The organism is Staphylococcus argensis, from assembly GCF_002902305.1.
Taxonomy (GTDB): Bacteria; Bacillota; Bacilli; order Staphylococcales; family Staphylococcaceae; genus Staphylococcus; species Staphylococcus argensis.
Window position 1 is genome coordinate 323,232 of the sequence record NZ_PPPX01000011.1, and the last position, 54,734, is coordinate 377,965.

The 54,734-nt window shown below is 38.7% G+C and carries 49 protein-coding genes and 4 pseudogenes; 12 read left to right on the plus strand and 41 right to left on the minus strand.

The features are described 5' to 3' along the window. The first annotated feature begins 115 nt into the window (after positions 1–115). Both CD039_RS08455 and CD039_RS08460 read left to right on the plus strand, forming a co-directional pair. A pseudogene (locus tag CD039_RS08455) lies at positions 116–1,452 on the plus strand (aspartate aminotransferase family protein). 32 nt (positions 1,453–1,484) lie between these two features. Further along, complete coding sequence (locus tag CD039_RS08460) at positions 1,485–2,582, plus strand: YkvI family membrane protein (protein ID WP_103371951.1); 1,098 nt, start codon at positions 1,485–1,487, stop codon at positions 2,580–2,582. Positions 2,583–2,910: 328 nt separating this feature from the next. On the opposite strand, the gene CD039_RS08465 is transcribed toward CD039_RS08460, so the two are convergent. The 5 genes from CD039_RS08465 to pgsB are packed head-to-tail and all read right to left on the minus strand — an operon-like array spanning position 2,911 to position 7,360. Further along, positions 2,911–4,512: a gamma-glutamyltransferase gene (locus CD039_RS08465; RefSeq protein WP_103371952.1), complete on the minus strand. Its 1,602-nt coding sequence runs from the start codon at positions 4,510–4,512 to the stop codon at positions 2,911–2,913. A 2-nt stretch (positions 4,513–4,514) separates the two neighbouring features. Beyond that, entirely contained in the window at positions 4,515–4,676 is a 162-nt protein-coding gene (locus CD039_RS11875) for a hypothetical protein (protein ID WP_002473102.1), read from the minus strand. Then, positions 4,666–5,733 (minus strand): CapA family protein, encoded by a 1,068-nt coding sequence (locus tag CD039_RS08470; RefSeq protein WP_103371953.1) that lies wholly within the window; start codon positions 5,731–5,733, stop codon positions 4,666–4,668. The genes CD039_RS11875 and CD039_RS08470 overlap by 11 nt, the downstream gene beginning before the upstream one ends. 12 nt (positions 5,734–5,745) lie before the next feature. Then, positions 5,746–6,198, minus strand: coding sequence for a poly-gamma-glutamate biosynthesis protein PgsC (gene pgsC / locus CD039_RS08475; RefSeq protein ID WP_002473083.1), 453 nt, complete (start codon positions 6,196–6,198; stop codon positions 5,746–5,748). A 1-nt stretch (position 6,199) separates the two neighbouring features. Then, on the minus strand, positions 6,200–7,360 hold the full coding sequence (gene pgsB / locus CD039_RS08480; RefSeq protein ID WP_103371954.1) for a poly-gamma-glutamate synthase PgsB: 1,161 nt from the start codon (positions 7,358–7,360) through the stop codon (positions 6,200–6,202). A 525-nt stretch (positions 7,361–7,885) separates the two neighbouring features. On the opposite strand from pgsB, the gene CD039_RS08485 reads away from it, so the two are divergent. Together CD039_RS08485 and CD039_RS08490 are read left to right on the plus strand one after the other, a co-directional pair. Continuing rightward, positions 7,886–8,104 (plus strand): hypothetical protein, encoded by a 219-nt coding sequence (locus CD039_RS08485; protein WP_049410103.1) that lies wholly within the window; start codon positions 7,886–7,888, stop codon positions 8,102–8,104. Between the two features lie 1,221 nt (positions 8,105–9,325). Further along, positions 9,326–10,483, plus strand: coding sequence for an ArgE/DapE family deacylase (locus tag CD039_RS08490; RefSeq protein WP_103371956.1), 1,158 nt, complete (start codon positions 9,326–9,328; stop codon positions 10,481–10,483). A gap of 103 nt (positions 10,484–10,586) precedes the next feature. On the opposite strand, the gene CD039_RS08495 is transcribed toward CD039_RS08490, so the two are convergent. From CD039_RS08495 to cidR, 11 genes and pseudogenes are all read right to left on the minus strand, one after another. Beyond that, entirely contained in the window at positions 10,587–11,570 is a 984-nt protein-coding gene (locus CD039_RS08495; RefSeq protein WP_002471576.1) for an alpha/beta hydrolase fold domain-containing protein, read from the minus strand. A gap of 604 nt (positions 11,571–12,174) precedes the next feature. Further along, on the minus strand, positions 12,175–12,687 hold the full coding sequence (locus tag CD039_RS08500) for a GNAT family N-acetyltransferase (RefSeq protein ID WP_103371957.1): 513 nt from the start codon (positions 12,685–12,687) through the stop codon (positions 12,175–12,177). Between the two features lie 141 nt (positions 12,688–12,828). Beyond that, positions 12,829–13,161 (minus strand): thioredoxin family protein, encoded by a 333-nt coding sequence (locus CD039_RS08505; RefSeq protein ID WP_103371958.1) that lies wholly within the window; start codon positions 13,159–13,161, stop codon positions 12,829–12,831. Between the two features lie 169 nt (positions 13,162–13,330). Beyond that, positions 13,331–14,299 (minus strand): annotated as a pseudogene (locus CD039_RS08510) (D-cysteine desulfhydrase family protein). A 21-nt stretch (positions 14,300–14,320) separates the two neighbouring features. Continuing rightward, positions 14,321–14,857 (minus strand): VOC family protein, encoded by a 537-nt coding sequence (locus CD039_RS08515; protein WP_103371959.1) that lies wholly within the window; start codon positions 14,855–14,857, stop codon positions 14,321–14,323. Positions 14,858–14,880: 23 nt separating this feature from the next. Then, complete coding sequence (locus tag CD039_RS08520; RefSeq protein WP_103371960.1) at positions 14,881–15,444, minus strand: GNAT family N-acetyltransferase; 564 nt, start codon at positions 15,442–15,444, stop codon at positions 14,881–14,883. 109 nt (positions 15,445–15,553) lie between these two features. Then, positions 15,554–16,942 carry a YfcC family protein gene (locus CD039_RS08525; protein WP_103371961.1) on the minus strand — a complete coding sequence of 463 codons (1,389 nt, stop codon included), beginning with the start codon at positions 16,940–16,942 and terminating at the stop codon, positions 15,554–15,556. Positions 16,943–17,073: 131 nt separating this feature from the next. Then, a complete protein-coding gene (locus CD039_RS08530) occupies positions 17,074–18,816 on the minus strand; it encodes a pyruvate oxidase (protein WP_103371962.1) in 1,743 nt (580 codons plus the stop codon). Positions 18,817–18,897: 81 nt separating this feature from the next. Next, a complete protein-coding gene (locus CD039_RS08535; RefSeq protein WP_002470900.1) occupies positions 18,898–19,584 on the minus strand; it encodes an LrgB family protein in 687 nt (228 codons plus the stop codon). Next, complete coding sequence (locus CD039_RS08540) at positions 19,581–19,970, minus strand: CidA/LrgA family protein (protein WP_002470898.1); 390 nt, start codon at positions 19,968–19,970, stop codon at positions 19,581–19,583. The genes CD039_RS08535 and CD039_RS08540 overlap by 4 nt, the downstream gene beginning before the upstream one ends. A 160-nt stretch (positions 19,971–20,130) precedes the next feature. Further along, on the minus strand, positions 20,131–21,006 hold the full coding sequence (gene cidR, locus CD039_RS08545; RefSeq protein ID WP_103371963.1) for a cidABC operon transcriptional activator CidR: 876 nt from the start codon (positions 21,004–21,006) through the stop codon (positions 20,131–20,133). Between the two features lie 239 nt (positions 21,007–21,245). Between cidR and CD039_RS08550 the strand changes: the two genes are divergently transcribed. Continuing rightward, complete coding sequence (locus tag CD039_RS08550; RefSeq protein ID WP_002470888.1) at positions 21,246–21,461, plus strand: sterile alpha motif-like domain-containing protein; 216 nt, start codon at positions 21,246–21,248, stop codon at positions 21,459–21,461. 217 nt (positions 21,462–21,678) lie between these two features. On the opposite strand, the pseudogene nhaC reads toward CD039_RS08550, so the two are convergent. The 3 genes and pseudogenes from nhaC to CD039_RS08565 form a co-directional block, all read right to left on the minus strand. Then, positions 21,679–23,133, minus strand: a pseudogene (gene nhaC / locus CD039_RS08555) (Na+/H+ antiporter NhaC). Positions 23,134–23,426: 293 nt separating this feature from the next. Further along, positions 23,427–24,707: a hydroxymethylglutaryl-CoA reductase, degradative gene (locus tag CD039_RS08560; RefSeq protein ID WP_103371964.1), complete on the minus strand. Its 1,281-nt coding sequence runs from the start codon at positions 24,705–24,707 to the stop codon at positions 23,427–23,429. Between the two features lie 3 nt (positions 24,708–24,710). After that, a complete protein-coding gene (locus CD039_RS08565) occupies positions 24,711–25,862 on the minus strand; it encodes a thiolase family protein (RefSeq protein WP_103371965.1) in 1,152 nt (383 codons plus the stop codon). A 100-nt stretch (positions 25,863–25,962) separates the two neighbouring features. On the opposite strand from CD039_RS08565, the gene CD039_RS08570 reads away from it, so the two are divergent. After that, a complete protein-coding gene (locus tag CD039_RS08570) occupies positions 25,963–27,132 on the plus strand; it encodes a hydroxymethylglutaryl-CoA synthase (RefSeq protein ID WP_103371966.1) in 1,170 nt (389 codons plus the stop codon). Between the two features lie 176 nt (positions 27,133–27,308). Here the strand turns inward: CD039_RS08570 and CD039_RS08575 are convergent, their stop codons facing one another. From CD039_RS08575 to CD039_RS08590, 5 genes are all read right to left on the minus strand, one after another. Beyond that, positions 27,309–27,830: a methylated-DNA--[protein]-cysteine S-methyltransferase gene (locus tag CD039_RS08575; RefSeq protein ID WP_103371967.1), complete on the minus strand. Its 522-nt coding sequence runs from the start codon at positions 27,828–27,830 to the stop codon at positions 27,309–27,311. Positions 27,831–27,986: 156 nt separating this feature from the next. Then, positions 27,987–29,366, minus strand: coding sequence for an MFS transporter (locus CD039_RS08580; protein WP_103371992.1), 1,380 nt, complete (start codon positions 29,364–29,366; stop codon positions 27,987–27,989). A gap of 144 nt (positions 29,367–29,510) precedes the next feature. After that, on the minus strand, positions 29,511–29,684 hold the full coding sequence (locus tag CD039_RS11880; protein WP_167386244.1) for a hypothetical protein: 174 nt from the start codon (positions 29,682–29,684) through the stop codon (positions 29,511–29,513). A gap of 131 nt (positions 29,685–29,815) precedes the next feature. Further along, positions 29,816–31,360: an L-glutamate gamma-semialdehyde dehydrogenase gene (pruA, locus tag CD039_RS08585; RefSeq protein WP_040805936.1), complete on the minus strand. Its 1,545-nt coding sequence runs from the start codon at positions 31,358–31,360 to the stop codon at positions 29,816–29,818. 385 nt (positions 31,361–31,745) lie between these two features. Then, complete coding sequence (locus CD039_RS08590; protein ID WP_070502779.1) at positions 31,746–32,171, minus strand: DUF4064 domain-containing protein; 426 nt, start codon at positions 32,169–32,171, stop codon at positions 31,746–31,748. Between the two features lie 715 nt (positions 32,172–32,886). Between CD039_RS08590 and CD039_RS08595 the strand changes: the two genes are divergently transcribed. Both CD039_RS08595 and CD039_RS08600 read left to right on the plus strand, forming a co-directional pair. After that, positions 32,887–34,563 carry a BCCT family transporter gene (locus CD039_RS08595; RefSeq protein ID WP_103371968.1) on the plus strand — a complete coding sequence of 559 codons (1,677 nt, stop codon included), beginning with the start codon at positions 32,887–32,889 and terminating at the stop codon, positions 34,561–34,563. Positions 34,564–34,737: 174 nt separating this feature from the next. Then, positions 34,738–35,523, plus strand: coding sequence for a putative hydro-lyase (locus tag CD039_RS08600; protein ID WP_103371969.1), 786 nt, complete (start codon positions 34,738–34,740; stop codon positions 35,521–35,523). 109 nt (positions 35,524–35,632) lie between these two features. Here CD039_RS08600 and CD039_RS08605 read toward each other — a convergent pair whose 3' ends face one another. The 12 genes and pseudogenes from CD039_RS08605 to CD039_RS08660 all read right to left on the minus strand — a co-directional run bounded on the left by CD039_RS08605 (position 35,633) and on the right by CD039_RS08660 (position 43,484). Beyond that, positions 35,633–35,947, minus strand: coding sequence for a DUF4176 domain-containing protein (locus CD039_RS08605; RefSeq protein ID WP_049407920.1), 315 nt, complete (start codon positions 35,945–35,947; stop codon positions 35,633–35,635). Then, positions 35,935–36,591, minus strand: a complete 657-nt coding sequence (locus CD039_RS08610) for a DUF443 family protein (RefSeq protein WP_103371970.1) — start codon at positions 36,589–36,591, stop codon at positions 35,935–35,937. The genes CD039_RS08605 and CD039_RS08610 overlap by 13 nt, the downstream gene beginning before the upstream one ends. Positions 36,592–36,987: 396 nt before the next feature. Beyond that, complete coding sequence (locus CD039_RS12255) at positions 36,988–37,323, minus strand: DUF443 family protein (RefSeq protein ID WP_103371971.1); 336 nt, start codon at positions 37,321–37,323, stop codon at positions 36,988–36,990. 70 nt (positions 37,324–37,393) lie between these two features. Further along, positions 37,394–38,047, minus strand: coding sequence for a DUF443 family protein (locus CD039_RS08620; RefSeq protein WP_103371972.1), 654 nt, complete (start codon positions 38,045–38,047; stop codon positions 37,394–37,396). Positions 38,048–38,141: 94 nt separating this feature from the next. Beyond that, on the minus strand, positions 38,142–38,846 hold the full coding sequence (locus CD039_RS08625; RefSeq protein WP_103371973.1) for a DUF443 family protein: 705 nt from the start codon (positions 38,844–38,846) through the stop codon (positions 38,142–38,144). Positions 38,847–38,855: 9 nt separating this feature from the next. Continuing rightward, on the minus strand, positions 38,856–39,515 hold the full coding sequence (locus tag CD039_RS08630; RefSeq protein WP_103371974.1) for a DUF443 family protein: 660 nt from the start codon (positions 39,513–39,515) through the stop codon (positions 38,856–38,858). 36 nt (positions 39,516–39,551) lie between these two features. Continuing rightward, positions 39,552–41,078 carry an LXG domain-containing protein gene (locus tag CD039_RS08635; protein ID WP_103371975.1) on the minus strand — a complete coding sequence of 509 codons (1,527 nt, stop codon included), beginning with the start codon at positions 41,076–41,078 and terminating at the stop codon, positions 39,552–39,554. 4 nt (positions 41,079–41,082) lie between these two features. Continuing rightward, on the minus strand, positions 41,083–41,436 hold the full coding sequence (locus CD039_RS08640) for a hypothetical protein (RefSeq protein ID WP_103371976.1): 354 nt from the start codon (positions 41,434–41,436) through the stop codon (positions 41,083–41,085). Between the two features lie 12 nt (positions 41,437–41,448). Next, the gene (locus CD039_RS08645) at positions 41,449–41,736 is read right to left on the minus strand and encodes a TIGR04197 family type VII secretion effector (protein ID WP_390612090.1); all 288 of its coding nucleotides are present in this window, start codon (positions 41,734–41,736) and stop codon (positions 41,449–41,451) included. A 195-nt stretch (positions 41,737–41,931) separates the two neighbouring features. Continuing rightward, positions 41,932–42,159 (minus strand): annotated as a pseudogene (locus CD039_RS12260) (DUF443 family protein); the annotation flags it as partial. Positions 42,160–42,303: 144 nt separating this feature from the next. Continuing rightward, positions 42,304–42,558, minus strand: coding sequence for a DUF443 family protein (locus tag CD039_RS12265; RefSeq protein ID WP_103371979.1), 255 nt, complete (start codon positions 42,556–42,558; stop codon positions 42,304–42,306). A 347-nt stretch (positions 42,559–42,905) separates the two neighbouring features. Beyond that, positions 42,906–43,484: a sugar O-acetyltransferase gene (locus tag CD039_RS08660; protein WP_070502771.1), complete on the minus strand. Its 579-nt coding sequence runs from the start codon at positions 43,482–43,484 to the stop codon at positions 42,906–42,908. A gap of 231 nt (positions 43,485–43,715) precedes the next feature. On the opposite strand from CD039_RS08660, the gene CD039_RS08665 reads away from it, so the two are divergent. Further along, complete coding sequence (locus CD039_RS08665; protein WP_002471414.1) at positions 43,716–43,922, plus strand: hypothetical protein; 207 nt, start codon at positions 43,716–43,718, stop codon at positions 43,920–43,922. A 156-nt stretch (positions 43,923–44,078) separates the two neighbouring features. On the opposite strand, the gene CD039_RS08670 is transcribed toward CD039_RS08665, so the two are convergent. Next, on the minus strand, positions 44,079–44,948 hold the full coding sequence (locus tag CD039_RS08670) for an SDR family oxidoreductase (RefSeq protein WP_103371980.1): 870 nt from the start codon (positions 44,946–44,948) through the stop codon (positions 44,079–44,081). Between the two features lie 275 nt (positions 44,949–45,223). Here CD039_RS08670 and CD039_RS08675 point away from each other — a divergent pair, with 275 nt between their 5' ends. Beyond that, a complete protein-coding gene (locus tag CD039_RS08675; RefSeq protein ID WP_103371981.1) occupies positions 45,224–47,617 on the plus strand; it encodes a heavy metal translocating P-type ATPase in 2,394 nt (797 codons plus the stop codon). A 34-nt stretch (positions 47,618–47,651) separates the two neighbouring features. Next, positions 47,652–47,861 carry a copper chaperone CopZ gene (gene copZ / locus CD039_RS08680; protein WP_103371982.1) on the plus strand — a complete coding sequence of 70 codons (210 nt, stop codon included), beginning with the start codon at positions 47,652–47,654 and terminating at the stop codon, positions 47,859–47,861. Between the two features lie 54 nt (positions 47,862–47,915). On the opposite strand, the gene CD039_RS08685 is transcribed toward copZ, so the two are convergent. The 4 genes from CD039_RS08685 to CD039_RS08700 form a co-directional block, all read right to left on the minus strand. Further along, entirely contained in the window at positions 47,916–48,914 is a 999-nt protein-coding gene (locus CD039_RS08685) for a D-lactate dehydrogenase (protein ID WP_103371983.1), read from the minus strand. A 21-nt stretch (positions 48,915–48,935) separates the two neighbouring features. Then, complete coding sequence (locus CD039_RS08690) at positions 48,936–50,096, minus strand: aminotransferase class I/II-fold pyridoxal phosphate-dependent enzyme (RefSeq protein WP_103371984.1); 1,161 nt, start codon at positions 50,094–50,096, stop codon at positions 48,936–48,938. A 298-nt stretch (positions 50,097–50,394) separates the two neighbouring features. Beyond that, positions 50,395–51,147, minus strand: a complete 753-nt coding sequence (locus CD039_RS08695; RefSeq protein WP_103371985.1) for an aggregation-promoting factor C-terminal-like domain-containing protein — start codon at positions 51,145–51,147, stop codon at positions 50,395–50,397. Positions 51,148–51,615: 468 nt separating this feature from the next. After that, the gene (locus CD039_RS08700; RefSeq protein ID WP_103371986.1) at positions 51,616–52,659 is read right to left on the minus strand and encodes a PTS sugar transporter subunit IIC; all 1,044 of its coding nucleotides are present in this window, start codon (positions 52,657–52,659) and stop codon (positions 51,616–51,618) included. 357 nt (positions 52,660–53,016) lie between these two features. On the opposite strand from CD039_RS08700, the gene CD039_RS08705 reads away from it, so the two are divergent. Then, positions 53,017–54,609, plus strand: coding sequence for a solute:sodium symporter family transporter (locus CD039_RS08705; RefSeq protein ID WP_103371987.1), 1,593 nt, complete (start codon positions 53,017–53,019; stop codon positions 54,607–54,609). Positions 54,610–54,734: the final 125 nt, after the last annotated feature.

Consider the following 54,734-nt stretch of genomic DNA (forward strand, 5'->3'; position numbering starts at 1 on the left):
TTTCAGACAAAGGAGATAGAAATTGAGAATAACTTAAGGGACTTAAGTCAGTTATCTTATGAAGTCACCTCTTTTAACTACTAGATGAACTTCATATTACGGGGAGGAATTAATTATGAGCAAAGCACAATCATTAATATCGGAAGACAGCAAGTATTTTGCGAAACCAGGACGGATCAAATATTATCCTTTAGCTATCGAATCAGGAAAGGGCGCGATCCTTACAGACGTTGATGGGAAATCTTACATTGATTTACTCGCTAGCGCAAGTTCACAGAACGTGGGACACGCACCTGAACAAGTGACGGAAGCAATCAAAGCACAAGTGGACCGTTTCATCCATTACACACCGGCTTACATGTATCACGAACCGTTAGTGAAACTGAGCAAGAAGTTATGCGAAATCTCACCAGGCAACTTCGAGAAACGTGTCTTATTTGGACTCTCAGGCTCGGATGCCAATGACGGTATCATCAAGTTGGCACGTGGATCACTGGTAGACCTTACATCATTAGTTTCACGAATGCCTATCATGGCTCAACTTACGGAGCATTATCTATGTCAGCGATTAGTTTAAATATGCGTAAAAAATATGCGCCACTCGTACCTGGCTTTTACCATATACCGTTTCCTGATAAGTATCGTGGCATGTTTGAACATTCAGAACCAGGTACTGTAGAGGAATACTTAGCACCACTCAAAGAGATGTTCAATAAATATGTACCAGCTGATGAAGTCGCATGTATCATGATTGAAACGATTCAAGGCGACGGTGGTCTCATTGAACCTGTAGACGGCTATTTCGAAGCACTTCAAGCGTTATGTCGCGAGAACGGTATATTACTCGCAGTAGATGATATACAACAAGGGCTCGGACGTACAGGCACTTGGAGTTCTGTAGAACATTACAACATCGAACCGGATTTAATCTCTTACGGTAAATCTCTCGCAGGTGGCTTACCTATGTCAGCCGTCGTGGGTAGAGAAGAAATCATGAACACGCTCGATGCACCTGCTCACCTCTTTACGACAGGTGCCAATCCAGTGAGTTGTGAAGCAGCCTTAGCTACTTTACAAATGATTGAAGACGATGACTTGTTGACTGCCAGCACTGAGAAAGGTGCTTACGTACGTCAACGTATGGCAAATTGGGAAGCACAATACGACTTTATCGGTGACATCAGAGGTAGAGGCTTATCTATTGGTATCGATATCGTGTCAGACCGACAAGCTAAGACGCGAGATAATGACGCAGCTTTAAAGATTTGTAACTACGCGTTCGAGCATGGCGTTATCATTATCGCTGTCGCAGGAAATGTACTCCGCTTCCAACCACCATTAGTCATCACTTACGAGCAACTCGATACAGCACTTGATGTCTTAGAGGAAGCATTTGAGAAGCTCACTAACGGCGAACTCGATAATTACGAAATTTCTGGACAAGGATGGTAAGACAATTTAAATCAAACATTGGGGGGTATTAGATGCAGAAAGTAAGTGTAAGTAACGTATTTAAATTGAGCGGCGCTTACATTGCATACTTAATCGGCTCGGGATTTGCAACAGGACAAGAAGTGATGCAATTCTTCGCTTCATTTGGAATTTATGGTATATTCGCAGCGATTGTGAGTGCACTCTTATTCTGTTTCTTAGGATCGACGTTAATGATGAAAGGTCATGATTTGCAACTTGAACAACCAGGTCATATCTTTAAATATTATTGCGGCAATATACTCGGAACGATTATCGAATACTTTACAATACTCTTCTTATTTAGCATCGTAGTCATCACTATCGCAGGAACAGGCGCAGTAGTCGCACAACAATTCCATTTGCCTAATCTCGTCGGTATTCTCGGAATGGGCTTCATCGCGATGATTACGGTAATCCTAGGTCTACGTAAGCTCGTTGATATCATAGGCACAGTCGGCCCTGTAATCGTAGTACTAACAATTGGTATTTGTCTTGTCGTTTTTCTACAAAATATTGGCAAGATTCCGTCATTGAATAATATGCCGCACTTAGCAGAACAAGTACGTCCGACACACTCTTGGTGGCAGTCTGGAGCGTTGTTCTTCTGTTACAACATCTTAGCTGGTACGATTTTCTTCACTCAGCTTGGTCGCCAATCTACGAGCAAGAGAGAAGCCGGTCTTACAGCATTTGTTGGCGCGAGTGGCTTGATGTTGACTGTCGTATTTATGATTCTAGCGATGTTAGCACACGCACATCACGTCTTTCACCTACAAGTCCCTGTACTTTATCTAGGTAAGACGATATCACCAATTGTAGCTGTCATCTTCTCAGTATGTATTCTACTCGGTATATATTCTACGACAGCTCCGATGTTCTGGTTAGTTAAAAATGAATTCTTGAAATTCATTCCGAAATCATTTAACTACACGCTCACTGTAGCACTCGGCATTATATTTATTCTTTGCGGAATGTTACCTTTCGACAAACTTGTGTCCACTGTTTATCCATTTACGGGTTATGTCGGTGCGTTGGTAGTCATCGCTATCTTCCTCCGTACTTTATGGAATTCAGTCGTTCCTAGTCGCAGTAGTAGTGAAAATGGATAGACATATATTTAAAGAGACTGAGACAAAATTAAAACTTATTAATTTTCAAAGTTATAACTCTCGCTTGCTTATGGGACCACACTCAACTAATTCTTTTCGCTCAAAGAGCTCGAAGAATGGATTTTCGTTGTGGTCTAGATCCATCAAGCGTCTCGAGTACACATTGAAAATTTGCTCAAGAATTTATTTTAAGCTTGCTTTTTATTTATCTTAGAAGTCAATTCACATTTATGTCCCAAGCTCTTTGTATTAATGTGATAGATACGTTTCAATAGTTAACCCCGCCATAATCAAATGGCGGGGGATTTGTAATGCATTTATTTTATTCCTACCTATTACCTACATCGTGACCAATTTCTACACGTTTATCTTTCTTATTGAATGATGCGGCTTGTATACTACCAAAGTTAGGATCGTTACGTTTCTCTTCTGTTTGATAGCCCATACGTTCGAATGTTTCAATGTCGCTTTTCTTCATCGCATTTTCATAATAAACCGTATCACCGTCGTTGTAGAAACGGGGTTTATCGATAGATTGTTGTAACGTGCCTTGACCACGTAAGTAATCGATAAGGACTTCGTTCTCTGTCGTAGGAATCTTGTTACCACCTGGTGTACCAATACCGAGATAGAAATCAGGACCTACCACAATAGATGGTGCAGTAAAGGATCTCGGCTGTTTATGTGGTTCTCCATGGTTTGGACTCGCTTCGGATTGAGAGAAGTTGGACAGTGAGTCATTCATGTAGAAGCCTTCTTTCATAAACTTACCAGAGCCAAAGAAACTAGATAACGTATTCGTTGTACTTGCCATCTTACCTTGCTTGTCGATAACGACAAAGTGTGTAGTAGACATCGTTTCAATATCATTTGAGAAGCTATTGTCAAAGCCGTTACCTGCTTTAATCTTCTGAAGTTCTCCAGAAATGTAATCTTGAGATAAATATTGGCTATAGTCTGCATCGTTACCGTTAACGATATCGCGGTTACGATACATCAAGTCACGCGCGTCAATGATGTTTTGAATAAAGTCATCACGGTCGTTTAATGTCGGCGAATCATTGACACTTTCATCAATCTTCAATCCTTGTAACATTAATGTACCACCGAGTGGGTTAGATGCTGAATAGACTTTATTGTTGAGATACGTCGTGCTGACAGGGTCTTTTTGTTCTGGCTTGTAGTCTTTAAAGTCTTTCTCTGTCAATTTATCATCGAGCTGTTTTGAAATACTTTTACCTACCTTATCGTAAAAGTAATCTGGACCATGATCTCTGATACCTTCTAACGTCTTCGCTAGCTCAGGCTGTTTAACAACGTCACCTTGACGCTTCGTCTTCTCATCGTTAAAGAATGGTGTATCGCGGTCAATCTTATCACCGAAAAGTTTCAAGCTACGTTCAAGCTCTGAATCGATTTCAAAACCATCTTTCGCTAATGGGATGACACGGTTCAAGATGTCTTTCTCATCCATCTTACCTTCTTTCTCATGAACGTCGTGCATCCCTTTCACAAAGCCTGGCGTACCAATTTGGTCCCCTTGCTTATAATCATAAGAGGAGATGTCTTTATATTGATATTGGTTCGGCTCGTCGTTCTCTTTACCATCATAAGTCAACATGGCACCACCGCCGCCAATACCGGAAGAGTGAGGTTCTGTAACTGCTAATGCGTAAGAGACACCAATCGCAGCATCTACCGCGTTCCCCCCATCGCTGATAATCTTCTCTCCAACACGTTGCGCAATAGGGTTATTCGTTGCCACGCCGTATTTCTTATTAGAATAGTTCTGATTATGGTCTGCAATCTTATTCTCGTAAAGGTCGTCTTTGTTGTAGCTGTCCGGTTTAGTTACAAAGTAGAAGATGAAGGAGACGACAATAACAAGCGCTAAGACTACAATGAGGAATTTCTTGTTATACATTGACATACTTAGCTGGCTCCTTTAGATAGATATTGTTGTCGCTCGATTTGGATATCTTGTTTCTCGTAATGATCGAGTCCTTCATTCGCTTTCGCAAAAGTAACCATGAGAAAGATCACGACAATGATAGCAATGATTGCGATATAGACCCATCTCTCTTTAGTTCTCATAGACGTAACCTCCGTTCTCTTTCTTCAACTTCACATCTTTCGTTTGAATATTATTCAATAGTTTACGTTCTTCAACTTTGTTTGGATTCGCTTCTGACACAACGCCGCCTTTGGTCTTAATAGGCGTTAATTTGAATTTAGAATGCTTGCCATTCCAATTCTGTTGCACGGCCAATCCTTGTTTCGTCTTAGACAAGAAACCTTCCGCTGTGACATTACCTAAACTATAGAAGACATCCGTACCTTTATATTGTTCTATTTCTTGAACGACACTATTGTGACCTACGATGACATCTGCGCCTGAATCCGCCATCGCATGCGCAAATTCACGCTGTCTTGTCGTAACTTGTTTCTCGTTAGGAATTCCCCAATCTGCGTTGACGACCACGTAATCATTCTGCTCTTTCAACTTCTTGATGAGTGGGATGAATATACGAGGTTCCATGCTGATAGAAGTAGTATTTTTTAACGAATCTGTATAGTCTGATCTCGTATCTGTGAGTGAAATAGTAGCCACTTTCTTACCTTTAATATCTTGTTGCACTGCTTTACTGTTGATGAGGTTAGAGCCGTTACCAGTTAAAAAGTTATAATCTGTCTGGGCTTCTATCCTTTTATTTAACTCTTGAATTTGCTTATTATCTAACTTGTCATTCACGAGATTGAGCGTCTTCAAATTAAGCTTCTTCAAGGACATAATGTTCTCGATATTCTTCTTGATGTTCTCGTTCTGATTGCCAGCAAGCTTACTTGTTTCGAGGCTTGCTGTGGAATAGTCACTCTGTTTGAGCATATCTTGAAGTGCTCCGAAAGTATGATCTAAATCTTGCATCCGCATATGTTTATCCAAGTTCACGTTCCCTAAATAGGTCATTTGTATGTCATCATTCTTCTTAGCCATACCTTTCACAGGCTCAATGGTTTGTCGTGTCATCGCAAAGATGAGCAGTAACACGGCAATAATTGTGATGGTAATCATGATAATGAAATTATATTTCTTCGTCTTCTTTGTCCACTTTAAGACGCGTTCAGAAATTGTAAATTGTTTATCCTTCATAACTAACCCTCACTAACTAATAAAGCTGTAGAAGAAGAGAATGACATACGTGATACAAGTGAGTAACATACATGTGGATAATGTGATGACTGCACCTTGTTTCTGAATCGTATTAGCAATGATACCAGGGATGACTACCCCGATACCTGACATTTCGACCATCTCAAAGGGTGTGAGCGGATAGATTAAATCAAAGATAAACTTCATGACCATACCTGTTAAGATCATCGCTGCGAACTTACGACGTCCATACAGGATGACGACACGGCTGATACCATGATTGACGATAAAGTATGTAATGCAACTGATGACGAGTACTGAAAGTAACATTATGGGCTGATCAAAGATGAGTGCTAAATAACCTGGAACTACGAGCCCAGCTGGACTAATACCAAATTTTTCGGCAAAGATTAAACTGAGTACGATGCCGACGAATAATGAGAAATATAATTCTGAACCTATCATGTTATTTTCCTATCCTTTCTATATATTGGGCAATTTGTTTACCATGTCCATGAATATTACCAACACAGAAGATCAGTGCGTTCTGTGCTTCATGTAACACTGCTTCTTCGACATCATGGATATCATGACCTTCGAAGTTTAAATATTTCTTATCGGGTTGTGAACGCATGATTTCAGTTACGAGCTGCGTACTTTTACCCGTACAGATTAACGTGTCGTAATCGACTTCAGCGATAAAGTTCTCCGCAAACATACGCGTGCGATCCACTCTATCACCACGACAGTTTAAGATGACCACTTTCTTGGTGTAAGGATAGTTGTAAGACTCCACTTTGTTGAGAATCGCTTTCGTAGACTGAGGCTCGTTGGCAGCGAAAGCGTTGACGTAGACATTCGTCGTATTATTCGCAGTGAAGTACTCGATGTTGACCGCGCCTGAGTCCGGTGGCGCATTCAGCATGCCTCGCTCAGCCGTTTCTTGGTCAATACCTAACGCCTCTGCCACTCCGATAGCTATCGCGACGTTGTCTGGGAAGACCAGATAGTCAAAGCGGCGCAGAAAATCTTCTGAGATTGTATTCTTGTCTACCACGATAGGTGTGGTGTGCCGTTTCTTAGCCTCTTTGATGAAAAAGTCAGTATAGTCATCTTTCATAATCACGAGATGACCGTTATAAGGAATCGTCGCTGTAAAGGCTTGAGCGACCTCATCTAACGTTGGACCAAGCACATCCATATGGTCCTCCATTACATTGACGATGACGCCAATATTCGCTTTAACTAAATCCTTCTGGAAAGTAATTTGGTAGTCTGGATTCACAGCCATACATTCATTAACGAGTGCGTTGGCTTTCTGTTTGACTACCTTGCGAATAATATCGCGCTGTTCCCCTATGTTAGCGCCTTGTGGTTTACGATAGACAGGATATTCCCGTGGCGTAAACCAGTACATCATACGTGCATCCGTACCCGTCGTCTTACCAATCACACGGTACTCATCTTCACGTAACATACCGTAAATCAAGCGAGTGATCGTGGACTTGCCTCGAATACCGTTGATGTTAATTCGAACCAGAATCTTCTCTAGTCGTCTCGCATGTTTGCGTTTGTCGATGATGCCGAGCCAGAGAATTAATCCTACGCAAATTATGATTAATACCAAGTTACGTCCCTCTCTTCATTAAGTTGTATTGACACTAAGGTCGATTTCAGGTGCGTTAAAGATATAAAAAAATCTAGTGTCAGTCTTTCATAAAATTTCTTTGGTTACATTTTTTACAATTTCACCAAAACGGAGATACTCAGCCAAACAATCTAATCGGTTGAAAAGATTGCTGATTATCTATACTTCATATCCCTATTGAAGACCACACTAGCATATCGCTATTAATTCAATTTTAATTATTTATACTCTATGTAAATTTAGCTTAAATTTTGTTTCATAATCGAAAACGCTTCCCCAAAAACTTATACAATTAGTTTAAGTTATTTTTGTGCTATTTACAATATAGCAATGAATATATTTTGAAGAAAAAGCCATAAACTTTAAATTCCGAAGATAAATATAATTTTAACTATTAATTTACAATAGATTAATATCACGATGGTAAGTTAAAAGTGAGCAAAGGTTATTGCTCATACTTACATCCATAATCCAAGGTATCTTACGTAAGGGGGACAAATCTTCGTGCGCAAACCCGTAAAAATGGCAATCGGCATCTATCTCACTGTTATGTTGTTAGGTTGCAGTACGTATCTTATCCTCATACTCATCGGCAGCTTACAAGGCAACGACATGCGAGGTGCAGTGCAAGATGCTAACAGTTACAAGAAAGTGAAACATGTGAGTCAAATCCCTTCATCCTCTAAGAGTGATCTTTATTTATACAACACACTATGTATGTAAGCCCAACTCCACCTTATTCTGAACAATTTCATTACACCTCACCCTAATACGCAATTGAAGGACGACGACAACAAACCATTGAGTTTGTTGTCGTTTTAATTTATGATGTTTCGTTACTATGACTCTCGTTGAGAGCAGAACGGAAATTCCTTTAGATTCGTCGTTTTCAATGTTTTGACTTTCGCTTACTTAGGGGGCTGCATTCAACTAATTTCTTTCGCTTTATAGCTCGAGAAATGGATTTTCATTGCAGCCTTGTTCCCTCAAGTGTCTCAAGTCGACATTGAAAACTTGTCTAACCATATTGTTTAATGATAAATTAAGTTATTCTTTCTTTTTGTATTAAAGGTGGATTTCCGTTCTGCTACTCCTTCAAAATTGTTTTCTTACTAAGTTAGCATCTTTATTATTAATTTCTAATTTCATCCTCAAAAAAATCTATAGTTTGGTTATTTGAGTATAGAGGTGACTAATATTTGAATAATAATGTCATTCTTCATTCATACATCATTCTCTCTTTCATTGCCTACTTCTTTACGTATAATTAAATTTCTCTTGATAATAATCTTCCAAGGAAATACTATAATAACTCGTCACACAATTAACCTAAATATTTGAGTGAATCAGTATAACTTTTATTCTAAACAAGAGACTTACCAACCTTTCGCCTGAAGGATTAGTTGTAAATAATACTTTTAAGACGACGCTCTTTATTATTCTCTACACCACCTACCTATGTCTTTGAGAAAATCAGTATATTTAAATTCCAATTAAGAGACTTACCAATCTGACGCTTGAAGGAAATAGTCGTCAACGAAATCTTATAAGTGAGAGCTCTCTATTCTCACCACACAACCAACCTATGGCTTTGAGTATAGTTTATTCTACATAAGAGCCTATTAAGGCTGATGCCTGAAGAAAATAGTTGTCAACAATACTTTTAAGAGGATGCTCTTTATTTCTCCCCATACAACCAACCTATGTCTTTGAGAAAATCAGTATATTTAAATTTCAATTAAGAGACTTACCAATCTGACGCTTGAAGGAAATAGTCGTCAACGAAAATCCATTATTGCTGCCAAAGGTAGCAATAATTAGTTGAGTGACGACCCTTAAGCAAGCAGATTGAAGTAAGTCTCGATATTGCATATTTTTAATTATACAAATATCTGAATATTCGATATACTTATATTATAAACTTATCTCAAAGGGGTCATAAATATGAGTCAATTTACCGAAAAAGACAAACTCAACCTACTCAAAGATTTAGTCAAAATAGAATCAGTGAATGATAACGAACTCGAAGTCTGCCAATATCTCCACGACCTTTTACAACAGCACGACATCAAATCCGAAATTATCCAACTCAACGAGACACGCGCAAATCTCGTGGCAGAAATTGGTACAGACGGACCTGTGCTAGGTATTTCTGGTCACATGGATGTCGTAGCACCCGGTAATAAAGATAACTGGACGCACGATCCTTTTACCCTTACAGAAGAGGACGGCAAGCTCTATGGTAGAGGGGCTGCGGACATGAAATCGGGTCTCGCTGCATTCGTGATCAGTATGATTGATATCAATGCTTCTCAAAGTCTGAAACATGGTAGAATTCGACTGCTCGCTACGGCTGGGGAAGAAATTGCGGGAGAAGGTGCGAAAGCGTTCCACGACAAAGGCTACATGGACGATGTGGATGCGCTCGTGATTGCTGAACCGTCTGAGGACCGTATCATTTACGCCCACAAAGGTTCCATGGATATCCGCGTGAGCTCAACTGGTAAGGCTGCGCATAGTTCAATGCCTGACTTAGGCTTTAATGCGATTTCACCACTTGTGAAGTTTATTTATAAAATTGATGAAGGTTTCCACAAATTTGATCAAACGAACGATACGTTAGGTTCTCCAGTACTAAATGCGACGTTGTTTAACGGCGGTACGCAAGTGAACTCTATTCCGGAATATGCTGAATCAGAATTTAACATTCGTACCATTCCAGAACATGACAATGATCAATTTGTTTCATACTTCAAAGAGGTGCTTAAAGAAGTAGAAACGGATAAGACAGATATCGAAGTCGATACGTACATGTCTCGTCCACCTGTGTTAACTACGGGTACTAATGGCTTGGTGAAATTGGCACAGAATATGGGGCATCAATACTTAAATGCAGATCTAGAAGCCCTTCCATCACCAGGTGTGACTGATGCTTCCGATTTATTACAAGACAAAGATGAGGACTTCCCGTTCATCATGTTCGGTCCAGGTCATATTAGTCAGGCACATCAAGTAGATGAATATGTAACGAAATCTACTTATTTAACGTTTATTGATCTCTTTACTGAGATGTTGCCGTCTTATCTGGAAAATCTAAAATAATGTGTGATATTTAACGCTATAGTTAATATATAAAATAGGCGACGCGACGTAATTTCTAGTTTACATCGCATCGCCTATTTTTCTGTGTATTTCATGCATTTTACTAATGTTTATTCACAATTTGCTTTAACTGTCTGAGGAACGTTTGTCGTTCTGGTAACGGGAAGATTGGATAAATGTGATAAAGGTTATAACCCGGAACGAAATCATGCGCGATACCTAACTCTTGCAGTTTGTAAGAAAGTTTCAATGCTTCAGGGTATAACGTTTCTTTCGTACCGATGTTAATCGTTATGTGTCCTAAATCTGTGAGATCCCCGTTAATTGGTGAAATTTGCCAGTCTGATAAATCTTTATCTCCAGCCCATAACTCTAGGAAGAATTTGCTTCCTTCAATGCCAATCATCGGATCGAATTGTTCATATACTTTCGCTTCAGGATCGCTAAATGTCGCATCGAGTACTGGAGAATTGAGTATGATGTTGCTAGGTTGTGGTAAATGAAGTTGCTTTAATTGTTGTGCAAACGCTAAAGCAATCTGTCCACCTGCTGAATCCCCACTCAAGATGAGTTGATGATTGTGCTCTACGCTTTTTAATAATTGTTTATAAAGCGTCTCTAATAAATCAAATGTCGCTCTATAGTCTGCATGAGGAACTTTAGGATAAACTGGCATAACCACTTTTGCATTGAGCGTCTCAGCTAGCTCGTCAATGTACTCGAAGTGTGGTTTAATCGGATCTTGGAACCAAGCGCCACCATGAATGTACAGCACAACCGGTTGTTGACGATTCTCTAGATTATTAACGACATACACGGTTGAGCCCTTTACTTCTAACTTATCCGCTTTATGTTTAAAGTTGTAGTCAATACCTTGGAATAGACCTTTCGTATGCGGACTTACCTTATCCAAAGCAACTTGCGCGTCTGAGATATTTGTAAACGGCTTCTTCATACCAGAAGCGCGAAGTTTAAGCTCGAGTAGGAAGCTACGATAACTTCTTCTTTCTTTAATTCGCGCATAACAGTAAGATGCCAACGCAAGGCCACCCACGCCTGCTACTGCAGTTAATACTTTCTTCAACAATTCTATTTACCTCCTAGTTCGCTCTCTTATCTTTAGTGTATCTTATTTATACCCAGAATTTTAGTGAAACACTCTACAGGCACCGATATTATTTTTCATGCTTGACCGCTTCATATCGAGATGGGAGAAACTTTCTATCTTTGTACAATAAATCTGTGGTGGCCTTATTTAATGAAATTTAATGCTACGTAGACACACCGTTTAAGGATAGTAAAAAACACTCTATCTTATATGTAAGCAGAGTGTATGGTTAAAAGTTGCCTATCGTTAAATAGATTATAAGAGTTAAACTTTAAATAATGTAATTTTTATGCGAAGCAGCGAGCAATGCACTTTCTACTGTTAAATCCATTTAAAATAAATGGCGCTCTTGGATCGCGCATTGCTGATATCATCAGCAGCTCGATGTTACTACCGTTCAATTAAACAAAGAAATAATGTCAGCGCCAAAGTAAAAAACAGCGGGAGCAACCGCCAATCTCTTATAGAGTGGCTGGCATTCTTTTTTACTCGGAGCTGAAGAACGCGAAGCAGCGATTTTACTACCACGTAAATGAGCAATGAGTGTTCTTTAGCGACACAGTAAAAAACAATGAAAGGCTCTCTAGAAAGCTAAAGTTGTTTCAGGAGATTCGTCTAATAACATCGCCATGTACAACTCGTCATGATAAAGACCATCCATATAAATAGATTGGCGTTTAATACCTTCGATCTTGAAGCCCATCTTTTCATATAATTTGATAGCTGGATTATTATGCGTGAGAACAGTGAGTTCAAGACGACGTAGTCCTTTATTTTTCGCCCATTTAATGATTTCTTCGAACATTTGCGTCGCATAACCTTGATGGTGGTAATTATTTTCAATACCCGTAATGATATAGCCGATATGTTTAATTTTTGCCACTGAACTGATATGGACAAACGAATAGCCCTTAATATCGCCCTCATCTGTCTTCAGACCAATATAGAAGTTATGCTTAATATTATCTTTTAACGTCTCTTCGTTATAACTCCGTTCATCTGGCGCGTATAGCATAAACTGGCTTTCGCTATCGATTTGCTTCATGCAGTTGTATAAATTCTTGGTTTCATCTGGACATATTCTTTCGATTTTCATTTTAAAAGCCCCCCACTTATAAAAATAATTATATCTATCATACATCATATTTCGTCGCGCGTCACATATGCATGGTTATTAGAATTAATATGATAATTACTTTATAGGGTCGTCAAATGTCATTACTGAAATCGTGTTATTTCACTCGTCTTTAAAAACATAATCAGCCATTTGATTCAACTGATGTTCAAAGGCTTGCATATCGATGAAACGGCCTTGGCGATGCATTTCTTTACCTTCGAGATAAATAAGGTCTACAGGGACAGTGAAGATAGAGAGCTCGCCTGCTATTTCTTCAAGGTGAGTCTGGTTAATCACGCCGAGTGGCACATCAGGATAATCCTTCAGCATCATTTCTATCTGAGGCAAGACAGCATGACACACGCTACAGTTCTCGCGCATCACGTGTACGATAACCAAAGGATGTGACGTGATAAATTGGTGGAATTCTTCGATACTGTTAATTTGTTGCATCTGTGCTCACCTCAATTTTGTATATTAACTCATATGAAATATTTCTGTATCATTGACGTCGTATATTCTTAACTAGGATGACCTTAGTCGTTGTCATACCCCAGCAACGGCCACTCAACCGTTATACAAGGCCAAGAACTAAAGCGCCCGATCTTTCATTCGGTTTCCTCTAATCGTCGAGTAGCTTTAACATCCGTTCTCTCACTTCTTGCGTGTACCCTTGTAAGCCTCCTGTATGAATAAATAGTATATTCTCGGCATCATCAAATGTGCCGTTTTCAAGTTCTGTTATCATTCCTCTGAAGGATTTTTCAGTATAAGTAGGATCGAGCACAAGCCCTTCTTTCTGAGCGACCTCGATGTAAAACCGTAGCTCTTCATCCGTCGCTTGTCCATAACCTTGTCCTACATAGTGATCGTTAATATCGATGGTCTCAAAGTCTGTCACACTTTTATCTAAATCTTTCACTAAATGCTTCACTTTTTCAGTAAAAGTCTCACGATCTGCATCTACATCATAGCCGACAATCTGTTTATTGCTTTGATAATGGTGATTGCCGTACCACAAACCTGCATAGGTACCACCTGAACCCACAGCAACGTTAATCACGTCGAATTTGATACCGAGTTGATGTTCCTGCTTCAGAATCTCTTTGTAGGCGTTGACGTAGCCATGTGTCCCAATCCAGTCTGAAGCACCTACAGGAACGATGAGCGGTCGTTTCCCCTCTTCCTGAAGCTCAGAAGCGATTGTCTCCATTGTAACATCTCGCTCATCACTTGATTCAATTGAATGAATTTGAGCGCCCATCAGTTGATCTAAGAACAGATTCCCTTCCACAAGTTGTTAGGAACCTGAAAGCACAAGATGACACTCAAGATTCTGCTTAGCACATAACGCTGTCGTAGCTCGCGCATGATTCGATGTGACCGCACCTGTTGTGATAATCGTATCGTAGTCATGGTCGAGCGCATATTGGATCGTATACTCTAACTTGCGTATCTTATTCCCTGATAGCTCTGTACCAGTGAAATCATCTCGTTTGATATAAATATTTTTACCATAGACCTGGCTTAAATTCTCTAACTTCTGAATTGGCGTATCTAACTGTGCAACATCCAATTTATTCTCTAACATGTGCTCACACTCCCTATCGGTTTAGTCTTTCGTCGGTTGAGGTGTAAATAATGTAGCTTCACTATCTTCTGGGTAGTAAAAGCCGTTCGGAACCGTTTGGAGTTCAATCAAGCTGCCCCACGGTGCCTTAACGTAAACAGTTTGGTTCCCTTCAGTATCCTCATAACGTGTATTGCTATGGGGGTCAGACAAAGGCGTGCCTCCAGCCTCTTGAATACGCTTGAATGCATCGTCAAAGTCCTCTGCTTCTACATAGAATGAGATATGCGTAAACCCAACGTCTTGCAGGGATTCTGCTCCGCGTTGACGTGCGTCTTCGAACTCAAACATTTCGATATTCGGACCATTGCCAAAGACCATCATACGTTTATGGATAATTTGGGCTCCACGTTCAAGTCCGAGGATATGTTCTACGTGACGGCCACCCCGTGGTTCTTCCGTCTTCGTTTGGCTATCATAAGCAATCTTACCGTCCAATCCCTCTTTAAAGAATCGTGTCGCTTCTTCCATATCTGGTACAGTAAGTCCTATATGATTAATTCCTCTTGTGATTGCCACAGTTATTCCTCCTATTAGATTGTTTACTTTAGCATTTTATAATAATCTGCTTTCAACAACTCATATTGATTCGCATCTTTAAAGTGGCCATGTGTCAACAAGTGTTCGCGCAACTGCCCTACGTATTGAAAATGAGCTTTGGTAGCGACTTTATTACTCGCAGTGTTGTCCACTTCAGCAAGCAACATTAATTTATTGATATTCAGATGTGTAAACACAAAGTCGCACATGACTTTAAGACACCTTGTAATGATATTCTTCCCGCTAAACCCCTGAGTTATCCAATATCCTACCTCAGCGCGTTGAAAATGAACATTCACATTATGAATATCCACCGTACCAATCAGTTGATCATCATAATAAATGATGAAGACGCGTCCTTTACCCTCAGCTTGAAGACGTAACATCATCCTTAAATAGTTTTCTTCATCTTTAATAGAAACCGATTCATCGATAAAGTCAAGAAATGGTTTAAGATGTGCCATATTATCTTGAATAACATGGTACAGCTCTTCCGCCATATACATTTCAGGTTGTGCTAGATAGATGTGTTCGTCTACCTTAAGCTTCAATAATAAATTGGTCATACGTGTCACATCCTTAAAGGTATTACACCTATCATAAGTCTATTATCAGAATAGTTCAATATTTTTAGATGACGAACTTTTAAACTATTAATGTTTAAACCTCAACTTTTTAATATCCAAGTAAAAGCGCGACAGACATTGCTACTGCGCAAATAATGACCCATAGTAAAATCAATTTCCAAGCAAACTTTAACCACTTCGTATATGGAATCTTTCCAACAGCAAGTGCTCCCATCAAAATGGCTGAAGTTGGAAATAGCACATTACTGATGGCATCCCCATATTGAAATGCTAATACAGTCATTTGTCGGTTGATATGCAATAAATCTGCAATAGGTACCATTAATGGCATTGTTGTTAGCGCTTGGCCAGAGCCTGAGGGTATAAAGAAGTTTAGGAAAAATTGAAAGATGAACATCACTAAAATAACGAATGATGACGGCACATCCGCTAAAAGTGTGGTCATACCATGTACGATGGTATCGATAACTTTACTATCTTCTAATAATACGATAATACCTTTAGCGAACCCAACAACTAATGCGCCGAACAGAACATTCTCCATCCCTTCAATGAGTGCATCAAATGTTCCATTAAATCCTAAACCACCGACAAATCCAGCCATTATACCTATTAGTAAGAAGTTAGCACTCATTTCATTGAATGACCAATTTAACGTGAAAATACCAATAACATTAATAAATATAGCTAGAACGATAAGCATTAAGCATAGGGCTTCCCTTTTACTAAAATGATGAGACGTTTCACTTTGCGTAAAATCATTATCTTCTTGTTCTAAATCGTAAACTAAGCTCTTGGTCTTATCTTTCTTCACTTTATGTCCATAACTCATCACTGTAGTAATCGCAGCAATCAAGATAAAGAAATAAATAATCGTTCTAAGTCCCCATCCAGAAAACATCGGCAATTCTGCTACTTTCTGAGCAACTCCTACTGTAAACGGATTTAACATTCCTCCTATGAATCCACTCGCTGCGCCCAAAATAACCATCGATGCTCCTGTTAGTGCATCATAACCTAAAGTTCGCGCTATAAGTATTCCTATAGGTACAAAAATAATCGTTTCTTCAGCTAGACCAATTGAAAAGCCTAGAATTGAAAATACCGTCATCGTTAAAGGAATCATGAGATAATTCGCTTTACCTAAAGCATGCATGGCTTTTTTAACGCCATTCTCAAAAGCCCCTGTTTTATGAACGATACCAAAGGCGCCACCTACTAAGAAGATGTAGAAGACAATTTCTGAACCACTAATCAACCCTTGAGGTATTGCTCTAAATACTTCTAAAAAAGACCCATGATGGGCAGCAACTTCATGATATGTACCTGAGACTACTAGTGTCTGGTCACCCTTCTTTTCTCTCTGATATTCTCCAGCTGGTATGAAGTAAGTCATCAGCCAAGCAATGATAATAATCATAATTAATAAAGCATATGTGTGTGGTGTTTTTATTTGCAGTTTCTTAGATTTACTCATTTGTTCCACTCCTGTTAGTCATTTTTATATGAATACCCTAGGTGAGAAGATGAAAACAATAGACATTAAAAAAACCGAGCCATAACGGCTCGGTTTTATACGGGAAAGGATAGGTTTAATAATTAATTAAATTAGAAGAAACGTTTTGCTGCTGTTGATAATGGTGGGATTTCGTCCCAATCTAATTTTTTATCTTCAGTGATAGATCTGTAAGCCCATTTACCATAGTTGATTGCTTCGTCTTTAACAATCTTACCTGGTAGTGGAGCTGCAGTTGAGTCAACGTATACGTTAACGATTGTTGGACGATCTTGTTCTAATGCTTCTGCAACAACATCGTCTACGCGGCTAGGGTCTTTAAGTGTGTAACCTACACCGCCACAAGCCTCAGCAAATTTAGCTAAGTCCATATCAGTGAAGTCGATTGCGTATTCTAATTCACCTGCTGCTTGTTGTTCGTATTTGATGAATGATAATTGTTCGTTGTTAAGAACAAAGATAGTCATTGGTAGGTCGTATTGTACTGCTGTAGCGAAGTCTTGCATAACCATTTGGAATGCACCGTCACCAGCGATACCGATAACTTGACGGTTTGGCCAAGCGATACGTGATGCGATTGCACCTGGTAATGCACAGCCCATAGTACCTAACCAACTAGAAATGATAAATTTATTGTTAACAGTACAGTTCAAGTAACGTGTAGACCATACAGTTGAAGTACCAACGTCTACTGAGAATACAGCGTCGTCATGACGTACTTTGTTAATAGCATCCATTAAGCGTTCTGGACGGATTGGTTTGCTTTCGTTAGCTTTATCCGCTTTCATCCAAGAATCCCATGTTGCTTTACGTTGTAATGTCTTAGTTAAGAAGTCACGTTCACCAACATGTTTGATTGATTCAGTAAGTTGAGTTAATGCAACTTTACTGTCGCCTACGATACCCGCGTTAACATCGAAACGGTGTCCGATTGCTTCTGGGTTAGTATCGATTTGGATTGCTTTGATGTTTTTCTTAGGTAGGTAATCAACGTAAGGGTAGTTTGTACCTACCATGATTAGCAAGTCAGCTTCTTGCATAGTTTGGTATGAAGGTTTCGTACCGATCTTACCTAAGTTACCTAAGTTGTATGGGTGAGAGTCAGGTAAGATACCTTTAGCTGGTAGAGTCACAACTGCTGGAATTTTAGCAGTTTCGATAAATTCACGCACTTCTTCTTTCGCGTGTTGCGCACCTAAACCGATTAAGACAACTGGACGTTTACTTTTATCGATAAGTTTAGCTGCTTTCTTGATACTACGTGGTTTTGGTGAGATACGTGCTGGTGGTGCAGTATCTACTTTCTTGCTTGTAGTATCTTTAACTTTACGAGTTAATAAGTCGTTTGGTAGTACGAGTACTGCTGGACCTTTTTTCTCGTAAGCAGTGCGGATCGCTTCGTTTACGATACCGAAGATGTCTTTGTCATCTTTAGTGATTTGGTGGCTGTATACAGCTACACCGTCAACCATTTTAAGAATATCAGTTTCTTGGAATGCTTTCGTACCAAGCACTGTACTGTTTGATTGACCTGCTAAGATAAGTTGTGGCACGTTGTCCATTTCGGCATCATACATACCGTTTAATAAGTGGACAATACCAGGACCACCGATACTTAATGCTACACCGATCTTACCAGTAAGTTTAGTGTAGCTTGCTGCTGTTAAACTAGCTACTTCTTCATGACGTACGTGATAGAATTTCAAGTCTTCGCGTACTGTTCTCAAGCTATCTACGACTGCATCGATTGAGTCACCAGGGATACCATAAAGGTGATCAATATTCCATGCTTCTAATGCTTTAACGAGTGCTTGATTTGCTTTAATTTTTGCCACTTTGAAAAAGCCCCTTTCGATTTATCATTTTTATCTCTCTTGTGACGAAATGCGTTACTATTCAAACACAAATACTACAACTTAATATAATAGCAGGATGAATATGGGAATAAGGATTGAACTCAAGACTGCTGTTAGAATCATACCTATTGAACTAAAGGCACCAGATTCAATGTCCATCTCAAGTGCTTTCGCTGTACCAAAGGCGTGAGAAGCGTTCCCATAAGTCAGGCCTTTCGCAATGGAGGTTTCAAAGCGTCCAAGGCGAAGTAAATAGGAACCTATCATACTACCGAGCAAACCAGTAGTGATGATAAAGAGTACAGCAAAGGTGTCAGTACCTCCAAGCTGATGAGAAACTTGGATACCTACTGCAGCTGTAATCGATCTCGGCAAGACAGTTACGATAACTTCTTTAGAGTAACCGAGAAGTTTCAACGCTGTAAATACTAACAAAAAATTGAAGAGCACACCAGCGAAGACGCTTGCAAATATAACTCTTGCGTATGCCCATATCTTATGACGATTCTGATAGAGGGGATATGCAAGACAAACAACGCTGACATTAAGCAAATAGTTAATCCATTTACCGCCAACCATATAGTTTTTATATGTCGTACCACTGATGAGTAGCACGATAATGATTGCGAGTGATGCGACCAATGCGGGGTTGAGCAATGGCGTGCGGTATTTACGTTGTAACTTTTGCGCACCGGCATATACGACAACTGTAAGAGCGATCATGAGCAATGCATGTAAGAAATTCATTGCGAATCACTCTCTTTAGCATGTACCCTTTTAACCATCTTCTCAGCAATGTACCCTGATACTAGCGCCACAGAACATGTACCTAATATGATGAGTATAAAGAATACGATGAAATTTAAATTGATATCCGAAGCCACATCCATAACGCCCACTACAGATGGTACAAAGTAGAATATCATTGTCGCAAGAAAAAAGTTTGCGCCTGAACTTATGAACTTTTCTGGTAGAATCTTAAATTGTAACAGCAAATATAACAGTATCAATCCAACGATGCTTCCCGCAATAGGAATATGACATATACGTTGAATCACACTGCCAACATACGTAACCCCCATCAACAACAGTATTTGGAGTAGTGTTCTCACTACTTTCCAGGCAAACTGCATGCTTTTCATCCCTCTCAAAAGATTTAGTTAAACTTTATCTCTTTTGTACACTATATATTTTAATCCATACCCCAATATATTTAAAATATTGAATTTAAATACGACCTATTACTTTTTTCTATGAAAGCGTTCACTTTCATAATAATATTTCATATATTGCTTAGAGCCGCTCGCTCATAAATTCAATCCATTGACGCGTCGCATAACTTAAATATTTATCTTTCTTCCAGACAACACCGAGTTCCCAAGACATCGACTTGTCATCGATCGGTATATTACAGAAGTGACTGTCGAGCATCTTCACGATATTCTCCGGTAGTATGCTGATGCCTAAATGTGCATTTAATAGATTCTCAATAAAGTTCCATTGAGATATCTTAGAAACTGTATTCGGAATATAACCTGCGTTCTTCGTCGCTTCAATAATCTTGTCATTGAGATAGAAATCTTCATTAAATAAGATAAAGTCCTCATTAATGAGATCTTTCATATTGACGGAGTCTCTCGTCGCCAATGCATGATTTCTATGTGTCACTAAACGCAGTTCTTCTTGATAAAGTGGTATGGAATTAAAGATGGCTTGATCTACTGGCAATGTCGTAATCCCGATATCAATTTCATCATTGACCAGTTGAGATTCAATCATCTTTCCGCCATTTTCCACTAGATTATACGTCACATTCGGATAGCGCTGATGAAACTCGCCCAAGATTTCAATAAATTGATTCATATTCATCACCGCTGAAAGCCCGATGCTAATATGACCTGTTTCGAGTCCGAGCAAACTATTAATTTCTTTCGGTAAATCATTAAATAAATTGAGTATTTCTTTACATTTTTGATAGAAGACTTCTCCCGCATCTGTGAGCACCAACTGCCGCTTACTTCTATCGAACAATGGCATCGCCAATTCACTTTCCAAATCTTTAATCGCTTTACTAATCGTTGGTTGAGCGATATACAGATGCTTCGAAGCTTTCGTCATTCCACCATGTTCCACGACTTCAACGAAATATGTCATTTGTTTGATATCCATAGGATGCGTACCCCTCATCTATCACTTTCTTCACTGTTAATACTACCTTATTTTTCGCCAAAATGGGAGCTTTAGCTCAATTTCTTTCCTTATTATTAATGATTATTGTCAGGTATGTGGTGAGTCTGATTTCCCACTACCCTTTTCAACCAAGTATTAAAATTGACAATTACATGAATGTGTTTAATACCAAATATAGATTATGGTATAATGACTTGTGGCTCTAGAAGAGGTGATGTATGACTTTCTACGATTTTATGCAGAACTTTCTAGGTGATGACACGCCTTTAGGTGAATTGGCTGATGAGATTAATCAAGATGTCAATTTCCCTAAAAATGTTTCTGATCCAGAAAGCATCTTGACATATTGTCGTGAACACAATTGGACTGATACTGAGTTGCTCAGTATCACTAAGAGAGCCTTAGACTTATTTAGCCAATTCGTCCTCATGTAGTAGCCATAGTATTTCATGAGATATAGGCTTGCCATCACCTCATGATGCGTAGGAGAAAGTTCGTGCATTAACGTACTTTCTCCCCTTTTTTATATACAAAAAACGGGAGACAAACTGAAATCAATGAGATTCCGAAGTTTCTCTCCCGTAACAATACAATTCTTTATACCTGAGTTGGCTAATGACTTAAGTAAGGTCTTAACGCTTTTTAGACTGACTATCTAGTTTCTAAATGTTCTTCTAAGCCTTCAGGATTTTCAACTTTAGCAGTCTTGTCTTTCACAATCTTAAATCCAGTATAACCATATATAATAGAAATAACTGGTACAATATAGTTCAAGATGGCAAACGGTGCGTACGTTCCTGCAGATACGCCTAATGTCGTCGCAATAAACACCCCACATGTATTCCACGGAACGAACACTGACGTTAACGTTCCACCATCTTCAAGCGCTCGTGAAAGGTTCTTCGCATGTAATTTTTTCAACTTAAATGCATCCGCAAACATGCGTGACGGTACGATGATTGAAATATATTGTTCTGAACAAGTGAAGTTCGTACCGATACATGACACGATAACTGATGCGATAAGTGAACCTGTGCGCTTCGCAAATTTTAAAATAACATTGATTAAAGCAGCAAGCATACCAGAATATTCAAGCACACCACCAAAGGTCATCGCTACAAGCGTTAACGAGATGGTGTAGAACATATCTTCTAAACCACCACGGTTAAAGAGTTCATTGACCATATGGTTATCAGTGTGAATAGAATAGCCTGTTTGTAATGCTGTTAGTGCATCTGTAAGGGAATCTCATTGGATGAAGATTTGTGAGAAGAACCCTAAGATTACACCTGCACAAATCGCTGGAATAGCTGGGACTTTCAATACAACAAGAATGATAACGATGGCTGGTACAAGCAATAGCCATGGCGTAATCGTAAAGTTGTCATTCATCGTATTGAGAATCTTGTTGATCTTACCACTGTTAAAGTTACGATTTCCGTATTGTAAACCTATAAAGAAATAAACAATTAAGGTGATGACAATAGCGGGAATCGTGGTGTAGAACATATGCTTGATGTGTTCAAATAATGGGACCTCTGTTAAGCCTGAAGCAAGGTTAGTCGTATCTGAAAGTGGACTCATCTTGTCACCAAAGTAGGAGCCACAAATGACTGCACCTGCAACCATACCAGATGAAATTCCCATGCTAATACCGATACCCATACAAGCGACACCTACTGTGGCCATCGTTGACCAACTACTTCCAATCGCTAGTGCAACCACGCTGCAGAGTATGATAACTACAACTAAGAAATATGTAGGATTAATCAGTCTTAAACCATAATAAATCATCGTCGCTACGACACCGCCGCCAATCCAAGATCCGATAACTAGCCCGACTAACATAATAATGACAATGGCTGGTAACGCATGACGAATACCTTTGTACATCATCTCTTCTACTTCTTCGAAATCATAACCATGAAACATCGTTACGATAATCGCGGTAGCAGTACCAATCATGAGCGGAATATGTGGCTCTTTACCGAGCACTGCTACTGAGAAGAGCATAGTACCAATCATTATTGCGAGTGTGAGTAAAGCAGAAGGTACCCCTATTTTCTTCTTAACTTTCTCACTCTTTTCCTTCTTATCCTTTGACATTTCTTACACCCCTTTGTTCCACGTTGATCATTTAAAAATTAAATGTGTCAACGCTTACAAAATATCATAACTCATTTATTGAATTTTGCAACTTCTTACATGCAAAATAAATAATGATTTCACTTTATCAATTCTGTATGAAGTGATTCTGATAAGGATATAAAGGGGTGGGCTGAAAATAATAAAAATTTGTGAACTTATTTATAACCTTTTCAAATCGTTTGTAATAAGAAAAGGGATAGTACGCTAATTGCTTTTATTACATAACGACTACCCCTCATTCACTATTCTTATTATTGTTGTGATCTTATTTCTTTGAGCTTATCTTCAGCAACTTGAGTGTTTGCTCGATCAGCTTGCTTTAAGTACTCAGCAATTTGTGCAATCTCTTCGCCTTGAGCACCGACACTAATCGCTAAAGATTTATACTGTAAACTCATATGTCCTTGTTGGATGCCTTCTGATACCAATGCACGACACGCCGCAAAGTTCTGAGCAAGACCTACCGCAGCTACGACTTCGCCTAGCTCTTTAGCTGACGACACGTTCAGTAGGTCTAACGACGCTTTCGCTATTGGCAGGACTTTCGTTCCACCACCGACTGTTGCTAACGTCATCGGCACCTCGATGTCACCGATTAAACGCTGGCGTTCTTGATCGTATTTCCAAGTCGCAATTCCACGATACTGCCCATCTTTACTAGCATACGCATGTGCGCTCGCTTCAGCACCGCGTGTATCATTTCCTGTAGCTAAGACAACAGCGTGAATACCATTCATCACACCTTTGTTATGTGTGGCAGCACGATGAGGATCGACTTGAGCGAGTACAGAAGCACGTTCCATTCGGCGCGCTACTTCTTCACCGCTTCGTTCACCTTTTCCTAAATCATCTACTGCAATTTCGCCTCGTACATGAACGACAGAAGCAGTCGCATGATTGGATAGGATACTCATCAAGATGCCGCTGTCCGGAATTTCAGTTTTTAGATATGCTGCGATACCTTCTAACATTGTATTCAACATGTTCGCGCCCATCGCATCTTTCGTATCCACAAAGATCTTCAATGAGAGTAACTGCTGTTCAGGGAACGTATCAATTTCAAAGCGACGATAGCCGCCCCCTCTTTTTAGAATAGAAGGGTAAGCCTCATCGGCAATTTGTTTAATCTGATGATCAAAGTGATTGATTTGTTCTACTAGAGCTTCTGTATCTTCGACACCATCAAAGACGATTTGGCCAATCATTAAGCGCTCACTAGATACGACTTTAAATCCGCCTGTGCGGTTAACGAGCTTCGCACCATAACTTGCCGCAGCGACTACAGAAGGTTCTTCAACCATCATCGGTACAACGTAAGATTGACCTTCAACATCAATTTGTGGCAGCAAACCAACTGGTAGTGCGCCTTGCGTAATTACATTCTCAATTAAACTGTTCGCTACATCTTCGTTAATCGTGGCATAATTTTTCAACGTAGCGTAATCATCGTCGTTCAACCAACCGTATGACTTTAACATCTCAAGCTTATCTTCACGCGATAAATGTCGAAATGATTTATCTAAAGGCTTCATAAACTACTCTCCTCTTTCCACATGTAATGCGATGCCTAAGCCGCCACCGATACAAGCTGTTGCGATACCTGAATGTTTATCCTCTTGAGATAATATATTCACTAGTGTTGTCACTAAACGAGCTCCACTCGCTCCAATAGGGTGTCCTAAAGCAATCGCACCACCATGAAGGTTAAATTTCTCATCAGGAATACCCAAATGTTCTTTAACCGGAATACTTTGTGCAGCGAATGCCTCAGTCATTTCAACAACATCGATATCTGTCATTTGTTTATTCATTCTAGTTAATAAGTGAGAAACTGCATGATATGGTGCGTAACCCATCATCTCTGGATCGCAGCCGACTTCTGAGTAATCTCCGATAAGACCTAAGATGTCATAACCGTTCTCTTTCGCATAATCTGCATCCATCAAGATGAGCGCAGACGCACCGTCATTAATACTAGAAGCATTACCTCCTGTTACAGTGCCATCTTCTTTAAAGATCGTCTTGAGTGTGCCAAGCTTTTCTACACTACTATTACCACGGATACCTTCGTCGGTCGTCATCATTTCGCCATCAGCATCTTCAAGAGGCACGATTTCATCTTTGAATTTGCCTGCTTCAGTAGCTTGAGCTGCTTTTTGTTGTGAGTTGTTAGCGAAAGTATCTTGTGCTTCACGTGATACTTGATATTTATCAGCAATCTTCTCAGCAGTTACGCCCATTGGCACGTTATGGAAAGCATCTGTTAAACCATCATGCATGAAACTTTCAACTGGCTTCTCGTCTTCCCCTAATAACAGCTTCGGTGCATTAGTCATACTTTCAACGCCCCCTACTGCTACGACTTTCGCTTCGCCAAGTTGAATGAGTTGCTTACCTAGAATAATGGCTTTAAGACCTGAACCACATACTTCGTTAATCGTCATCGCTGGTGAAGTTTCTGGTATGCCAGACGCAATACTAATTTGACGCGCTGTATTCTGTCCGAGACCTGCTTGTAGCACGTTACCGAAGATGACTTGTTCAATCTCTTCAGATTTAACATTGGCACTTTCAATAGCTGCACTCAATGCTTTCGTTCCTAGTTCTACTGCGTTATAGTTACGCAATCTACCTTTAAATCTCCCTATGGGTGTACGTTTCGCACTAACAATAGCGATATTACTCATATAAATTTCTCCTTTGTTTACTTTGTAATTACTGTATTTATAGGTTGTATTTTGATATGATACAATTGCTATTTTTACATAAGAAAGGGGTCGATACATCATGACTATCGGTATAGATCAAATAAACTTTTACATTCCACAATTCTACGTTGATATGGCAGAATTAGCTGAAGCACGCGGCGTTGATCCAAACAAATTCTTGAAAGGCATAGGCCAAACAGAGATGGCTGTAAGCCCTGTAAGTCAAGATATCGTTTCAATGGGTGCTAACGCAGCGAAAGATATTCTTTCAGACGATGATAAGAAAGCGGTTTCTATGGTGATTGTAGCCACTGAATCAGCAATTGATTCAGCGAAAGCCTCTGCCGTTCAAATTCACAACTTGCTAGGTATTCAACCTTTCGCTCGTTGTATTGAAATGAAAGAAGCTTGTTATGCCGCTACACCAGCCATCCAACTTGCTAAAGATTACCTCCAACAACGTCCTGATGAGAAAGTACTTGTCATCGCTAGTGATACTGCACGTTACGGACTCGAATCAGGCGGGGAACCTACTCAAGGTGCTGGTGCTGTAGCAATGATGCTCAGCCACAACCCACGCATTCTGGAACTTAATGATGATGCTGTGCCATTTACTGAAGATGTCTATGACTTCTGGAGACCGACTGGCCATATGTATCCACTCGTTGCTGGTAAATTATCTAAAGATGCGTATATTCACTCTTTCCAAGAAAGCTGGAAAGCGTATGCTCAGCGCTATAATCATTCTTTAGATGACTTTGCGAGTCTATGTTTCCATGTTCCATTTACTAAAATGGGTAAAAAAGCGCTTGAATCCATCTTAACAGATGAGATTTCAGATGAAACTCAGAAACGTCTTACAGAAGGATACGATGCAGCAACATATTACAATCGTTACGTTGGTAACATTTACACAGGTTCACTCTACCTCAGCCTCATTTCATTATTAGAAACACATGATCTAGAAGCTGGCCAAATAATTGGTCTCTTCAGTTATGGTTCAGGTTCAGTAGGTGAATTCTTCTCTGGTAAACTTGTCGAAGGTTATCGTGATGCTTTAGCAATTGATGAACATAAAGCTTTAATGAACAACCGAAAAGCATTGTCAGTTGAAGAGTATGAATCCTTCTTCAAACGCTTTGACAACTTGGAATTTGATCACGACACAGAGCTTGTAGAAACACCTAAAGGCGCATTCTACTTAGATCACATCGAAGATCATATCCGCTCTTATAATACCTTAAAATAATTTAATATTCACTGGATAAGGGTAAGCCTCATCCACTACACAGATTCACTGCGCCACTGAGATATGATGACTTAAAGTCGCACAATAATGACAACATTATCGTGCGGCTTTATTATGTTTAACAGGAGCGGTAGTTATCGTTAATCCACTTCATACAACCATTCCTATCCTTTCATTTAATTCGTCGGCAAATAGAAATCACCTAAATCTACGCCCTCTAATTCTAGAAGCTGCATCTTAACATCCAAGCCTCCACCGTAGCCGGTCAAATTACCGTTCTTACCCACTACACGGTGACAAGGCACAATCAGAGATATAGGGTTACTTCCTACCGCTCCACCTATCGCTTGAGCTGCCATCTTCTGTTTACCTCTTAAACGCGCGATTTCTTTAGCGATTTCACTATACGTGACCGTCTTGCCATACGGGATTTGACGCAAATAATGCCATACTTGTTGCCTAAACTCTGACCCTTGTGGATTTAATTCGAAATAGATCTCTGGTTGTTCACCTTTGAAATAAGCGTCTAACCACTTACGTGCTTTAGCAAAGACCAGCAAGTCACTTTCTTCAAAGTTATCATTAAACTGATCTGCGAAATCTTGTTGATTCGCGTGCCATACGCCTGTTAAAGCACTGCCATCAGAAGTTAACGTCAATTGTCCTATAGGTGATTGATAGTATGTTAGATATTGCATAGTATTCCTCATCTCTCAAATCATTTTCTCTATCATAGCCTATTCGTCTACTGTTTGTAAAATTTCACTTTTAGAGTTTCTATCTGGAATTCTTGGAGCTTTTTTAAGTTACTGCAACTTTGGAAAATAAGACAAAATTCATCATTACTGCACTCATTAGTTCTCTTTTCGAGGTAGTAAACATCCACCTACGATAATAGCAATCACAACCATTAAGACACCAGTGAGAAAGCCATAGCTTGCTGCTTGAGTAACCGACTTACCAGTTGAAAGCACGCCTTCATAAACAGAAGTAATGATTGCGATACCGAATGCGCCGCCAAGTGTGGATCCCATTTTAAAAATACCTGAAGCAACACCCACCTTATCTTGAGGCGTCGTTGAAACCGCAGTATTTAAAGCTGGTGTAGCAAACAATCCTGTGCCTGTACCAAACAACACACTCGCGATAATTACGAGTACGAGATAGCTAGATGAGTTGAGAAACGTCATACTCAATAAAGCGATACCTATCGCAGAAAGTGTTGGGCCACCCACCATCATGACTTTCGAACCAAAGCGATTAATTCCTTTCTCCCCCACTCTCACCACAATCAACAAAGCAATAACGTATGGCAGAGTGAGCAGTCCAGCTTGAAACGAATTCAATTTCAAACTACCTTGCGCAAAAATATTAATAAGGGCGATGACACCCACGCAAGTATTCAATAATGTGTTCGCAATAACTGCACCGACAAAGGCTTTATTTTTAAATAATCGTAAATTGATAAAAGGTTCTGCCCGACGTTGTTCTACAAAGATAAATAGACCCACACTCACTATAAATATGAGCAAGCAAGCTAATGAATATGGATGCGTCCAGCCCATCTTATAACCTTGCGTAATCACGAAACTGACGCTGGCAATCATCGCGATAAAGATCACTAACCCCACCAAGTCGAAATGTGCACGAGTATCGCGCTGGCGTTGTGTATCAGAAATGTCCTTTAACAACCAAAAGGCCACGATAGAAATCACAATAGATAGGATGAAGATGTATTGCCAACCGAGATAAGTTGAAATTAAGCCCGCGAAGGTAGAAGCAAAGCCAGTACCACCGAACGCACCAATCGACCAGTAACTTAGCGCCTTCTTACGTGCCTCACCGTCGAAGTAATCGTTGAACAAAGCAATCGTCGTCGACATAATGATTGCAGCTGAGAAACCTTGAATCACTCGACCAAGTAGGAACAAACTAATGTAGCCAGTCAGAACGAGCAGTAGCGAACCTATAACATTTAAGATGAGCGCGAGATAAACCATCTTCACTCTCCCTAACTTGTCCGCCACGTTCCCAGCCACAACCATCAAGACGCCAGTCACGAAGGAAGTCAAACTGACAGAAATGTTCACGATATTGAGAGAGGCATGATACGTTGATTGTATTTGAGGCCCTATATTGAGCAATGCTTGCGCAAATAGCCAGTACGTTAGTATTGATAACATCACCCCTATGATCAAACTACGCTGCTTTCTCTTACTAGATAATGCTGTCATTACAAACATCCCCTTTAACCCCTTAACTTATAACTAAATTGTAGCATTGTGTATACATTTTCGAAATAAATTTAACCGAATTTTCAGACTTATTTAGTTAAAATGTGCTTTCTCTTTCCTTTTACTAAAAGCACATCATCAATCTCATTTGCCTTTACCTTTACCACCACTCAATATAAATAACGCAAAAAAGATAAAAGCCACGAATAAAATGGTACGAAACCACATCACGCGCTCAAGATGAGGATACAAAGCACTCAGTATGATATAGACAATGCCGATAACAATAGCTAACACCAAATATATACGGTGTTTCATCTCGCGTTCCTCCTACACTTTCTACTATTGAAAGGGCAGGAACACCTCATTAATAGTGCCCTGCCCTTACTGAGACTTATATTAACTTGTTTAGATTAATATGAGATTAGAACGCTTTAAAGTTCACGAAATTATAACATTTCTGAAACGACTTTTTGTTCTAAGAAGTTGATGAGGTAGTCTGGTCCACCTGTCTTCGCATCTGTACCTGACATCTTGAATCCGCCGAATGGGTGGTAGCCCATCACAGCTGCAGTACAGCCACGGTTGAGGTATAAGTTACCTACATCATAATCTTCAATTGCTTGTAACCAGTGTTCACGTGTATTTGTAATCACTGAACCTGTAAGACCATAATCTGTATCGTTAGCTACGTCTAATGCTTCTTCCCAACTGCTCACTTTTACAAAGCCAACAACTGGACCGAAGATTTCTTCTTGCATGATTTGGTCTTTAGACTTCAAGCCTGAGAAGATCGTTGGGTGAACGAAGTAACCTGTTTCGTCTTCAGTCTCGCCACCGTGTTCTAATTTACCTTCTTTTTTACCAATTTCAATATAGTTCTTGATCTTATCGAATTGTTTTTGGTTAATTACTGGACCCATTTCAGTATTGTTCTCAGTGTTACCGAATGTAATGTCTTTCGTTAACTTAATTGCTTTTTCCAACACTTCATCGTGAACCGCTTTATGCACGATCGCACGTGAACATGCTGAACATTTCTGACCTGAGAAACCAAATGCTGATGAAACAATAGATTCAGCAGCTAAATCAGTGTCCGCGTCTTCGTCAACGATAATCGCATCTTTACCGCCCATTTCAACTGTGACACGTTTCAAGAACTGTTGACCTTCTTGCACTTTCGCAGCTCTTTCGAAGATACGTGTACCTGTCGCACGTGAACCAGTAAATGTAACGAAATGCGTATGAACGCTATCTACAAGATAGTCACCGATTTCTTTCGGATCACCTGGTACGAAGTTAACTACCCCTTTAGGTAAGCCTGCTTCTTGAAGCACTTCAATTAACTTGTAAGCAGTTAACACTGTGTCTTCAGCAGGTTTGAGTAATACAGTGTTACCAGCGATAACTGGCGCTAAAGTTGTACCTGTCATAATCGCGAACGGGAAGTTCCATGGTGGAATAGTGACACCAGGACCGATTGGTTTGTAGAAGTAGCGGTTATGTTCGCCTTCACGGTCTAAGACAGGTTTGCCATCCGCTAATTCCATCATTGAACGTGAATAGTATTCGATAAAGTCGATACCTTCACAAACATCGCCTACCGCTTCATCCCATGGTTTACCTGCTTCGTAAACCATTACAGCAGCGATTTCTTCTTTACGACGACGGATTAATGCAGCTACACGTAACATAAATTCTGCGCGATCGCGATGTTGCCATTTACGCCATGACTCGTATGCTTCATTAGCCGCGTCAAATGCCGCATCTACATCTTTCTTCGTCGCTTTAGAAATTTCAGCAATTTCTTCAGAAGTATTTGCTGGATTGATAGAAGTGAAAGTATCTTTTGTGAATTTCTCTTCGCCATTGATCCATAAAGGTACTTTTTGGCTGAATTCACCTTTCACTTTACTTAACATTTGCTGGAATGATTCTACATTTTCTTGTTGAGAGAAATCGATTCCTGCTTCACTTCTGTATTCTCTTACCATCATTTCTACCCCCAATGTCTGTTAATAGAAAACTTTAATGGAAATATCCACTGTTGCTATGTATTTTATCTGTCTTTTCTAATAATTGCAATCGCTTACAAATAATTTTTAGAAATTTACCAAGATTTCATCTCTTTTTAATATTACCTTTCGGGTGTAAAACGCTTTATCTGCAATAGTTTAGCGTAGTTTATTTTTGTTTTGTAAAAGTTGAAAAAATTTAGCGTTGGCTCACAAATTTTTAAGTTCATTCTCTGACTTGGTTTAATACATGAGTCACGTCATATTTTTTGAGTAAAAAAAGACAATGCCACTCAGCATGTTATACACTCAGTCACATTGTCTTGTGTTAATTAATATTTTGTATTTTAGACGTCTTTAAAAATTATGCACGCGCCTTACGCTTTGTCTGCTTATTGCGGCGTACAATCAACATAATTCCAGCGATGAGCCAGAACAGTGTCGCTATGAAATTGAGGCTCAATACCGCTGCAATCGCAAGCAAGATAAATATCACGCCTGCTGTCTTCGGTAATTTATTGATGATTAACGCAGTAATTAAAGCTACTGCCGCAACAATAATGGCTAATCCAATTAAATAGATAATCCATTCATTTAGATGACTTACGATTGAATTGATATCAGCGTTGGACAATTTACCCGAGCTCACTTCTTCTTTGATACTATCCTTGATTTCAGATTTAAAGCTATCGTCATTCATGAAAGGTGCGATGACCCCGTAGATAAATATGAGCGCAAATTGTAAGAGTAGTCCTAGCCAAACTAGAATCTTCTCCCAAACTCTTTTCATTCAAGTTCCTCCTAGTGATTTTATATTTATTATTCACCATGCATTGTTATTGTATAATACAGCTTATTCAAAAACAATTAGCTCTAAATTTATCAGAATATTACGTTGTAATTTATTCTATTTACTTTATAATTAGGTTTAAATAATTACATAATTACACTTATTTTACGTTTCAACTAAAGAGACAATAGTTAGATTCGTTTTTTGACTATTTTCCCTTGCTGAGGTAGCCACACTCAACTAATTCTTCTCACTGGGAGAAAGACAGAAATCTATGATTTTGTGGTCTTTCCCCCGCAAAAAGAGCTAGGGTTCATAAGAGTGTAACCCTTATGAATCCAGATCTTTACTGCGTCTCATAAAGTATTTCATCTACATTACGCAGTTCGAAGAATGGATTTTCGTTGTGTCCTAGTTACCTCCAGCGTGTCTAATAGTCTTTAAAACGAATTTCAAAGAACTATCTCTCAGAATAATATATTATTATCCTACTGCTAGAACACCTATATAAAGCAAAAACTATACAACAACTATGAATTCTTAAATTAAGACTTAAATATCATAAGACTAATTTTAAATATAAATAACGCCAACATCGATGAACAACTGATAATAAACCACTAAATAATATTTAAATCACGACTAAGAGTAATGCATCTATGTAATTAACCCCACTTGAAACCTAACAATAAACAAAGGATGGAGTATTTGTTTTATGAATGATAAACAGACTAAAAATAGAAATTTCGTTTATGGAATATCGGTTGCGATTATCGTATTGATCACCGCAGTCGCTGGTATCTTCCCTACTCAATTCGGCCATCATGCGCAACACATCTATGATTTCATTTCCAATAGCTTTGGTTGGCTATTCCTACTCATCATCTTTATCTTGGACATCTTCTTAATCGCTTTAGCTATCTCTCGCTATGGCCGTTTCAAGCTCGGAGATGACGACGAATCGCCGGAGTTCTCTATGCTTTCATGGATTGGTATGTTGTTCTCAGCTGGTCTAGGTGTCGGTATCGTCTTCTGGGGTGTGGCTGAACCGTTGACGCACTACTTACATTCTCCCTTCCCGGGTAAGATTGCTAACGCTTCTGAAGATTCAGCTCGTGTCGCAATGGGTTATACTTTCTTCCACTGGGGTATTTCTCAATGGTCGATCTTTGCGATTGCTGGTTTAATCGTGGCCTATTTCCAGTTTCGTAAAAAGCGTGACGGGCTCATCTCGACTGCCATGGAACCTGTATTCGGTGAAGCGTATCGCAGACCTTTTAGAAATATCATCGACATACTCGCGATTATCGCAACGGTAATGGGGATTGCGACATCTATCGGCCTCGGTATTATGCAGATTAATGGTGGACTGCATCATGTGTTTCATGTTCCACAAAACAACAGTGTTAAAATTGGTATTACTATCTTGATGGTCGTGATCTTCTTAGGTTCGGCTATTACCGGTTTAAATCGTGGGGTAAAATGGCTCAGTAATATCAATATTGGGCTTGGTGCTATTCTCTTAATCTTCATGTTATGTGTCGGTGATCTCAAATTTATTCTTGAATCATACACACTCGCGATTGGCGATTATCTCCGTCATTTCATCGAATACAGTTTGCGTCTCAATCCATATGGTGGCAGTGATGCTTGGATTCAGAAATGGACCGTCTTCTATTGGGCATGGGTTATTTCCTGGTCACCATTTATCGGTGGCTTCGTTGCCCGGGTTTCAAGAGGACGAACAGTACGTGAATTCGTCATTGGTGTGCTAATCGTTCCACCACTCATCTCTTTCAGTTGGATCGCTGGATTTGGCGGTACCGCTCTGAAATTCGCTTTGAAAGGTAACGATATCGCACACGTTGTCGACAAAGATTACACTGTCGCCTTATTTGAACTACTATCCAAATTTCCACTTGCGGATATCACGAGTGTCCTAGCTATCGCGTTAATCTTTATCTTTATTATTACGAGCGCAGATTCGACGACACATATCGTAGCAGGTATGGCTACGGGCGGACTAGCGAATCCTAAAGTGAAACACAAGATTATTTGGGGCGTGCTTATAGGAGCAATCTCGGTTTCTATGACTATCGCAGGCGGACTGACAAGTTTACAAACCGCTTCCGTCGTCACAGGCTTGCCGTTCTCGATCATACTACTCTTGATGATCTTCTCACTGATGAGAGCTTTAAAACGCGAACATACCAAGCACTTCCAAATGTCGTATATTAATGATGAGAAAGATTACTCCATACCTTTAGAGGAGCGTGAGAGTGACGATGAGGCAAATAGCAGTAAGGATAATGATGAAGACAATCATCAAACTGTCGACTACGACCACCACACTCAGCAAGTGAATAATCACTCACAGGATAAAAATGAATAGTCTTTGACACGTATTAAATACCTAATGCAGCCAATCAATTAAGGTTGGTTGCATCTTTTTTAAGCGGGCTCCCCCTACTCATACTTCTATTCATGTATAATAGACATAGGAAGTAAGAGGATAAGTTTAATTATTAGAATTTTTAAACTTTTATCTAGAAAAGGGGATGAGAAAATGAATTTACATCACGCTTTACCGAGTGAAATTCGAGAACTGATACGTAAGGGGAAGTTATTCGGACATACGAGTGGAATGGCGAAAGGCTACGTACAAGCGAACGTCGTGATTCTACCTGAAAAATATGCATTTGACTTTCTAAAATTCTGTTTCCGCAATCCGAAGACGTGTCCTTTATTAGATATTGCTGAAACTGGTGCGGTGTCCTTCCCAACCTATGGCAAAAACGCAGATATTCGTACAGATGTGAGTAAATATCGCGTTTATCGACATGGCGAGCTCGTTGAGACACCTAATGATATTCAACACCTCTTTGAAGAAGATATGGTTAGTTTCCTAATCGGTTGTAGTTTCACCTTTGAACATGCTTTGCTAGATGCTGGCCTCCCCGTACGTCACATCGAGGAACAACATAACGTACCGATGTATGTGACGAACATCGATACACGTCCGAGTGGTATCTTTCGTGGGCCATTGACTGTGAGTATGCGTCCAATGACGATGAAAGAAGCCATTAAAGCGACTGAAATCACGACACATTACAAGCAAGTGCACGGCACACCTATTCACATTGGTCGTCCGGAAGATATCGGAATTAAAGATTTAAGCCAACCTGATTTCGGCGAACCTGTGCAGATAAACGAAGGAGAAGTGCCCGTGTTCTGGGGCTGCGGTGTGACACCACAATCCGTTGCTTTAGCCGCTAAACCAGATCTCGTCATCACCCATGCGCCAGGCCATATGTTCGTGACCGATGTCCTCGAGAGCCAAATGGGAGATTAGGTCTTCACAAACGAAAGAGTGTGCCATTACCTAACTTTGTAACGACACACTCTTAGTTTGTATGTTTAAAATTTGATCCTACTTGCTTAGTGGTTTGAGTAAAATTTTTCTAGTGTAATCCAAAATTTTCTTCTTGTTTCACATTACCTCGTTTAATATCGCTATCTAAATTCTTTAGCATATCCTCATATAATTCTTGAAATCTCGTTTCATCCTCGTCAGAATAACCTTCGAAAATGACTTTATCAATATTCTCTTCGTTAAAATAATAAATTTCATCCTCTACTACTCCAATTGGATATTTACATGCCGAATAGTCGAATATATAACGCTGATTATCCATTTCTACAATCGGCCCTCTATTGATAATCATTAATTTCTGAGAACCTTCTTTTAAGTAAATAATGCTGCCTATTGTTTCCATTTAATGCCACCGATCCTTCCTTCGATTTTATTTTGAGTGTATAACAATGCATTCTGAAATAGAATGAAAGAAAATACTAATATAATAAATAGAAAAGTTATAAAGCTAAATTCTCCATACATAATGGGATCTAGTGTACAAAAAATAAAAAGCAGATATCCAACTATATTTAAGAAAACACCTTTTAGTAAATCTTTAGTATTAGGTAATATAAAAGCTTTAATTCGATAGTCATCTAAATTGATACTCAATTTACGTCTGTTTTTCCTATCATTTTTCCCTTTTAATATTAATAAAGGTATAATTCCTAGCAGTATAAAGAAAATAATCCACCATATATTCATGTCAAAGTACATATAATTGATATAAGGTCTTAGGAAAACAGATACTAAAAAGCCTATACCCGTATATCCGCCTATAGCAACTTTCCCCTTATTATTCTTACTTTCATTAGAAGATTTAATACTATGTAATTCTTCTTCGCTAATTTCTGTTAGCTTATGTCTAGTAATGAAATTCAATAATGGGAATATATAGGTTAATTTATTTCTGTTGAGATCGATAATAAAGTGTCTATTATCATAATGCACTATTTTGTACTTGTTATTCTTATCAATAGTATTTATCGTAATCTTGTCGATGATAGTTCACTTCCTTTATCTACACGTTGTTCTTCTAAGAAGTTGATATTTATTTTAGAAATTACACACTAGATCTCTATTTTTTCCACTTAATACTTCCTATTTTTCCTTCAATTTTTGTTCGATTATAGATATATTTATTCTGGAATTGAATTAATGTAACCACAAAAGGTATAAATATAAATGATATTATACCAAACTCTCCTATCGAAACATGATATATTGCAAATAAAATTAATAATATATATAAAACAAATTAGTAAAAATAGCTTTAAATAAATGTTTTACATTAGGCCATATAAATGCTTTAATACTAGATTCTCCTAACCTAATACTTAATTTATTTTTATTGCTCTTATCACTTATTTCTTTTAGTACTATTAAAGGTATAATTATCATTTACATAAGGGAAATATTTAACCAGAAACTTACTTCAAAGTACATATACTTTATAACAGGACGCAATAAAACAGATATAAAAAAACCTAACCCCATGCCCGTATATTCTATAACAACTTTCTTATTTTTTTTATTTACGGTGGAAGATTTAATTTTACGTAATTCTTCCTCACTAATTTCATTTAAATTTTGTCTAATATTGTAATTCAATAAAGGAAATATATAAGTTAATCTATTTCTATTAAGATCAATTAGAAATTGCCTGTTATCATAATGTACTATTTTATACTTGCTATTCTTATCAACAGTATCTATCGTAATTTTGTCGATGATAATTCACTTCCTTAATCTACGCTATAATCTTCTAAAGTGTTAATATTTAATTAAGAAGTTAATTATTAGATCTCTACTTTCTCCACCTCACTCCACCAATTTTCCCTCTAGTATTTATTTTATCGTAAATGTATACATTTTGAGATGATAATATTATCGTAAACATCATTATACCCAATATAAATATAACACTAGAAATTCTTAATGTTATTGTGCCAATAGATAACATTACTATGAAAAATATCAATATTATATTTATTAAAATATTTTTAATTATATGCTTTATTTCAGGTAATACAAATGCATAAGCCTTACACTTGTTATTGCTAAGGCTGATTTTTTTCTTTCTGTCAACTAAACTTTTAATAAATAATGATGATATAATTGCAATTAGTATTAAAAAAATATTTAACAAGAAATTAGTTCTAAAATTCATATAATCCAATAAAGGTCTTCCTATCACACTAATAAAAGGGCCTATACCTGCTCCTAAAAATCCTAGTTTATTCCCAAGTTTTTTATCATCTTCGTCCAAATGAGAAATATTTATATTACTTTTATCAATCTCACTTATTTCTATCATTTTATGTCTAATAACGTAATTTAGTAACGGAAATATATAAGTTAACTTACTTTTATTTATATCTATAATAAAAAGTTGACTATTATAATTCACTATTTTGTACTTACTATTTTTCTCAATAGCATCTATAGTTATCGTTTCAATAGTAAAGCACTCTCCCTATTCTGCGAAGTGATTTCAATGTGTTAACTGTTATTTTCTAATCTTTATAATTAAATCTTAAAATAACAATAATTTTTTACTGATTCCTTTTAATACTACTAATCTTCCCTTCAATTGTAGTTTTGTTATATAACATTACATTTTGAAATAAGATAAAAGAAAAAAATAGCATGATACCAAATATATATATAACACTATATTCTTTAATAGTTAATGTCCCGATAGATAAAGCTATAAAAATAAATGTACTGAAAACATTTAAAGATATATTTTTAGACATTTCTTTTGGATTTGGTAGTATAAATGCTCTACCTATTTCTTCTTGAATTTTTATGTTAAATTTGTTTTTCTTTCTTCTATCTATAACTCCTTTTAATATTAGAAGAGGAATAATTGAAATTAATAAGAAAAATACATTCAAAAATACGTTCGTTGGAAAGTCTATATAGTCAACTACTGATCTTGTTAAAAAGACAATAAAAAGTCCTATACCTGTACCCCAACTTGTTGCTGTATCCATTTTTTCTTTATATTCTTCACTAATATATGCAGTTTTTATCTTCCTAACCTCCTCATTATCAATTTCAATTAACTGGGGCCTGCTAAAATAATTTAAAAGTGGAAATACAAATGTAAATTTATTTCTATTAAGATCAATTAGAAAGTGTCTGTTATCATAATGTGTTATTTTGTACTTACTATTTTTCTCAATAGCATCTATTATAATTTTCTCGATAATACCACTCCCTCTCTCATAATAGAGGTATTTATAATAGATTATGAATGCATCTTATCTTTCTTTAATTTTACCTATTTTGCCTTTTATTTTAGTATGACTATACAAGGTTACGTTTAGACTTAAGAGTAATGAAAGCATCACTATTACACAAATGATGAATATAATATTTGATTCCTCCATTACTATAGATGCATAGATGAAACTATACAATAATATATATATAAATATGTTTTTGAATATGTTTTTGAATAAATCTTTATTATTAGGTAATACAAATGCTTTAAAGTTTGGACGAGTTATTTTTATATCTATTTCTCTACGCTTTTTATGATTAACTATCTCTTTAATGATGAAAACAGGCAGAATTCCAATTACTACTAAAAAAATTTTTAATAACAAGTTGCCTGAGAAATCTAAATAATCTACAAAAGATTTAGTAAGTTTAGCTATTAAAATACCTATAGCTGCTCCAAACCCACCTAAAACTTTTCTTTTATTTAATTGCGCTTTACTGACAGCAGACTTTTTAATTTCATATAACTCATCTTTATCGATACGCATTAATTTATGCTTTGTAAGATAATTTAATAGAGGGAATATATAGGTTATTTTATTTCCGTTTAAATCCATTAAATAATATTCATCTTTATAATTTATTAACTTATATTTACTATTATTTTCAATAGCTTCGATTTTTATGTCACGGAACATTGTCGTTACTCCTTTAACATTTTAACTTCGCATTCTCTACCATGATTGCATAGGATTTATAGAGGATTGCATGTTATTTATAGATTCACCAACTTTTTTTCTAACCGAATTAGAAAACTCATATATTTTCTCTCCGCCTTTTATCATAGCCTGATTTGTGTCATTATTTATTTCTTTAAAGCTAGATATCCCATTAATAGAGGTACTTATAACTTTCGGAATCACATTCTTACTTAGTACTTTTTTACTTTTTTGCATACCTTGATTGTATGAACCTTGTATTAAACTTTTATCATAGTTGAAATTTCGTTTTAGTAAAGAATAATTATTTTTAATTTCATTTTTTGTCCAATTAATAGAGGGATCTATCTTGTTTCTACCTATCCACTCTGTTTTAGACTTTATTCCAAATAAATTTTTATCATATGCCTTACTAATACCATATGAGGCTAGCGTAGTTAGAGCTATTCCAGCTAAAACTGCCCAACCAGGAGGAAACACTACTAATGCTCCGGTTATTAAAGCACCTATTCCTAATTGTAATCCTGTAATTGCTCCATTATGTATTAGAGCTTCCCCAATTGTCTTATGCTCATCATGTATATCTGTATACATTCCAATTCCAAAACCTACAATTGGTATTGCTTTTCCACCAAATTTGCCCGCTATTCTAATACCTTCACCGATATTTTTATAATTTTTACCGTCTAAACTTAAGCCTTGGGTATTCGATAACACTTTACCAAACTCTTCCATAAGTTCAGTTGATCCGCTCATTGATAAATCATTTGCAATACTTTTTATATCTTCATCAATCTCTTTTTGTACTTTTTTAGGTATCAAATGAGAAAGTTTTTCTTGTCCGTAGCTGATGATGGTATACATGTCTTCCTTATTTAATTTCTTACCGTCTTGCACTTTTTGGAGGGTGTTTCTGATATCTACTTGAACCGTTTTTTGATGGACTGCTTCTGCCCACTTCATCTTTTTACCTGATGGAATGTCAAATGCTTGTTTACCTGGATTCCAAGACGACTTCGCTTGTTTGATTCCTTCTTCAACATTTTTTTGAAATGATTCTACCTCTTTAAAAATGTTTGGAGAATCGGAGTTAAACTCTCTTAATTTATCGAGTTTTTCTTTAAGTTTTTGCTTTTGGTCTTTTAAACTCCCTACCATCTCTTTATGCGCATTGGTATGAGTAGAAGGTCCTTTCATCGCATCTAAATGACTAATTTGATGGTCTAAATTTTTAATGTCCTCTTGTAACTCTGATTCTTTTAAGCTTTGTGTATCTACATCAGATTGATATTTATCAACAAACTGGTCGCACGCTTGTTGTGTTAACTCTCCTAACGTTCTTATACTCGCAGCTAATGGTATGAGTACTGAAGAGAAGAACTGCTTTCCTGAATCGTAAGCTTGACCTTGTAATTCGTCTTCTCCCACAAATTTACTAATTTCTTTCAATACATCTTCAGAGTCACTTGTTATGTCATTAACTGTACTACTCACATCTGAAGATTGGTTTCTGGATTTACCTAAATACATATCAATACTCATGGTGTTAACCTCTCTCTCGTTCTATTTGTAATGATATATTTCGCTTTCTTTCAAGATCATCAATGTCATCATTGGTTTGTCGAATGGATTGTTCAATATCACTTTGTTGGGCAGACAACTCTCCCATCAGTTTATGCTGCGCTGAATGATATGCGCGAGTGTTTTCCTCTATTGCACTAAACATTCGACTATCGTAATATCGCTCAATTAAATGATTATTGAAGTGTTCTGTTTGATGAATTAAATCTTCATATTCATCTATTAGGTTCTGAACTTCTTTTTTCTCAGACATTAAATCTTCTACTTGCTCTTGTTTATCTTTAATTAAATGATTATATTCATCTACTTCCTTTGTCATTCACTTGCTCCTTTAATTCTGGCCAATGTTATTACTTATTGATTGATCGGTTTGTTCAAACGATTCACCTGTTTTTTTAATATGATTACTTGCCTCTTCAATTGCATTAGCAACAGACTTACTTTTCTTCATTAAATTATCTATAGCGTCGTGTACATTCGAATTGCCTTTGACCGTTGTACTTTCATCTTTAGTCGGCTTAGTAAGGTCTTCAAAACCGTTAAGAGCTCCCTTTAAACCTGAGAAGATATCATCTGTCTTACCTGAATCACTTTTAACTTGACCCATTACATGACTCACGTCCTTCAACTATTATGTATAATTTATTATTAAATACTTTAGTAATTAAAATTCATAAATCACATTTACATAATGAAATTTATCACAAAAATCCAAATAAAAAAGGACTTGTATTCGAGTCCTTTTTATGTTTACTATTAATAAATTTTTAAATTACTACTCTACTTTATTCATCACTAAATACTATCATGTCATCTACTGATCTTTTCTTCTACATATTTTCACATGTATTTTCTTACCTATAATGGTACACAGATTTAAAATGGTAAACATTAAAAAAATACTTAACCAGCAAATGTAATAAATAATATTGAAATTATTTTCGCCTATTTCGTAATAAGACACGGAAGACAGTAGTGAAAGTAAAAAGAAATTAAATAATACTATTATCAAATTCTTAAATGTAGGAAATAAGATAAATTTTTGTTTCTCTTTGCTCTAAAATTTCGTAATTTTCAATCTTCTGCTTACGTACACTCTCAACGCTATAATCGAAATAAAACCAATTAAATATATTACAAACATCCACATAGTCGGAAGATACACATCCATCAAGTATGCGATTTTTTAAACATGTCTGGTAATTAATAGACCAGCCCCCGCTATAACTAAACTATAAGCGCTGTGATACCTATTTTTAATGACATATAAACTATTCAATTCTTCGTAAGTAAGTTCTGTATATTTAATTGGAATCACCCAATTTAACATAGGTAAAAGGTACGAATACCAATGTTGTTCTAGGTCAATCAATAAGTATTTATTATCTTTATCAACTACTTTGTATCTCGGATTATTATAAATAAGATGTATTCTTGCCATTTGTTGCCTCACTCCAATATCTTAGGTTAATCAAAGATTTTACCGACTGTTTCGTTTGTTTAACTATTTATCTTTTTGAATACATCTTTTCAACCTGAAGACTATTGAAAGAGAACATGCATTACAAATGAGTAACTATAGTAAACTATGCTGAATCGTTGGTCTGTCTTATAGAAACGTTATTCTCTCTTTATCTCTCCTTTATTATAAGCTAAAACGAAATAAAGAATACGACCATGCCCCTAAACATAGCCGTATTTCAAAATTTCAGTTACCTAATTTATCATTTTACCTCTACTAGCGAAAAGCGACCTCAACGTCAACGTCTCCAACCGCTTCCACACAACCTATTCTTCTGAGTCTACCTCTTCTTCGTGAATAGATTTAACGATCTTCGCAGGAATGCCTGCCACAATCGCGTTCTCTGGCACGTCGCGTGTTACGACACTGCCAGCACTCACGACAGCACCTGACTCAATTGTCACACCAGGTAGAACTGATGCGTTCGCGCCAATCCAGACATTGTCGCCAATCTTAATCGTTTGTGCTTGTTCAAGTCCTGAATTACGGCGTTCGTAAGCTAATGGGTGGCTTACTGTATAGAGACCTACTCCAGGACCGAAGAAGACGTTATCGCCAACGATAATACGTCCCGCATCCATAAAGTAACAATTATGGTTGATGAATACGTTCTTTCCTAGGAAGATGTTATTGCCATAATCTACTTGGAATGGTGTTAATAACTCTAAGTTTGTAGGTTGATATGTGAATAATTCTTCGATAATTTCATTTTGAGTTTCTACATCACTCGGTCTTGTGTGGTTCAAATCGAAACATAAGTCTTTCGCTTTCAAACGATGACGTTGTAGCTCCTCGTCGTTTTCTTGATACCATTCGCCTTCAAGCATTTTTTCCCTTTCAGTCATAGTTATCATTCAATCCTTTCTATTCTGCATAGTGGGTAGAAATGATGTCTATTCTTTCTCCCCTTGTCATTTTCTCCATTATAAAATAAAATCATACACCACTCATCAAATTTTTCAACCCTATCTGACTTCTCATGCCAAAGTATGAGTTAAAAACAGTCCTAGAGACGAATGGCAAAGCACGTTTAACTGCGTACAATAGAAATATAAACTATTAAAGGAGTCAGATATATGAAACGTATACTTCAAGGTATTATCGCTGTACTTATAGTCCTCGGAATAGTGAAGACTTTCCATGACTACGATGCAGGCGTCACTATCAATCGCTACTATCAACAATTTAAACAAGGTGATGTCTTGCCTGATATCGAAAATGTCAATTCCAATAATCTAAAGCACTTTAATCTTGAGGATTTAAGTTTGTCTGACTTCTTTTAGTTTTTAAATATAAATCTGTTGCCTGCTCAAATAACTTGATTATCGCTCTCAACATGTAAGAAGTTCATTTGAGCATAACGATAGCGCAGCCGTTCATCCATCGTGAACGCGTCTGCGCTATTTTTAATCTTTACTATAACTATTCTACTATAAATCTTATGAAGTGATATAATCTCCACCGTTAACGTGAATCACGTGACCAGTAATGTAAGAGCTATCTGCGTTAGAAGCCAAGAACACATACGATGGTGCAAGCTCAGCTGGCTGACCACGACGTCCCATCGGTGTTTCGCCACCTTGACCTTCGACTTTCTCTTCATCAAACGTAGCTGGAATCAATGGCGTGTAAATAGGACCTGGTGCCACTGCATTCACGCGAATACCTTTCTCAGATAATACTGTCGCAAGTGAACGTGTGAATGACACGATCGCCCCTTTCGTAGCAGAGTAATCGATGAGGTGACCTGAGCCACGGTACGCCGTTACGCTTGTTGTGTTCACGATGGCGTCGCCTTCTGACATATGTGGAACTGCGGCTTGAGAGAGGAACATCATGCCGAAGATATTTGTTTCAAACGTCTTCTTCACTTGTTCTGGCGTGATTTCACTGAAGTCATCTTTAGGGAACTGTACGCCACCGTTGTTGACTAAAATGTTTAATTTACCGAAATCACCTACGACTTTATCTACGAGTTGTTGAGATTGTTCAACCTCTCTTAAATCGTGGGCATATGCTTTCGCTTTCACTCCGATTTCCTCTAAACGTTTCACAGTTTCTTCTGCGTCTTCATGTTCATCGTAGTAACCAATTGCGACATTGGCGCCTTCTTTCGCAAAGAGGATCGCTACTGAACGGCCAATACCTGAATCTCCACCTGTGATAAGTGCGACTTTACCTTGTAACTTGCCGCCTGCGCGATACTCATCTAACTCAGAGATTGGTCGTGGATCCATGTCTTTCTCAATACCAGGTTGTCTATCTTGTGTGTACCCTTTAATCTTGTCGTGAAATTCCTTTAAATTCATTCCCAAGACCTCCATCAACTTTAAGTTTAACGTTATAAATTTGTACCACTATACCTGTATTTTAAACATTTTAGTAGTGAAATAGATTGTTAAAAATATTTCCGTAGCGCACTTTATTAAGAAAGTGGAGTTCTATATATCCTTTCCACTTTTTAAAATCTCAAAGCCTCCCCTGACCCCACATACCAAAGCAATCACGTTGACTTTTATACCTGTAGGGGGTATATTGAAAGCGAATCAAGAACCAATTGAAGTAACGTAAGGGTGGTGAGAATATGGCTGGAAGAACTGAAACGCTCACACTGGGTATCGAAGGTATGAGTTGCGCAGCATGTTCAAATCGTATCGAGAAGAATTTAAACAAGCTTGAAGACGTGGAAGCGAATGTGAATTTGTCTACTGAACAAGCGACGATCACCTATCCTAAACGCGAATACACGCTCAACGATTTCGTTCAAACTATAGAGAAGACAGGTTATTACGTCATTACAGATTCTACTGAACTTGCTGTGTCAGGGATGACCTGTGCGGCTTGTTCGAGCCGTATTAAGAAAGTGCTTAACAAGATGCCTGGCGTGGCTGAAGCTAACGTGAACCTAACGACAGAGAAAGCTCGGGTCGATTACGTTCCTGCTCAATATGATGTGCGTGATCTCATCGCTCGCATCCAACAGCTAGGTTACGATGCCGAACTTGAATCCGATGAACAATCTACTGAAAGCGATCGTAAGCAGCGTGAACTCCGTCATAAAGCGATTAAACTCGTCGTATCAGCTATCATTACGCTACCGTTACTCTTAACGATGTTAACGCATCTCTTCGGTGTCGAGTTACCTCACCTGTTGATGAATCCGTATTTCCAACTTGTACTTGCGAGTCTCGTGCAGTTTGGTATAGGTTGGCAGTTCTATACTGGCGCTTATAAAAGTCTGCGTAGTGGCTCAGCTAATATGGATGTCCTCGTCGCTTTGGGAACGAGCGCGGCCTATTTCTATAGCTTGTATGAAACGATCGTTTGGATCCTTCATCCACAAACGACGCCACACCTCTATTATGAAACGAGTGCGGTGTTAATCACCCTCATTTTACTCGGAAAGTACTTAGAGGCACGTGCGAAATCGCAAACGACATCAGCATTAACACAACTGCTCAACTTGCAGGCGAAAGAAGCGCGTCTCATAGATAACGGAGAAGAACGCATGGTCCCAGTCGATCAGTTACAAGTGGGTCAAACGCTCAAAGTCAAACCTGGTGAAAGCGTCCCGGTAGACGGTGTCGTATTAAGTGGTGAAACAACGGTGGATGAATCGATGCTTACAGGAGAATCCATGCCTATTCACAAATCTACAGATGACGAGGTCGTCGGTGGCACGATGAACCAGAATGGCACGTTCACGATGCGGACGACACATGTCGGAAAGGATACTGCCCTCGCTTCTATCGTTAAGACCGTGGAAGCTGCCCAGGGTTCGAAAGCGCCGATTCAACGTTTGGCAGATAAGATTTCTGGTTACTTTGTACCTATCGTCGTGTCGATTGCTGTCCTCACTTTCTTATTCTGGATCACGTTGGTTAACTTCGGCGATGTGGAAGCTGCCTTAATCGCTGGCATCTCTGTGCTTGTCATTGCCTGTCCTTGTGCGCTCGGTTTAGCGACGCCGACGTCAATTATGGTAGGTACTGGTAAAGCAGCCGAATCTGGCATTCTCTTTAAAGGTGGAGAGTTTGTCGAACAAGCGCATGATATTAATACACTCGTGTTAGATAAAACGGGCACGCTAACGCACGGCAAACCGGAAGTGACATCTTATACAGGCGATAGCGAAACGCTTCAACTTATCGCAAGCTTGGAACAACAATCTGAGCATCCGCTTGCGACAGCGATAGTGGATGATGCGAAAGCTTCTGGTGTATCGCTCATGAACCCTACTGAATTCAAAGCAATACCCGGACGCGGTATCCAAGGTCGTGTCGATGATCACTCAATTCACGTGGGCAATCGTCAACTTTTACAAGAACAAGGCGTCGAAGTGGCGCAATCAGACTTAGCTGACGTTGAAGCATCTGAAAGTCAAGCTCAAACGACGATGCTCATCGCTGTAGATGGTACGTACCGAGGCTATATCGCTGTAGCTGACCCGATTAAAAGCTCTGCCCGGTCCGCGATTGAACAGCTCAACGTTATGGGCGTCGAAGTCATGATGCTGACGGGCGATAACTCCAAAGTGGCTCAAGCGATTGCCCAAGAAGCAGGTATCGATGATGTAATTGCAGAAGTGAAACCAGAAGATAAAGCGAATCAAATTCAAGCTTTACAATCACAAGGTAAGAAAGTGGCAATGGTCGGTGACGGTATCAATGACGCCCCTGCTTTAGTGCAAGCAGATATTGGTATTGCAATTGGCACAGGTACTGAAGTGGCAATTGAAGCTGCCGATATTACAATTATGGGTGACGACCTTCACCTCTTGCCTCAAGCAGTACGCGCGAGTCGCTCAACGATTCGCAACATTCGTCAGAACTTGTTCTGGGCGCTAGGTTACAATGTGGCAGGTATTCCTATCGCTGCATGTGGCTTACTTGCGCCATGGGTTGCAGGTCTCGCGATGGCGTTAAGCTCAGTTAGTGTGGTGACCAACGCTTTACGTTTAAAACGTATGAAATTATAGTAAGAAGTATAGACTAGTAGAAGGAGACGATAAGATGGCTAACCAAACAATTCAAGTTGAAGGTATGAGCTGTGAACATTGTAAAAATGCGGTAGAAACTGCATTGATAGATTTAGATGGCGTATCTCAAGCTGAAGTCAGTTTAGAACAAGGTCAAGTTAATGTTGATTACGATGATAGTAAAGTTGACTTTGAAGATATGAGAGATGCGATTGAAGATCAAGGTTATGATGTGAACGCTTAATTGAAAGAAAGCTGGCGGAGAGATTGCTTCTTCTGCCAGCTTTTTCTATTGGATTTAATTCACTCTAAACGGCGTGTCTCCTGTTTGAATCACTTGAAGCGTAGCAACGAGTGCATCGACAATGAGATTCTTCACTGCCGCATCAGTATAGAATGCAATATGTGGTGACACGAGAACGTCTGGACGTTCAATTAAATGTACGAGTGTGTCATCTTGCAGTTCAGTACCACGCTGATCGCTTGGGAACAACCCTTTTTCACCCTCATAAGTGTCTAACGCTGCGCCTGCGATATGACCACTATCTAAATGTGTCAACAATGCTTGTGTCTCAACGACAGAACCACGTGCACAGTTAATGAAATAAGCGCCCTCTTTAAATGCTTTAAACACATTATCATTAAATAAGTAGTGATTGTCAGCACTGCCAGGAACATGCACTGTTACAATATCAGCATCTCGCACCGCTTCTTCAAGCGACGATTGATAGTCAACGAACTCAGAAAGTGCGTCATCCGGCTCTAAATCATAGCCTACGACACGCGCATTAAACCCTTTCGCAAAGATTTCTGCCACTTGACTGCCAATGCGTCCTATTCCGATCACCGCTACAGTTAAATCTTGAATTGAACGCGACATGATAGACGGTTCCCAACGAAAGTCATAATTCGCTGTCTTCGTTTGGAGTGCCGGTGTCTTTCGTACCAAGTTCAACGCCTGCATCACAGTATATTCGGCGATGGAGCGTGGTGAATACGAAGGCACATTTGTGATGATGATGTCATATTTGCGGGCTAAGTCTAAATCTAAGAAATCGTAACCTGCGCTACGTTGGGCCAATTGCTTAATGCCAAACTCATTTAGCTTTTGAAAAACTGTTTCACTCAAAGGAATTTGTTGTGAAATTGAGACCCCATCATAGCCTTGTACCGTTTCCACATTATCATCGTTTAAAATCTCAGCCGTTTCTTCTATTTCTACATTATGCTTCGTCTTCCATTCATCAATAAAAGGTCGATCTTCAGGCCTTACTCCAAATAATTTAATTGTTGTCATGAATCATTCTCCCATCTTTAATTATTGTTGATACAGTGGTGCTAACGAACCGAGGCGTTCCATTGCTTCATCTAACTGAGCATCTTCGAGCGCGAGCGATACGCGTATATAATGGCGCCCATTCTCACCAAATGGTATGCCAGGCGCTACGAGTATCGATTGTTCTTGTAACAAATATTGTACAAACGCTTCTCCATCGTAACCTTTCGGCGTCGGTAGCCAAATGAAAATACCACCTTTCATTGGCTCAAACGGGATGCCACTTTCTCGTAGTTTTAGTTCGACATTATCTCTCCGGCGCTTAAACTTAGCGTTCTGTTCGAGTAAGAAATCATCGCAATGATTAAGGGCATATGTGGTCGCATCTTGTAAAGCACCAAACATACCTGCATGCGTGTGTGTCTGATATTTCTTTAATGCTGCAATCATAGTTTTATTTCCTACAGCGAAGCCCACACGAAAGCCTGACATATTAAACCCTTTTGATAAGGAGAAGATTTCGATTGCGACATCTTTGGCGCCCTCTACTTGTAGTATGCTAGGGTTCGGCGCATCGAAACCAAAGGCGCTATAGGCAAAGTCATGCACGATACGCGTTGGGGTATTTTTAAAAAGCTGAACAGCTTCCTCAAACGTTTCAAGTGTCGCCACAGAACCTGTAGGATTGTTCGGATAGGTTAAATAAACGAGCTTCGTATTGGACAGGATGTCTGAAGATACACACGTCCAATCTGGTAAGTAATGCGGTGGCTCAAGTTGAAGTGGTACAGGAATAGCATCTGCCAATAGCACGCCAGCCAGGTAATCGGTGTAACCTGGATCCGGTAACAACACGTTCTCTCCAGGATTTACGATACTCGTAGGTAAGCCGACAAGCCCATTCTTCGTGCCGTATAAGATACAAACTTCCTCTTCAGGACCTAAGTCAACGTCATAATGCCGTTTGTAGAATTGTACGATGGCTTGTTTAAAGGTCGCTTTACCGTGAAAGGCGCCATACTTTTGATTCTCAGGTTGATATAACGCCTCGGCAAATGTATCAAGAATACCGCGTGGCGTCTCCCCATCAGGTACACCTACCGCCATATTAATCAACGGTAGCGGGCCATGTTTCACTTCCTGCCCCATCGTCTTACCAAAGTAACTATCGGGTACTCGTGCTAATCGTCGTGAATACTCCATTTATCAGCCTCCTCACTGTTGTTGTAGGTAGTCAAATAGCTACGGTGATAAATTTCAGAATATTAAGTAATATTTTACCAGACTTTGATCTATTCGAGTAGTAGCAATATTACCTTTTTCAATAAAATGTGTGATGATAGCTCTAACGTACGACTGAGGAGGGGGAAGGCACACTACATGGACTCGCTAAAAAAGATACACCCTATTGATCTCCACTACAAGTTTAACAATACTTCTCACCCGAATCCTCGCAAAATAAAAAAGTCGCCTCATGAGAGACGACTTGAATGTTCTCGGCTTAGTACCAACCATTGTTGTTACGGAAATTAATTGCGTTATCGATTGAACCGTAACGTTGGTTAACGTAGTTTAAGAAACCTTTCGTTTGTTGAGCTACTGAACCTTTACCCCAAGCTTCTTTAGTTTGACCTAAACCGCTGTAACCGTATGGGTTTACGATGTTTGGATTACCACCTGATTCAGGCATGATGATTGAGTTCCATGCTGCTTCAGTACCACCGTTAGCTAAGAATTGCGCTTTCACTGAACCACCTGAAGTAGATGCAGATGATGTTGAAGTTTGCGCAGTTGAGTAACCATGGTAAGAAGATGTTGAACCAGAGTTAGTGCTGTAGTTTGAAGTTTGTGGTGCAGAAACAGCTTGAACGTTAGTATTGCTTGATTGTTGTGTATAACCACCAGTGTTCATGCTAGACTCTGTATAAGATTGTGTTGAGTAATTAGCTGTTGGTGCTGAGTAGAATGAAGTTTGTGCTGAACCTTGGCCAGCTACCTCATAACTCCATGACCAAGTTGAACCATTAGAAGTGAAGTTAAAGTCATAACCTTCATATGTGAAATGGTAGTCGTAAGCACCTTCTTGAATTGGTGCAGCGTTTAATTGTTCAGGGTGATTTAAAGCTAAGTCAGCTAAATGTGCTTTATCAATATTTAATTCAGAAGCGTGTGCTTCGTTATGTCCGTCTACTAATGAGTAACCTGCTACTCCTAATGCTACTGTTAAAGATGATGCTAAGATTGTCTTCTTCATAATTAAAAAAGGCCTCCAAGTATTTAATCTTTTATATTCTAAATTATTATATTCGTTGTGCTAGTTTGTGTTTGGTAAGTCTTATTTTGACCATACTCAATATACCACAGTAATGAGGCAGTTTTATTACGGTACCTTAACAAAAAGTTACAATAACGTTTTTAAACTGTAACACGAGAATCATTTTGCGTCACAATGTAATAAAGTTAAAATAGATCGCTCTTCAACCAGACTAGATTTTATAAGGTCTCAATACTGTCATCACAGTTTTTAATAGAACAATCTTATTGTTACAAGACATCATTCTGTTACACAACTGTAATATCCCAATTACTTAAAATAATTATCTTCTATCTACCCCGCTTGCAATGTAAGGAAATTAAACGAAATACGCAATATGTAAAAAGAGCACTTCGTCGACTTTCCTTGAAAATCAACGAAGTGCTGTGGGTTACTCCAATTCAACGCTTACAATTCGAACTTATAAATATCATTCGTATAGAGCTTCAATACTTTTACGTAGAAGAGGTTGATCAACCAACCAAAGAAGAACGGAATCACAAAGAACGCGATGAAGACTAAGATACCAGACACGATTGGCGGGTGCTCTAAGAATCGAAATGCGTTAATTGGACCAATCAAACCGATAATACCGAAACCGGCAGATTCTTTCGTACCTCCAGTACCGATGAGTGCGCCACCTAAACCAGTGATGATCGCATTCGTAAATACGGGCAGTAGCATAATTGGGTGTTTGATCATGTTAGGTAACATCATTTTTACACCCCCAAGGAAGATCGTAAGTGGCACACCTGCACGATTCACTTTCATCGTACCCCATACGAGTACCGCTTCAGCCGCAACTACGCCCATCGACGCTGAACCTGCAGCAAGACCGTTAATTCCGATAGCCAATGAAATCGCAACGGTCGATAATGGCGAAATAATGATGAAACTGTAGGACAGTGCGATTAAGATTGACATGAGAATCGGCTGTAATTCTGTAAAATGATTAATCATCTGACCGATACTTGTCGTAATATAGCGTACATACGGTAGTGTGAGTAATCCTAAGAAACCTGCGCCGCCACCAGCGATAATCGGTAGGAAAATGAGACCTAAACTGCCGACACGCTCACCAATGATTAAAATAATCAGTACCGCAATCCCTGCAGTAATAATCGCATTGATCAAATCGCCTACTCCGGCTAGAACCCATACTTGTCCTTTCAATTGCGCAACGCCGCTCCCAACAAAGGTAGCACTTGCCACTACAACCGTCGCCAGTGGATTCAATTTAAATTTGATTGCGATGGCTGTACCGATTAAAGCTGGAATCGTAAATTGGATGCTTTGAACGATGTGTAACAAATTTAAGAAGAAAGGATATTTCGGTGCTAACGCCTTAAAGATTTCTCCTAATATTGCATTGGGGATTAACCCTGCTAAGATTGCGATGGCTACCCCCGATAGTAAATTATTTCCGAATGTTTTGATGCTCATATGCTTCATAGATGTCTCCTCCATTAATTAAATAATATTAACTATACCACAGGTTCACAATTTTCAGAATATTAATTTTGAAAGTTTTTCTATTTTCTTTAAAAAGCACACCGTTTCCTTCACCATTCTCTGCTCTTATAACCTCAAAATAGATAGTTTATTTATACGTTGCACACTTACATGTTTTAACATTTGTATACAGTGGAAAATATATTAAGCATATGAGAATTAAGTCATTCACTCTTTCTTCGCTACATACAACGAGAATTCAACGCATTGATGACTATAACGTTGGACGATTGAATCTTCTACATTCATCATTTTAACTTAAATCTTCAAATCACTAATAATAAGGAGAGAATCACTTTGAACTGGATATCGATTATACTCTTTATCATCGTCGTCGGTGGTGTCTCTGTTTACGCTTATGTACGTTCGAAACGTGTGAACACGGACAATACTGACGGTTTCTTTATGGGCGGCAGAAGTCTCACTGGTTTCACTGTCGCATCAACCATCATTATGACCAATCTTTCTACGGAACAGATTGTCAGTCAGAATGGTCAGAGTTACTCAGTTGGTATGGAAGTTATGGCGTGGGAAGTGACGGCTGCAGTTGCGGTTGTCTTACTCGCTTGGGTCTTCCTGCCTAAATATTTACGCTACGGCGTAACGACGATATCTGAATTTCTGGAAATGCGTTACGATGGCTTTACGAAAAAGCTCGTTTCCATACTCTTTATCATCACCTACGTGCTATCATTCCTACCGGTTGTCTTGTACTCCGGTTCGTTGGTGTTTAATAAAATGTTCCATGTCAGTGACTACCTTGGCGTCAGCAATAATACCGCAGTGATCATTATTTCGTCTGTCATCGGTATTATCGGCATTATTTATCTCTTTGTCGGCGGTTTGTCACTCAGTGCATTCAGCGACACTTTATATGGTATCGCGCTCATCATCGGTGGTCTTGCCATTACCATCCTAGGTCTAGGTCATCTCGGCAACGGCAACTTCTTACACGGCTTCGACCACATTGTGCAACATACACCAGAGAAATTGAACGGTTGGGGTGCTGTTGATTCTAGCGTCGTTCCTTGGCCAACGCTCTTCTTCGGTATGTTCTTTAACAACTTGTTCTTCTGGTGCGGGAACCAAATGATTGTTCAGAAGGCACTTGCTGCGAAGAACCTGAAAGAGTCCCAGAAAGGTGCGATTTACTTAAGTTTATTCAAAGTTTTCGGCCCTATATTCACAGTGATACCGGGTGTCATCGCATTTAACATGTTCGGCAGTCATATCAGTACGTCGGACAATGCTTTCCCGAAACTGTTGAGCACGGTGTTACCTGATTGGGCTTATGGCCTCTTCGGCGCTGTCATTTTTGGTGCCATCTTGAGTTCATTCGTCGGCTCACTCAACAGTACATCAACGCTCTTTACACTCGACTTTTACAAACCGCTAGTAGGTCGCAAGGCTTCAGATAAGCACGTGGCTATCGTCGGACATATTGCTACAGTGTTGATTGGTGCTATCGTGGTAATTATCGCGCCGTTGATCTCACTCTTCCCAAGTGGGTTATATGCGGTCGTACAGCAGTTTAACGGTATTTATAGCATGCCATTGCTGGTATTGATACTGGTTGGTTTCTTTGCTAAAAGGACTTCGAAACTCGGAGCCAAAGTAGCTTTAATCACACATATCGTGTTATACGGTGCTTTAACTTATTTCTTACCGCACGTTCATTATTTATATTTCTTTAGTGTGCTGTTCTTTGTTGATCTAATTATTATAATGATCTTCAATAAATTGAAACCATCAGATCACTTTGACTTGAAGGCCAATTACGCAAAGGTCGATATGACACCTTGGAAATATCGTTATATCGCAGGTGCTATCGTACTCTTGCTCGTAGTATTAAGCTACGTTATCTTCTCACCAATCGGATTAGCTAAGTAGGGGGAGCAGGACAGAAATCTATTTGATTTCGTTGTCCTGCCCCCGCGAGGATGGCTAGATTTCAAAAAAGGTGTAACCCTTTTTGAATTCAGACAGCTACCGCGTAATTGATTTGTTGAATAGAT

Excerpts from the sequence above, each read along its gene's own strand:
- CD039_RS08460 (WP_103371951.1), top strand. The coding sequence starts at position 1,485 with ATGCAGAAAGTAAGTGTAAGTAACGTATTTAAATTGAGCGGCGCTTAC.
- CD039_RS08465 (WP_103371952.1), bottom strand. The coding sequence starts at position 4,512 with ATGTCAATGTATAACAAGAAATTCCTCATTGTAGTCTTAGCGCTTGTT.
- CD039_RS11875 (WP_002473102.1), bottom strand. The coding sequence starts at position 4,676 with ATGAGAACTAAAGAGAGATGGGTCTATATCGCAATCATTGCTATCATT.
- CD039_RS08470 (WP_103371953.1), bottom strand. The coding sequence starts at position 5,733 with ATGAAGGATAAACAATTTACAATTTCTGAACGCGTCTTAAAGTGGACA.
- pgsC (WP_002473083.1), bottom strand. The coding sequence starts at position 6,198 with ATGATAGGTTCAGAATTATATTTCTCATTATTCGTCGGCATCGTACTC.
- CD039_RS08490 (WP_103371956.1), top strand. The coding sequence starts at position 9,326 with ATGAGTCAATTTACCGAAAAAGACAAACTCAACCTACTCAAAGATTTA.
- CD039_RS08500 (WP_103371957.1), bottom strand. The coding sequence starts at position 12,687 with ATGAAAATCGAAAGAATATGTCCAGATGAAACCAAGAATTTATACAAC.
- CD039_RS08505 (WP_103371958.1), bottom strand. The coding sequence starts at position 13,161 with ATGCAACAAATTAACAGTATCGAAGAATTCCACCAATTTATCACGTCA.
- CD039_RS08520 (WP_103371960.1), bottom strand. The coding sequence starts at position 15,444 with ATGACCAATTTATTATTGAAGCTTAAGGTAGACGAACACATCTATCTA.
- CD039_RS08525 (WP_103371961.1), bottom strand. The coding sequence starts at position 16,942 with ATGAGTAAATCTAAGAAACTGCAAATAAAAACACCACACACATATGCT.
- CD039_RS08535 (WP_002470900.1), bottom strand. The coding sequence starts at position 19,584 with ATGAATTTCTTACATGCATTGCTCATGATCGCTCTTACAGTTGTCGTA.
- CD039_RS08540 (WP_002470898.1), bottom strand. The coding sequence starts at position 19,970 with ATGCAGTTTGCCTGGAAAGTAGTGAGAACACTACTCCAAATACTGTTG.
- cidR (WP_103371963.1), bottom strand. The coding sequence starts at position 21,006 with ATGGATATCAAACAAATGACATATTTCGTTGAAGTCGTGGAACATGGT.
- CD039_RS08550 (WP_002470888.1), top strand. The coding sequence starts at position 21,246 with ATGACTTTCTACGATTTTATGCAGAACTTTCTAGGTGATGACACGCCT.
- CD039_RS08560 (WP_103371964.1), bottom strand. The coding sequence starts at position 24,707 with ATGAAGCCTTTAGATAAATCATTTCGACATTTATCGCGTGAAGATAAG.
- CD039_RS08565 (WP_103371965.1), bottom strand. The coding sequence starts at position 25,862 with ATGAGTAATATCGCTATTGTTAGTGCGAAACGTACACCCATAGGGAGA.
- CD039_RS08570 (WP_103371966.1), top strand. The coding sequence starts at position 25,963 with ATGACTATCGGTATAGATCAAATAAACTTTTACATTCCACAATTCTAC.
- CD039_RS08575 (WP_103371967.1), bottom strand. The coding sequence starts at position 27,830 with ATGCAATATCTAACATACTATCAATCACCTATAGGACAATTGACGTTA.
- CD039_RS08580 (WP_103371992.1), bottom strand. The coding sequence starts at position 29,366 with ATGACAGCATTATCTAGTAAGAGAAAGCAGCGTAGTTTGATCATAGGG.
- CD039_RS11880 (WP_167386244.1), bottom strand. The coding sequence starts at position 29,684 with ATGAAACACCGTATATATTTGGTGTTAGCTATTGTTATCGGCATTGTC.
- pruA (WP_040805936.1), bottom strand. The coding sequence starts at position 31,360 with ATGGTAAGAGAATACAGAAGTGAAGCAGGAATCGATTTCTCTCAACAA.
- CD039_RS08590 (WP_070502779.1), bottom strand. The coding sequence starts at position 32,171 with ATGAAAAGAGTTTGGGAGAAGATTCTAGTTTGGCTAGGACTACTCTTA.
- CD039_RS08595 (WP_103371968.1), top strand. The coding sequence starts at position 32,887 with ATGAATGATAAACAGACTAAAAATAGAAATTTCGTTTATGGAATATCG.
- CD039_RS08600 (WP_103371969.1), top strand. The coding sequence starts at position 34,738 with ATGAATTTACATCACGCTTTACCGAGTGAAATTCGAGAACTGATACGT.
- CD039_RS08605 (WP_049407920.1), bottom strand. The coding sequence starts at position 35,947 with ATGGAAACAATAGGCAGCATTATTTACTTAAAAGAAGGTTCTCAGAAA.
- CD039_RS08630 (WP_103371974.1), bottom strand. The coding sequence starts at position 39,515 with ATGTTCCGTGACATAAAAATCGAAGCTATTGAAAATAATAGTAAATAT.
- CD039_RS08635 (WP_103371975.1), bottom strand. The coding sequence starts at position 41,078 with ATGAGTATTGATATGTATTTAGGTAAATCCAGAAACCAATCTTCAGAT.
- CD039_RS08640 (WP_103371976.1), bottom strand. The coding sequence starts at position 41,436 with ATGACAAAGGAAGTAGATGAATATAATCATTTAATTAAAGATAAACAA.
- CD039_RS12265 (WP_103371979.1), bottom strand. The coding sequence starts at position 42,558 with ATGGCAAGAATACATCTTATTTATAATAATCCGAGATACAAAGTAGTT.
- CD039_RS08660 (WP_070502771.1), bottom strand. The coding sequence starts at position 43,484 with ATGACTGAAAGGGAAAAAATGCTTGAAGGCGAATGGTATCAAGAAAAC.
- CD039_RS08665 (WP_002471414.1), top strand. The coding sequence starts at position 43,716 with ATGAAACGTATACTTCAAGGTATTATCGCTGTACTTATAGTCCTCGGA.
- CD039_RS08670 (WP_103371980.1), bottom strand. The coding sequence starts at position 44,948 with ATGAATTTAAAGGAATTTCACGACAAGATTAAAGGGTACACACAAGAT.
- CD039_RS08675 (WP_103371981.1), top strand. The coding sequence starts at position 45,224 with ATGGCTGGAAGAACTGAAACGCTCACACTGGGTATCGAAGGTATGAGT.
- copZ (WP_103371982.1), top strand. The coding sequence starts at position 47,652 with ATGGCTAACCAAACAATTCAAGTTGAAGGTATGAGCTGTGAACATTGT.
- CD039_RS08685 (WP_103371983.1), bottom strand. The coding sequence starts at position 48,914 with ATGACAACAATTAAATTATTTGGAGTAAGGCCTGAAGATCGACCTTTT.
- CD039_RS08690 (WP_103371984.1), bottom strand. The coding sequence starts at position 50,096 with ATGGAGTATTCACGACGATTAGCACGAGTACCCGATAGTTACTTTGGT.
- CD039_RS08695 (WP_103371985.1), bottom strand. The coding sequence starts at position 51,147 with ATGAAGAAGACAATCTTAGCATCATCTTTAACAGTAGCATTAGGAGTA.
- CD039_RS08700 (WP_103371986.1), bottom strand. The coding sequence starts at position 52,659 with ATGAAGCATATGAGCATCAAAACATTCGGAAATAATTTACTATCGGGG.